This is a genomic window from Bacillus sp. ok061, assembly GCF_900108285.1.
In the GTDB taxonomy this organism is placed as follows: domain Bacteria; phylum Bacillota; class Bacilli; order Bacillales; family Bacillaceae_G; genus Bacillus_A; species Bacillus_A thuringiensis_S.
Window position 1 is genome coordinate 1 of sequence record NZ_FNUW01000029.1, and the last position, 57,671, is coordinate 57,671.

The window sequence follows — 57,671 nt, forward strand, 5'->3', positions numbered from 1 at the left end:
AAAACAAAACAAAACAAAACAAAACAAAACAAAACAAAAAAATCAACCGAACGGTTGATTTTTTATCTCCTACTATAATGCGCTGTATCAATACCACGCTGCATTAACCAATGATATGTTTCACCTTTTACAACAAGAGGTACAGATTGCAACTCTTCTATCGTCTTCGCACCAAGAGCTGTCATAATAAATTTCAAATCTGTATGTAGAAGCTCAATTTCATCCACTAATTTCTCGATACCATCTTGCATTAAAATACGTAAAAAGTAACCAGCAAACGCAGTTGTATTCGCCCCTAATGCGATTGCTTTTGCTACGTCAAGCGCTGTCTGTATACCCCCTGATGCAATAAAAGAGAGGTTATTATTTGTAGAGGTTGCTTCAATAATCGAGGTTGCTGTTTGTATGCCCCAGTTATTAAAATAAGAAAGCATTCGCTGTCTTCTTTCATTTTCAACAGCAGCAAAATTCGTACCACCTTGCCCACCAATATCAATTGCTGTTACACCTACGTTCGCTAACTGTTGCATTGTTTCCTTACTCATCCCAAATCCAACTTCTTTTACAATGACAGGAACTTTACTATTTAAAACAATTTTCTCAATACGCTGAAGTACGCCAGTAAAATCACGGTCTCCTTCTGGCATCGTTAACTCTTGTATGACATTTAAATGAATTTGCAACGCATTCGCTTCAATCATATCAACGGCACGCTCTGCCTGCTCGATAGTTGCCTCACTACCTAAATTAGCAAAGAAAATACCATTTGGGTTTACCTTTCTGATCACCTTATAAGAAGCAGCCTCACTTTCATCTTTTAACGCCGCCATTTGCGAACCTACAGCCATAGCAAGGTTATGTTGTTTCGCTACATATGCTAATTGCTCATTGATATGTAACGTTTTCTCTCCTCCACCACCAGTCATCGCATTGATAAAAATCGGCGAACTTAGTGAAAGTTCGCCGATTTTTGTTTCACATGTTATTGTGTCATAATTTGAATTTGGCAAGCTTTGATGCACAAAATCAATATCATGAAAGCCATGCGTACGAGACTGACCAGTAGAAAGAGCGTATTCAATATGATCTAATTTACGTTTTGCCCTTACCACTTGTACCCCTCATTATTTCTTTAATTTTTTCAGTTGTTCACCAATAATATCACTTAATTGGAAAGTAGCAGAATCAGCATTTGGCTCATACTGACTATAATCTTCAATTACATTATTTTCCTCAAGCGCTTCTTTTATACTTAAAGAAATACGTTTCTCTGCTGCGTGAACTTCAAGTACTTTCACTTTTACTTCTTGTCCCATTTCCAATACTTCATTCGGATTTTTCACGTGACGATTTGCAATTTGAGATACATGTACAAGTCCTTCAACGCCAGGTAAAATCTCAACGAATGCACCAAATGTAACAAGGCGTTTTACTACTCCCTCACGAATATCTCCAGCTTTTATTTCGCCAGCAACGTTTTCCCAAGGTCCTGGTTGAGCTGCTTTAATCGATAAAGAAATACGTTGTGTATCAGCATCAACAGATAACACCTTTACCTTAACCTTTTGACCTTGCTCTAAAACTTCAGAAGGTTGCTCTACACGTTCGTGTGAAATTTGTGAAATGTGAACTAAACCGTCCACGCCACCAACGTTAACGAAAGCACCAAAGTCAGTTAATCGTTGCACTGTTCCTTCAACAACGTCCCCTTCTTTTAATGAAGAAATTGCTTCTTTTTTCTGAGAATCTAGTTCTAATTCTACTACCGCTTTATGCGAAAGGATTACACGATTTTTTTCACGGTCTAATTCAATAATTTTCACCGCTAACGTTTTACCTTTATAGTCAGTAAAGTCTTCTACATAATGTACTTCTACAAGTGAAGCTGGGATAAAACCGCGAACCCCAAGATCCACAACTAATCCGCCATTCACAATATCTTTTACAGTAACATCAAACACATGACCAGAAGTAAATTTCTCTTGTAATTCTACCCATGCTTTTTCTGCATCAACAGCACGTTTAGACAAGACAAGATCATCTTCTTCTAATTTAATAATTTTCAACTCTAGTGTTTGATCTAATTCTACAACATCGCTTGCTTTTTCAATATGAACGTTAGCTAATTCACTAATTGGAATTACGCCATCTGTTTTGTATCCAACATTTACAAGCACTTGTTTCTCTTCAACTTTCGTTACAGAACCTGTAACAACGTCACCAACTTGTAATTCTTTTGAATCCATAACTTCTTCATTCATTTTCTCTACCATGGAAATACCTCCCTACAGAATTGACAAAGCATTTTTTATGTATATACGAAATGAAAACAAAGTTTTCATTTGCATGTTTAAGAATTTCTCATCACATACTTTTTTCAATACCATTCACAAGAAAATATATTAAACCTATATAAATAGTATACAGCAAAACCAGCTTGAAAAAAGTATGTTTTGAAATATAATAGCGAATATATTCTGACAGTTTTATTCCTCTTTAACTAACTTCTTACAAATCAGCTCATTTGTCAAGGAAAGAGACTCACAATTCACGTATCCTTTACATTTCTATTTAAACAAAAAAAAGAAAGAGGATCATCCCCTTTCTTTATTTCGCAAACACTCCTGAAACAATACTCATAATTTTTTGAACAACTTCTTCAATTGATAAAGAAGTCGTATCTAATTCCAATGCATCATCAGCCTTTTTTAGTGGAGAAACTTCGCGTTCTGAATCTAATTTATCACGCTGAGCAATTTCTTCTTTTAGCTGCTCTAAATTAGAATCGAAACCTTTATTTAAATTTTCTAAATGTCTTCTTTCCGCTCTTTCTTCAACAGAAGCAAGCATAAAGATTTTCACTTCAGCATCCGGTAATACATGTGTACCAATATCACGGCCGTCCATTACAACGCCGCCTCTTTTCGCTAAATCTTGCTGACGGCGTACCATTTCTTCACGAACAAGGCGATGCTTTGCTACAATAGATACTCGATTCGTCACATCAGGTGTACGAATTACTTCAGAAACATCTTGTCCATTTAAAAATACAAGCTGTGTATTTTCTCCTTGCTGAAATTCAATATTTACATTCCTTACAACTTCCATTAACTGCTCTTCATTTTCAATATCTACTTTTTGTTCAAGGGCTGCATATGTAAGCGTACGGTACATTGCGCCTGTATCAATATAAACGTAAGAAAGTTCCTTCGCAACAACTTTTGCCACTGTACTTTTCCCAGCAGCTGCTGGACCATCTATAGCAATTGAAATTCGTTTATCCATTGTAACACCTCATTTTTTCACTTATAAAACAAAACGAAAAGCAGGTGTTCACCCTGCTTCTTCTCATTTGCTTCACGTCATTAAATCCTCAATTATTGTAGCATAATCCTTCATAGAAGAAAATGAAAACTACCTATTCACCTGTAAGATTTCCGCTTTGTCTTTTACCATGACACCTTCATAATAAACAATTTTAGATAAATACTTCACTGATGACTTATGTATAAATAACAATTGCACAACAGAAAGACAAATAAATTGTATTATTAATATACGAATAAAAATTCTCTCCATCTTTTCCACCGTAATCGCTCCCTCCTATACTATATTTGCACATCTCGTTTCGTAATTTTATACATCGTACATATAGCAGTTAATTTTATTGTCATTTGCGAGGCATACTTTTATACATTTCCATTGTCGAATTTACTAAAAACATGTTATGTTCTAAATGTATTTTTTTACTTGAAAGGGGTATAAGAATTGAAAAGAATCCTAGTTTTACACACAGGTGGAACAATTGCAATGGAGGAGGATAAAGAAACTGGAGTCGTACAACCAGGTGAAAAAAATCCTCTTTTAAAATTCATTCCTGATTTAGAAGGCGATGTTGATTTAATCGTTGAAGATGTGTTCCATTTACCATCTCCCCATATGACACCGAGCGAAATGTTACAATTACAAGTCATCATTGATGAAAGAGTAAAACAAGACAACATTCATGGCGTAGTCATTACGCATGGTACTGATACATTAGAAGAAACAGCCTATTTCTTAGATTTAACAGTACAAGCAACTATTCCGATCGTTGTGACAGGTGCAATGCGCTCTAGCAATGAATTAGGTGCTGACGGCCTATATAACTTCTTATCAGCTGTAAAAGTTGCTAGTTGTGATGAAGCTGCAGAAAAAGGTGTTTTAGTCGTATTAAATGACGAAATTCATTGCGCTACAAATGTAACGAAAACACATACAAGTAATGTCGCAACATTCCAAAGCCCACAATACGGACCAATTGGAATGGTAACAAAACGCGGCGTTGTCTTCCATCACGCTTTAGTACATCATGAAACATATACGATAAACACAGTGTCTAAAAATGTAGTTGTTCTAAAAGCATATGCTGGCATGGATGATACATTACTAGCAGCAATCGAAAATCTTCCTGTAGACGGTATTGTTATCGAAGCGCTTGGACAAGGTAATCTACCTCCAAGAACACTTCCTAGTCTAGAACGATTATTAAATAAAGGTATTCCTGTCGTATTAGTTTCTCGCTGTTTTAACGGTATCGTTCAAGACGTATATTCGTATGAAGGTGGCGGTAAACACTTAAAAGATATGGGCGTTGTATTCACATACGGCTTAAATGCACAAAAAGCACGTATTAAATTACTTGTCGCATTAGAGAATACAAATTCTCATGAATCCATTCAAAATATGTTTATGCACGAATAAAAAGGAGTTGTCGAGATTTTCTCGACAACTCCTTTTTATTTTTCTCTTGATGCAATGGTTTGCGCAATCGCATCTCCATGAAATCTACCGTTCTCGATAAATATTTCATTTGCATTATTTCCAGCAGCAATGACACCTGCAATGAAAATATTTTCAGCATTCGTTTCCATTCTATCCTCTGTATAAATTGGACGTCCTGTTTCTTCATCAATCTGAACACCCATCTTCGTTAAGAAGCTATGATCAGGATGATAACCAGTCATCGCAAATACAAAATCGTTTTGGATTGTATAAACTTCACCATCAACTGTAAACGTTAATGTATGCTCAGTAATTTCTTTCACATGAGCCCCGAAATGCATTTGAATTGTACCGTTTCGTACTAACGCCTCAAATTCCGGCAAAATCCAAGGCTTTATGCTTGGTGAATACTCACTTCCACGATACAGTACCGTTACACGCGCACCAGCTTTAACAAGTTCTAATGCGGCATCTACACTCGAATTTTTCCCACCTATAACTACTACGTCTCGATCAAAATAAGGATGCCCCTCTTTAAAATAGTGAGCTACTTTCTTCAATCCCTCACCTGGAACATTCATATAATTTGGATTATCATAATATCCAGTTGCTGCAACAATATATTTCGCTATATATGTTTCTTTACTTCCGTCACGCTTTGTCGTCTCAACTTGAAAAACTTCTCCATCTTTTTGAACTTTCTCCACTCGCTCAAAAGCATTTACACGTACAGATTTACGTTTTACTACTTCACGATAATACGCAAGCGCTTGATTTCGAACTGGCTTACGATTTTCTGTAATAAAAGCTACATCACCAATTTCTAATTTTTCACTAGAAGAGAAAAATGTTTGATGAGTTGGATAATTATAAATGGCATTTACAATGTTTCCTTTTTCAATTACTAACGGATTTATTCCTACCTTTTGCAACGAAATCGCTGCCGCTAATCCGCACGGACCGCCTCCAATTATAATAACTGTTTCTTTTTGCATACTCGTCCACTCCTAGTCTTCTACCAATACACTATTTATAAAAACAAGAAAAAACCTACTTACAGCAGTAGGCACCTATCTTTATTGTATTCATTTTTCATATATTTGTCATCTAAACGAAACGTACATCCGATAGACATCTGCTAAAAACTGCTGAAATTTAATACCTTGTTTCCCTAATACATTCTCAGGATCAATCTTTCTAGCTGGATCAAGCGTTTTATGTGACACGATATCTTTTTTCGGATTTAAGCCAAAGTTTTGGCATAAATACGCATGATACCATGTAAAACGATTATATGCTTCCCAAAAGTTAACATCACCACCATAACAAAGTTCCACTCCAATGGCCGCCTTATTCGCATCATAGCCGTATAAGTCATTATCCGTCGGCACACCATATCGAACATGATACGCAACTTCATTTATAGGAATAATCTCCAATATTGTTTTATCATCTATAAATGTATGCGCCGAAGCTTTCGGTTGTAATTCATTAAAGTAATCTCGATTTCCTATCGCATTGCTTCCTGGATTCCCCGTATCATGGCTTACAATAAATCTCACTTTAGTCAGAGGAATCCCCGGCCGTGAACTTCCATATCCAATATAGTTGCGCTCTATAGGAAACATCGCCATTGCTACCAACTCCCGCTCTAGAAGATTACCTTACTTCCTTATATATGTATTCGGTAGCAACGTCCTTATCGCATATTTCTTACACGAAGAGAAAATCGAAAATATTTGAAGTGAACACCATAAACAACAAGATACTTACAGCCACTCCATAAAAACCGTAAAACCAAACACAATCTTCTTTCGTATCTAAACCGAAAAATTTATTTACCGATTGTAATAATGTGCCACGCTTGCTTTGTTTGTTTCGTAATACTTCCACTCTCTCTACAACATCTGCTGGCATCATAAATCTTTGGTCTACTGTCATTTTCATCATTTATCTCTCCTTAAAATCATTTCCCTTTTGTTTATCTAAGGAGAGTATAGCACGTTTGTTCGTATAGAACAAGCGTTCTTTTTTTTATTTTTATTTTATTTTTCAGCAAGCCAAGTAAAAATTGAGATTACAACGGCAATAATCGGCCCTACTACAACCACACCAAATATCAAAAACAGTAGCCCTTCCCCGAACATTCTAACGGTACTTATTTTTCGAGCTTTCATCGTTCTTGCAAGTTCTCCCTCTAACCTCTTAACCTTTTCTTCTAATTGTTCTACTCGTTCCAGCATTTCATTCTCCATATATAACACCTCATTTAATACTTCAACAAAAAAACGTGATTCCCTCGAAAGGAAATCACGTTTTCTCAAGATATAATATTTTATACCCAACCTCTGAAGCGGCTTGCTTCAGCCATTTTACGAACACCAACCATGTACGCCGCTAAGCGCATGTTCACTTTACGAACTTGTGCTGTTTCATAAATAGAATCAAATGATCTTACCATTACTTTTTCTAAACGTTGTTCTACTTCTTCTTCAGTCCAGTAGTATCCTTGGTTATTTTGTACCCACTCAAAGTAAGATACTGTTACACCACCAGCACTTGCTAACACGTCTGGAACAAGTAAAATTCCGCGATCTGTTAAAATTTTAGTCGCTTCTAATGTTGTTGGACCATTTGCAGCTTCAACAACGATTTTCGCTTTAATATCATTAGCATTTTCTTCTGTAATTTGGTTCTCAATTGCAGCTGGAACTAAAATATCGCAATCAAGTTCTAACAATTCTTTGTTTGAAATTGTATTGTTAAATAGCTTTGTTACTGTACCGAAGCTATCACGACGGTCTAATAAATAATCAATATCTAATCCGTTTGGATCATGTAACGCGCCGTAAGCATCTGAGATTGCAATAACTTTCGCACCTGCATCATGCATAAATTTAGCTAAGAAGCTACCAGCATTACCGAATCCTTGAACAACAACGCGTGCACCCTTAATATCAATGCCACGTTTTTTCGCAGCTTCACGAATACAAATTGTTACACCTTTCGCTGTTGCTGTTTCACGGCCATGTGATCCACCTAATACAAGCGGTTTACCTGTAATAAATCCTGGTGAATTAAATTCATCAATACGGCTATACTCATCCATCATCCATGCCATAATTTGAGAGTTTGTGAATACATCTGGAGCTGGAATATCTTTCGTCGGACCTACGATTTGGCTAATTGCTCGTACATAACCGCGGCTTAATCTTTCTAACTCACGGAATGACATTTCACGTGGATCACAGATAATTCCACCCTTACCTCCACCATATGGTAAATCAACAATACCACATTTTAAACTCATCCAGATTGAAAGTGCTTTCACTTCATTTTCTGTTACATTCGGATGGAAGCGAATTCCACCTTTCGTTGGACCAACAGCATCATTATGTTGTGCACGATATCCTGTAAATATTTTAACAGTCCCGTCATCCATACGAACTGGTATTTTCACTGTCATCATACGAATTGGTTCTTTTAATAATTCATATACTTCGTTTGGATAACCCAATTTTTCTAACGCTTCACTAATAACAATTTGTGTTGAATTCAATAGTTCAAAATGTTGTTCCCTTTGTTGTTGTGTTTTTGTTTGAGTTCCCTTTTCGGCTACCATAGTAAGTAAACCCCCTGTAATTTCACTTGTTTAGTAAACCTTCATTGCCTAGTATACACCCTTAAATTTGGAATGCAATAGAAAACGCTAACAAATATATACAAACTATTTTCTGTTGCAAGCGTTTTCACTATTATTATAGTCCTTTTATTACTTTTAGAAAAGTAAAATACTTAAATATTTAAATATTTTTTATTTTACTCCAACATACTTCCATAAAACTGCATATTTTATTTTAAAAAAGTATGTTGGAGTATTTACAATCATCCTTTCCCTTATCCAAATAAAAACAAAACCTCAGCTATGTTGTATTAGCTGAGGTTTTGTTTTTTCACAAAGTAATTGTGTATTTGTTCTATCGCATTAAAATCCATTAATTCTTTACCGTACTCCATGATGCGATAAATAGTTGCTGTAGACGGATTACCGTATTCCGCTAAAATAGCTATAAAATCCGCCTTTAACAATTGAATTTGTTCCTCTTCTTCCATCCAAAGATAGAAGCGCTTATCCCACGTATATAGCTTTCCGCCAGTTACACCAAGGTTATATAAGCGATTCGACAGGTTAATTATGTCATCTAGCGTAGCAAACTCATATAATATATGCTCACTTTCATCTAGAGTCACTTGCATTTCAATAAACTCGTCACGAAACTCATCATCTGTATCCATTTCTTGATTTTCTTTCGTTACAATTACAACCATCCCTTGTGCTTGTAGAGAAAATACTTCAACTGCAATCGGACCATCTGCTTCAAATCCTAATTCCTTATTTGCTTCTTGCATCATATCACGAAATAATTGCTGTACTTTCGGCGCATTTCTCCATAAATCTTCTTTCGTTAATCCTCGTTCAGATAAATCATCAAATGTTAGAAAAATTTTTATCTTATTGTAATTTAATCGTTCCAGCCTCATCTCATACCCTCCCTACGTAACCAATGCATCTAATTTTTATTATATGAAATAGAAAATAGATGGTTCTTTTCGAACAACTATTCCGACATTTTTAACCATTCATCCCATTCTTCTTTCGTATCACCAATTAAGGTTGTTTCAATGTCCAACTGGTTTAGAACGCCTAACTTTCCGATAAACCCAACAGAAAGAGATTCCCTTTTTTCTTGTAATAAATTTATAAAGTTCATCGTCTTTTTCATTTCTTGTTCGTCAGCAAAAGATACAAATACATATTTCGGCTGTATTTCTTCTACCGCTGACAACATACCATCTTCAGCTAAGCTTGTCCTAATATATATCGCCTCATATCCTTTTAAGCGTAAATACGTTGAAAAAATAAATCCTTGCAATGCATTCTTTTCTAACACAATAACTTTGTGTAAAGAGGAAAACATTGAGGCATTGTGATACACCATTCCTAGACGCGTTTGTAAAAATGATAGTGCATATTGGAATTGCGCCATTGAAATCTCATTATTATTTTTTGACATTAATAAATTGTCTGTCACTCGAAGAACGATACTGGCAACAACCTTTTCTGTTGAATATATACTAAAAGCTTCGTTTAATAATGCAGTAATTGTAATTTCATCAAATTTTAACAAAGCTTGTAGCAAATCGTCCACTAAAACAACTTCTTTATCGAAAGGTATCTCTTTTTGAACTGTACTCTGCAAACGATTCTCTTCTAATAACTGAACTGCTTGTCCAATCATCATACCGGAAGAAACTTTTTCCATTAACCATTTTAAAATTTGAATATGTTCTTCTGTATATAAACGATGCCCAGCTTGATTCCGCTTTGGGGCAATAATTTGATATCGTCTTTCCCATGCACGAAGCGTACTCGGCTGAACTCCAATTATATTCGAAACAGCTTTTATATTATATTTTCCACTAAGAGTTGGCATCATTTCCCTCCGCACAATGTAATGATATGTGTTTGAGCAGGTGCTCGGAAACGAAGTGGTATCAATGTTGTTCCGTACCCATTACTAACAAAGAGAATCGTATTCAAATGGTTATATACGCCACCTTTTAAATATTTTTTAGATGGGAATAATCGGATTTGTCCCCCATGCGTATGTCCACTTAATACAAGTGAAATCTGCTCATTTCCAGACATCTTTTTTATTATATCAGGGTTGTGACTAACTAAGATACGAAAACCATCTTCTTTACAATCCGCCAATGCCAAATCTAGACGATCACGGTGCAATCCAACATCATCTATACCGAGCAAACAAATTTTCTCTCCTAATTCAGACTCAAATACCACTCTTGTATTATCTAAAACTTTTACGTTATTTTCTAATAATAACGCATCTAATTCATGATATTCTATCTCATAATCATTGTTTCCCCACACAAAATATACAGGAGCTATCTCTCTTAACTTTTGAATATTCGCAGAGATTTTTGATAAAGAGACACCTTTCTCTGCTAAATCTCCTCCGATAATTACTAGATCTACTTTTCCTTTTACTTGTTCAATTAACAAATTCGAAATGACTCTTCTATGAATATCAGAAATAAAAAACACATTTACTTTTTGAAAACTTTTCGGAAATTCTTTAAATACTAAAGTATGTTCCAACACCGTATTACGCGTCGCTTCTTTATACATCACAAGAAGTAATAAAATCCCCATGCCTATGAGAGTACTGAATAATATAATCCATATCATATTTTTTACTCCCCTCCTCATAAAGATAATCCTAGGCTTTTATAACAAATTGTGATCGCTTAATTCACTAGCTCTCTTGCTTTGTGGATTTATCTTTTATCGGAATTTTTAATTCTTGCCCTGCACTCACTTCATCTTCTTGCAAGTTATTATACTTTTTAATGACTTCAATCCCATTTTCATCCGAAAAATATTGCTTCGCTATACTTTCTAAAGTTTCTCCCTCTTTCACAGTATGCGTTATCGCTTTTTCAGACTGTTTCTGCGAATCAGATTTAGCTGAATCAAAGAAGATTACTTCAAACGCACTTTTCCCGGCATTATTACTATCGCCCTTCACCTGAATATATTTATCCGTATACCACAAAATACTAATTGGCAGCAGAATGAATAGAAATGTTAAAACCCGGACGAAAATGTGATTTATTTTAAACTTTTGTTTTTTCTCTTTATTTCTATGAATTTCACTACGCGGCGGTAAACTTTCTTTTTCTTCCACTCGCTCAACTTCTAATTCCTCTTCAAAATCAGGAATTCGTTTCCTCATGTTGTTCACCACCACCTTCCATTTATTTTCTTAATTGGAGTCCCATTATAAAATCAACAAGAAAGTGTGCAAAGATTGTTATAAACAAATTCCCTGTCCATTCAAATACATAACCAAAGACAAAACTAATGAAACAGACGAAACAAAACAAAAATGGCTTTGTTATATAACGAATATGTAACACTGCAAATACTAAACTCGCAATTACAATTCCAAAATGAGTCTGCACTACACCTCTAAATAAAAATTCTTCTGCAAAACCGATTACGAACGTAATAACGAGTAAATGGAGAACCGACATTCCTCGAAACATCTTATCGTTAATACCACCATCATCAAACCAAGACTCTGGAAACACTCGCATTGCAACATAATCTAATAACACAATACCAATCGCTAACAAACCACCTATAATAAGTATAGATACTGGTTCCCATTTCCATAAATTAAACACTTCTTTTACATCTTGAAATAATATATATGCTAGTAAACAGCCAATACCGATAATAATTAACTGTGTTATATATAGATTCAGCCTTATTTCCTGCGGACTCATATCTTCAACATTATACCTTTGAATGTTCATCATTCCTCCATCTTTTCTAGGCCGAAAAGCTTTTGTAACTCTGTTTCCCAATTATAGTCGAAATCCGATTGTTGCGCTCGTCTTTTTTTATAATCTTCTTTTGTAATACCGCAATAATCGCAGCAATTATTTAACTCTTTCTCTTTCCTATAACCGAACTGTTGCAGCACATATTCACGTCTACATCCTTTAACTCGTATCCATGACTTCATATTTTCTAGTTCACTATATTTATTACGCAACCTTATTTCTACTTCAGCTATTAATCGGTTCATAATTTCATCTGACAAACCCTCTAATAATAATCTTCGTTGTTGTATAATTCCAACCTGTTCGAGATGATAACGAACGAAACGCCAATATTGCTCATTAAATCTTGCTGCATTATAACAAATTTCTTCTACATCTTCTATTGGTAATTCTTTCGTTTGGAACATTCTTTCTTGTAGTAAAGAAAATAAAAATTGTATTTGCGACTTACTTGGCAATTCATCCTCAATGATTGAAATTGGTAAATCATGATCCAACGGACTACACAATAAAATAGCTATACTCGGTTCGCCATCTCTTCCAGCTCTTCCGATTTCTTGTAAGTAAGAAGCTATATTAGTTGGATAATGAAAATGAATAATATATTGCGTATTCGCCTTATTTACCCCCATACCAAATGCACTTGTACATATTACAAGCTGCAATTGATCGTTCATAAACTGCTGTTGAATTAACATACGCTCTTCATGTTCCATACCACCATGATAAAAAGCTACACCAGTAACACCTTTCCCTCTCAAGTATTCCGTTAACCTTTCTGTCCACGCTCTACTTGAACAATATACAATCCCCGGCCCTTGTAAATACATCACCTGCTCCAAAAGCGCCTCTTTCTTTTCTTCTATCGTCTCTACAAATTGCACCTCCATTGCAATATTAGGACGGTCAATAGAGTATACATGTTCCGCGGCACCCTTTAAATTTAAACTGTCTGCGATATCTTGCAGTACCCCTTTTGTCGCTGTGGCTGTCAATGCTAACACTGTAGGAGAACCAATATTTTCAATAACTACATTTAGTTTCTTATAGTCCGTTCTAAAATCATAACCCCATTGAGAAATACAATGAGCCTCATCAACAACAAATAATGAAATATGAATTTTCTTCAATTCCCTAATTAATAACTCCGACTGTAACATCTCTGGTGAAACAAAAATAAATTTATATGAAGATAATTTTTTCATCGCTTCTCTTTTTTCATTTAATGTCCGAAAACTATTAAATGCTATCACTCGGTTTTTCACAACATACTTTAATTGTGTCACTTGATCTTCCATTAAAGATAATAACGGTGATACAACAAGCACTGTTCCTTCTCGCATAAGCCCCGGAAACTGATAGCACATAGACTTTCCTCTTCCAGTCGGAAGCATTGCTATCACATCTTTTCCTTCTAATAAATCTGTAATAACTCCTTTTTGACCTGGACGAAATTCAGAATATCCAAACCACTTATATAAATATTCTTCAAGTTTCATTTACACCCTCCATCCGCGCTAATACAAGACGAACTTCAAAATAAGAGATATCTTCTCCAATCGCTTGTTTCAAAACACGTAACTTCCGCGTTTGCAATGCTTCAATTACTTTTATTACTTTGTCTATCTTTTCTTTTTCCATAAACATTTCAATAGAAAAATCTTTTTCTCGCAAAGCAATTTCAACAAAATGATCTTCTATCGTTGCAACCTTCAAATTCCGAATCGTTGCTATTTCTTCTAAAGAACGCCCTTGTCTCCAAAAATTATATGTTTTTTTCGTAGATAAACTAAATAATTCAGCTCTCTCATTTGGATAAGATATAATTTCAGCTAATAGTGGAAATTCATTTTCTTTATCACGAACTTCTTGTATAAAGAAATGCATTGTACCCCAAAATAAAAAATACACCCTGAACATATCTTGTTTCGTAATTTCTGCTAATTGTTGCAATGTACAACCAATCCGTTCATAACCCGTTAGTCGATATGTTACAATCGTCGCTTCTATCGCATTACTTTTTTCTAAAAGATTATGTACTTCCGTCCACAATTTTCTCGCCAATTCACTTCTCTTATATGGCCTTCCTGTTAGAAAACGTTTCACCCACATCATTATTTCTGTATCTTGTTGAATCGGGATAAACTTCGTATTATTCTGTTGTAAATTTGATATAGTTTGAATAATCAATGATAATCTTTTCCAAAATGTTTCACCTAATTCTCCATAATGTAAACCATGCAAATGCGCTGGAAAAGCATAAACTTCCTCCCATTTATGTAACTGCGTTTTACCCTTAGGTGTTAACACATATGTATTTTCATGTATTTCTTGAATAAAATCTGCTTGCAACAACTTTACAACTTCACCATCATAGTCATTTCTATTTAATGATTTATATATTCCGAACAAAAAAGAAATTCTAAACATATTTCCATCTTGTAAAGTTTGCGAAGAACGTTTGCCCTTTAGTAAATAATAAATAGATGAAACGGTTCTTTCACCATTCAATTGTTTTAAACAATGCAACAAAGTATATTGTATTTGCATGACCGCTTCCACCTTCCAATCTTAACTTCATTCTTTTCAGTACAATTACACTATCTACTGTCGCTCATTAAACTTATCATAATAAGAACTATATACTTGTATATATTCTATTGTATCAAACGAAATCATATTTACGTATTTTGAAAATCTTATGACATAATTCAAAAATAAGTTGACACTCTAATTGATAAGCATTATCATTATAATTTTATGTTGAAAAGTTTTACAAACCGTTTTACAATAAGGTTATAATTTTTATGGCAAGCTTTTCACATACATATTATCAGGAGGGAAAAAAGATGGCAAAATATACAATCGTTGATAAAGATACTTGTATTGCATGTGGTGCTTGTGGCGCTGCTGCACCAGATATTTATGACTATGATGATGAAGGTATTGCATTTGTAACATTAGACGATAACCAGGGTATCGTTGAAATTCCAGATGTATTAATTGAAGATATGATGGATGCATTCGAAGGCTGTCCAACTGACTCAATTAAAGTTGCTGACGAATCATTCGACGGAGACGCTTTAAAATTCGAATAGTCTTTTATTAACTTCAAAAAATGCCCCTCATATTGATGAGGGGCATTTTTTGTATCTAAATTTTATTTTTCTTAATAAAAAACCATTAGTAGTTCCACACTACTAATGGTTTATATATATTATGCATTTTTCATTTTTGCAAACACCCATACTTTCAGGCGTGAGAATAATGCTACAAATACAATTGTTACAACAATTCCTTTAATTAAATTAAATGGTAAGATTGCCGTTACAACCGTTGTTCTTATAGCTTCGCTAGACATAGCCGGTGAATTTAAAAACCAAGTGTACGCCGGGAATATGATGATGTAGTTTAATACACTCATAATAAGTGCCATTGTAATTGTCCCTAGCATTAACCCTGTCGTTAAACTCTTCACAGTACGATACTTTCTAAATAAGAAAGCTGCTGGTCCAATAAATAAACACCCTGCAATAAAGTTTGCAATTTCTCCAACTGGTACTCCCGTTAAACTTCCTTGAATCCCGTAATGTAAAATGTTCTTTATTGCCTCTACAATCACTCCTGCTACTGGTCCAAAGATAATTGCTGCAATTAGAGCTGGTACATCACTAAAATCAATTTTCAAAAATGGCGGAAGCCCTGGGAACGGGAAATCTAACATCATTAGTAAATATGCAATACTACTTAGCATCGCTACACTCACCATCTGCACCACACTGTTTTTTTGTTTCATCTTTCTCTCTCCTTTTCCATCGATCATCTCATGGAAAGTGGAAAGGTTCTGCTATGCCTATTTTTTCATAGAACGAAAAAACCCTTTGTGTTTTACACAAAGGGAGAATTTAAGGCACATCAAACAGACGTTCAAATCCATATCTTTTTTGAACGCTTGAACCTCCATCTTCTCCCATCCAGACTGTACTGTCGGCTTTGGAATCACACCAAATCCTGCCTTAACGGCTCGCGGGCTTAGAACAAAATCATAAATAGTTCATCACCGCCGGTCGGGATTTTCACCCTGCCCCGAAGATAGACCGATATTCTATTTTCCCCCTCATTATACAACAACCTCATAACATTGTGAACAAAAAAATTGTAACTTATTTAAAATTAGTTGTTTATTTTTCGTAACAATAAATAAATTGCGAGATATTTTACAATACAATCCATATTTTTTATTATTCGGCATTTCTCTTTTGAATTACCTAGTCATATATAATTAAAAGTGATAAGATATTGAATTGTTAAGATAAGAACATTTTCTGAGTTATGGAGGAAATGTCATGAAAAAAGAAAAGAGACATTCTATTCGAGAAGCAATGAAAAAAAACTTAAGAAAAGAATACTTTTACTTAAAAAAAGAATTACTTTTCTACTGCCCAATTGATTTAGGAACATTCTCAAACGAGACATACTATGCTACTTTCGATGAAGATGGCATCAGTATTTATCAGTATGATAAAAAAACAGAAAGTAAATTAAAATTGTGTGAGCGTCATCCGTGGAAGAGTTGGAGTAAAGTGAAGATTGATCACTATTTGACAACTTCTCAATTTATTTTTCAGGGTGAGCGAAATTGGATCTTATCCCTTTTTCAAAAAGGAAAAGAAGCTCAAAGAATTATTGAAGAGCATACATCTTTACAAACAGAAGTTGTTTCCCGCTCTTTCTTAAAAAAACTTCCTGGTTTTCGTTCTAATACACCACTGAATAAATACATCGGTAGCATTTGTTACACTGCACTTATTGCATTTTTATTAAAATGGATGATTCCATTTCAAGCACCACAAATCGCCCTGTATTCTATTTCGATTGGTTGTATGCTTCTTGGGCTACTTTGTTTGACAATCGGTTTAATCGAACCGACTATCGTACTGTTTCGAACAAAAGAGAAAACAAGAACAAAAGTTTTTTACTTATATAGCTATTTAGCTATTTCTGGATTTATATGTGTCTTTATTTTTTGGTAAAAGAAAACCGTCCCAAAATAAATTTTGGGACGGTTTTCTTTTAGATATAAATACTCTAATTCACTCAATACTTCTAGCAGAAGCGCCCATATAATTTCATTTACATTGAACCTTATTTAAGATTATTCAAAGTTTAATTTTTGAGACGTTGCCTTTACTTAACATATAATTGTTGATTAGGATAAATTAGCTCTTGCCGCAATCCATTTTTTTCTTTAATTTCCTTAAGTGTCATACTAAATTTCCGTGCAATACTAACTAAAGTATCCCCTTTTTGTACGACATATAATGATGAAGAAACAACTTCATTTCTTTGTTCACTTAAAACAAGCAATGGGTTCATCGCATTCTTTTTCGCCATCGTCCATCTTCCTTGATGAAGTTCTAGATGTAAGTGTGCACCTCGCGATTCTCCCGTGTTCCCTACTTCTCCAATTTTTTCACCTTTTGAAATATAATCTCCTTGACCCACATATCTCTTATTTAAATGTGCATATACAGCCTCATATTCTCCGTGTTTAATAAATACAACATTTCCATAACTACTTGAATAATAAGACTTTGTTACCTTACCATCTTGGATAGCTGCCACAGGCGTTCCAATCGGTGCAGCTACATCAATACCATAGTGTTTTCCATGCCTTGTCCCAAAATAATCACTTATCTGACCTTCAACAGGCCATGTCCATCGATTTTCTTCTGCATAAACATGTAATTGAGATACAAACAGTATACTCAATAACATGACTCCGCATTTTAAAACTTTCATATACATCCTCCGTTTTCTAATTACCACCATACCTTCTCTATTTTGGTATATTACAGAAAAAAGTATACAAAAAAAGAAAGTGAATTACTCCACTTCCTTCTCTTTCTTATCACGAAAAACTAATGCACTACGGTTATACTCCACATCTTTCACTTGTAATCGTGCATTTATTACTCTAGCTATCGCAAACAAATAATCAGATAATCTATTTACATACTTTAAGACAACTTCATTTATTCTCACTTCTTTTTGCAATGATACTATAGAGCGTTCCGCTCTCCTTACAACAGTACGTGCAATATGAATAGTAGCCGCCGCCTCGCTACCACCTGGCAGAATAAAGCGTTCTAATGGCGGGGCTTCTTCTATATATAAATCAATCTTTCTTTCTAAGCTTTCAACCATCTCAATTGTCACTTTATAAGGAATTTTTTGTTCCACTATTGCCAAGTCTCCTCCGCAATCAAATAGTTCATGTTGAATATTTTCGAGCTCATTGTAAATATTTCTAAAAGCCCCGCTTTGAAGCTTAGTCATTGCATATCCAATATAAGAATTTGCCTCGTCTATTGTTCCATACGCTTCCACACGGATATCGTCTTTATCAACCCTACCACCTATTACACTTGTCGTTCCTTTATCTCCTGTTTTTGTATATAATTTCATTTCTTCACAGCACCTCTCTTGTTATTCTTAATTCGACCAAGATAGAAAAAAGTTCTACTATTCTTTATTTAATTGAGTTTACAAAAAAATAAAAAACAGTAGAACTTTATTCATTATCAACTTTAAAAACACATATCTAAATTATACGATTCGGTAAATATACAGAGAATGTAGTTCCTTCTCCAACAACACTTGAAACAGAAATTTTACCATCATGACCTTGAACAATATTTTTCGCAATCGCAAGCCCGAGTCCTGTTCCACCCTTTTTACCACGTGTTCTTGCTTTATCAGCTTTATAGAAACGATCAAATAAAAATGGAATATCCTCTTCTGGAATACCTGCACCCGAATCTTGTACTTCAAAAATGAGGCCATTATTTTTCGTATCAATTACAAGCGTTACATGTCCACCCGCATTCGTATGACGAATTGCGTTATCAATCAAGTTCGTCAACACTTGTTCCATCCGATCTGCATCAAACGCATATTCTTCGATCGGATTTCGGAAATCAACTGTTAGTTCAACTTCTTTATCCTTTGCGATCCCTTGGAATTTACGACCAATTTTTTCAACAAACGGATGTATGTCCACTTCACCAATATGTAACTCTACATGACCGCTTTCCATACGAGCTAAATCTAACAATTCATTTACAAGTTTACCTAAACGAACAGATTCATCATAAATAATTTGAACAAACTCATCAATTTCCTCTTTCGTTTGCACAATATCATCTAAAATCGCTTCACTATACCCTTGCAGCATTACCATTGGTGTACGAAGTTCATGCGATACATTCGCAATAAAGTCTTGACGCATCTTTTCAAGACGACGTTCTTCCGTCATATCTCGCAGTACTGCTACAGCTCCTCGAATTTTCGTTTGATTGTAGAGCGGCGTCATAAGAACTACATAGTTCCCTTTTTGTAAATTAATTTCAACAACTTGTTGTTGTTCGCTTTCTACAACGAGATGGAATAGTTCCACAAGTTCAGAAGGTAGTTTTTTACTTAACTCTATCTCTTTTTCTTCTTGCCAAACTTGTAAGAAATGTTCGGCCGGCGGATTGATTACTACAACTTCACCTTCTTGATTTAACGTAATAACCCCATCTGCCATACTACTCAAAATACTTGCTAACTGCTCTTTTTCTTGCTGCAAGGCGTTCATATTGAACTTCAACTGTTTTCCCATTTGATTTAAGGCCGTTGCAAGCTCACCAATCTCATCCTGAGATACCATAGGAGCCTTTGCATCAAACTTCCCACGTGACACTTCAAAAGCAACCTCACGCATTTTACGAAGCGGCGCTGTAATCCGAGTAGATAAGAAGAACGCAAAGAAAGTTGTTAATATAATCGCAATCCCAGCCGATAAGAAAATAAAATCAGTCGTTCTTTCCATACCTTGTATCGGCACTTGTAATGATTCATATACGAACACTGCACTTTGATTTTTTGATTGCACTGGTTTTCCGACGATCATAATATCATTTTCGGTGTTTTTATTCTTCCTACTATTAGACGCTTTTCTAACGTTATTTTTAATTTCTTTTTTGTCCGTAAAAACAGCAGCTAATTCTTTATCTTCTTTTAAATCATCCATTGTAAGAGTGACTAGCCCTTCTTGTTTCGGTGAAGAAGAGATTTCCTTACCATCTTCTACAATAATAATCCTTGAAAGTGGATCAGAGAATTTGTACGCGATATTCTCAATCGTTTTTACATCGGCACCTTCTTCAATTAACTCCGAAACACTTGTTGCGACTTTTTGAAGCCTAGCTTCACTCATATCAACATAATACGTTCTAAAAAACTGTGAAAGTAAAATCGCAACAAATCCAAGAACAAACGAAACGAGAAGTAATATGGTCATCCATAACTTCCCTACTACACTTCTCCAAAGCATCAGTCGTTCACAACCTCAAATTTGTAACCCACACCCCAAACAGTAACAATCATTTTCGCTGCATCTGGTGATTTTTTGCTTAACTTCTCACGTAAACGCTTTACATGTGTATCAACTGTACGTAAATCTCCGAAGAATTCATATTGCCATACTTCTTTTAACAGTTGCTCACGATCGAATACTTTATCAGGAGCTTTCGCTAAAAATAATAGTAACTCATATTCTTTCGGCGTTAAGTTTACTTCATTACCATCTGCAGTAACACGGTGTGCATCGTTATCAATTGTTAAGTGCGGGAATACAGTAACATCTTTTGTCGTTGTATCTTGTGTAAAGAATGTTGTTGGTACAGCACGACGTAATACCGCTTTCACACGTAGCACGACCTCACGTGGACTAAATGGCTTTACAATATAATCATCTGTTCCAACTTCAAATCCTTGTACTCTATTTACTTCTTCACCTTTTGCTGTCAGCATAATAATTGGTGTCGCTTTCTTCTCACGAACCCCTTTACATACTTCAATGCCATCTTTACCAGGCATCATAAGATCTAATAAGATTAAATCGTAATCATTTTGCAACGCCATTTCTAAAGCTGTATCACCATTATCTGCTTCTTCAATTGTGTATTGTTCTCTTTCTAAGTACATTTTCAATAAACGACGAATACGATCCTCATCATCTACAATTAAAATTCTTGATTCATTTTCCATCTCTACCCGCTGCGTACTCTCACCTCAGCGGTTCACACCTACCCTTCTTTACTATTATGTTGCGCTATTCTCGTTTATTTAAGCAATCTTCTAAATGTTTCACTTCCCATATTATGCTTCACAAGAATAATAAATTTTGTTCAATTTTTTTCCAAAACTATGTATTTTTTTTGAACAGTATATAATGTCCTCGACATCATTTTACAAAATCAACCGCTACTTTGTCATGTTTTTCTCAAAAAAGAAGAAAAGTTGACAAAAATAAAATAGGAAAGTGACATGCACTCTCCTATTTTATTTCTCTATGCATATGAATGTAAACCGGCAATAATTAAGTTTACTACAATAAAGTTAAACATAATAATTGCAAAACCAATTACTGCAAGCCAAGCTGATTTCTCTCCATGCCACCCTTTAGATAATCGTAAATGTAGTACTGCAGCATAAAAGAGCCACGTTATAAGTGCCCAAACCTCTTTCGGATCCCAGCCCCAAAAACGCGTCCACGCTATTTGAGCCCAAATCATTGCAAAAATTAACGCTCCTAATGTGAAAACTGGGAATCCAATTGCAATAGATCGATATCCGATTTCATCTAGTAAATCACTATTCGTATTCTTTACTAACGGCTGAAGTGCCGCCGATACTCGCTTCCGTAAAACAAGCCTTAATACAATATAAAGTAATGTTCCAACTAACACTGACCAAATAACAGTATTTAATTTTTTCGCATTTACAATTGCTGGAACTTCAACTGCCGGTTCTAATTTATTTTCTGTCTGTAACTTCCCTTCATGCGGTCCTACTAAAGCTGGAAGATTGTACTTCATTTCCAGTTGTTGTTCATTTTTATCAACCCATTGAAACTTCGCTTCATATTTCATACTAGAAAATACCGTTGTTACTCCAATAAATCCAACTGTACAAACAAGTGTAAATACTACCGTCTCTAGCCAAAATGTCCGTTTACTTCTCGTTGATTGATCTACATTTTTTAATAAATACATCACGCCCGTAATAAAACTAATCGCTAAAATTGCTTGTCCTGCTGCTGCAGTCGTCACGTGAATATGTAACCAATTACTTTTTAAAGATGGAATAAGCGGAGATATTTCCCTCGGAAACATACTTGCATAGGCAATTAATAAAAGCGCAACTGGTAATGCAAATAGTCCAATTATACTTACGCGGTACATAAAATACATTACAATAAATGCTCCTACAAGCATCATGCCGAAAAATGTACCGAATTCAAAAAAGTTACTAACTGGCGCATGCCCTGATGCAATCCACCTTGTAACAAAATATACTGTTTGTGCTATAAACCCTAAAATTGTAATTGTTATTCCTACATTTGCCCATTTATGACCCTTTTCTTTAATGGCTCCACCAAAAAATAGAGTCGCAATTAAATATAAAATAAATGCGGTAAAGAGAAAGTTACTACTTATTTGCACCATATCGTTTCCCCACCTTAACTAATTTTTTTATCGATTACTTTATCATTTGGCTGTGGAATTGCTGTACCTTCTATTACTCTTTCAATATCTTTCTTTAAACCAAACCAATTTTTATTCGTATGCCCTGCAATCCACCATTCATCATTAACACGTTGTATCCAAATACGGCGATGATTCCAATACATACCTTGAATGACACCAACCATAAATATAAACCCTCCAATACCGAGAATCCAAAGCGTTAAATCTTTTCTTACAGTAAGTGCTGTTGCATTTTGCATTTCAACACCTGCAAACGACATTTTATATTTGTTGTTTCCATCAGGTTCTATATTTTGCTGAATACCAACAAAACTCACTTCACCATCTGGTGTTTCAGGTGTAAACATTTTAAATACAAATGCAGGATTGTTCGGTAATTTCGTTTTTGTATTTGGTTTTCCATTCTCATCAAAATAAAAATCAGGAAAATAGCTTAATAGTTCTAGAGAATAACCATTTCCTAAATCATATTTTTCCTTAGGATTCGTTAAATCTACTTTAATCGGTCCCCATTTTTGATTATTTTCTTTATTTTGCAAGTTGAAGGACATACTTTTAAATTCACTTTCTTTATAATCCACTTGATACACTGCAAATTGATCAAATTTCAGTGGTTCATTCACTCGAATTTCTGCTTCTTTTACTTTTTCTAATTTCGGTTTTTGTCCTGCTATATTTTCTCCTACCGCTTTATATAATACGGCATTCGTTTGGAAGTTTTTCGCAATCATTTTATCGCCTACACGATTAATCGCTTCCTCAAAAACTTCCTTGTCCTTACTTTTATCATAAACTTCTTTTATAAATTTCTCGTTTTTTAAGTAGTATTGCCCATCCGTCCCTGGTATTTCTTTCGTTTCACCGTCACGTAACCAAAGTGCTTCGTCTACGTACATACTCGGTAAAAAACGAAGCATCGCACCGAATAAAAAGATAATAAGACCGATATGATTTACATATGGACCCCAACGCGAGAAGCGTCCCTTTTCTGCTAAAACGTTTCCGTCTTCTACTTTCACGTTATAGTTTCTTTTCTTTAAATTCTTTTGCACTCTTTCCAGGTCACCATCTTGCGGTGTACCAGTCCCATATAATCTCTGTCTCTTTAAAAAGCTAGGATGTCTTTTTACGCCTTGCTTTTTTAAAGCTTTATAAAGTGGAATAACGCGGTCTAAACTACATATCACAAGTGAAATACCGATAGAAGCAATCAAAATCATATACCACCATGAACCGTATAAATTATTAAATCCTAATTGATAGTATAATTGTCCTAAAAATCCGTATTCTTGTTTATAATATTCAGCTGGTGCAATCCCTGGAGTTATGTACATTTCTTGCGGAAAAATAGTTCCTATCGCTGATGCAGCTAAAGTTATTACGATTAGCCATACCCCCACTTTTACAGAAGAGAAAAAGCTCCAAATTTTATCGACTATCGTTTTTGTTTGCGTGAGAGATCTCCGTGCACTCCCCTCATAGCGCATATCCAATAGTTTTGCATTTTCATTGCTTTCAAATGGTTTCCCGCAAGCTTCACAAAAAACGGTTCCTATCGGGTTAACATGTCCACATTCACATTTAATTTCTTTCAACACTCTCACCGCCCCTGTATCTATATGTACTATTGTATATTCTAACCTCAAGTTACCGCAATACTCAGAATTTTTAAATCAGAGGCACTATAGACACGCACCTCTTATGTAAAGGCTTTCTTTATTACGGAGTAATTTTCTTTAAATACCCTTCTAACTGTTCTTTCGTTTGTTCACCTATAATTTGCTCCACTACTTTTCCATCTTTATCAATCAAAAAGCTTGTCGGTAATGGACCTACTCCATATGTCCCTATAATCTTCTGTCCTTTATCAATGGCAACTGGGAATTTCAAACCATATTGGTTCACAAAGTTCTTTACTGCAATATCCGTTTCATCTGCATCTAACGCTATGATTTCAACGCCTTTTTCTTTATACTTTGGATATAATTCATTCATATAAGGCATTTCTTTTTCACAAGGTTTACACCACGTGCCCCAAAAGTTTAAAAATACTCCTTTTCCCTTTAAATCTTTTAGTTCAATTTTCTTCCCTTCTAAATCCGTCACAACAAAGTTAGGTGCTTCTTTTCCGATTTGCATTTTCTCTTTATTAGCAAAGAATCCTTGATAAAGGGTAAACCCTACAGCACCGCATAAAATGAGTAGAATAATAACGCGAAATAATAAGCGATTTTTCTTCATATTACCTCTCCTCTCCTCGGTAAATGTTATGTATTATCTTCTGTAAATGTTGTATTGAATAAATCACCAGCAGAGCACTCCACTGGTGAATTTTTAACTCTATAGCTTATCTTGGCTTTGTAGAAGCAAGCGCGCGTAATTGTTTCACCTCATGTGGTGTCAATTCTCTCGCATCACCAGGTCGCAGGCTTCCTACTTCTAAGAAAGCATAACGTTCACGTTTTAATTTCACCACTTTACAATCTAACGCTTCAAACATACGACGTACTTGACGGTTACGTCCTTCATGAATTGTTAATTGTACAATAGCCATTTCTTTACGCTTGTCCCAAGAAATAATTTTCACATGTGCTGGTGCTGTTTTACCGTCTTCTAGTGCAACACCGCGTTCTAACATGCGAATTTTCTCACCTGTTAATGGGCCTTTTATTTTTGCAACATACGTTTTTTCAACTTTATATTTAGGATGCATTAATATATTTGCGAAGTCCCCGTCGTTTGTCATTAATAATACTCCTGACGTATCATAATCTAGACGTCCGATTGGGAATAAACGTTGTGTAATTTCAGGGAAAAAGTCTGTTACAACACTTCTACCTTTATCATCTGATACACTTGAAATTACACCAGTTGGTTTATATAGTAAAAAATAAACAGGTTCTTCTTTTTCAAGAGGGATGTTATTTACTTCTACTTTATCTTGAGGAGTTACTTTTGTTCCTAACTCTTTCACTATTTTTCCGTTAACTTTCACTTTTCCTTGCTGAATTAATTCCTCAGCCTTTCTTCTCGATGCAATACCTGCTTGCGCAATCACTTTTTGTAATCGTTCCATTTCTTTTTTTCACCTCGAATTTATCTTACCTTACATTAGAAAGACTTGGCAACCGCATACGCTTTACGGTTATTCGCTCCATCTCACTTAAACAACATAGCGACGATATTAAACATATAAAGGTCAAATCATGTTTTTATCCTTTATTATTGTCCATATTTTTCATATTTCTCACAATAAAAGTTCATCATTTTGTCAAAAATACCACATAAAAAAACCACTATTAAGCTACACCTTAATAGTGGTCGTATACGTATTATACGCGAAATAGCATAAAAAATGAATAGCTTTACTGAAACAATAGGGAAACAAAGACAATCGAGCAAATAATTCCGATTAAATCTGCAAAAAGCCCTACTTTTAATGCATCTCCCATTTTTCTAATACCAACAGCTCCAAAGTATACTGTTAAAATATAAAAAGTCGTATCTGTACTCCCTTGCATCGTAGAAGCTAATCTCCCAATGAATGAGTCTGGCCCATATGTGGCAATTAAATCAGTCGTAATACTTAGACCAGCAGAACCAGAAATAGGGCGTATTAGTGCTAATGGAACGATTTCTGCTGGAACATGAATTAAATCTAACATTGGCTTCATTACTGATATCATTGCATCTAGCGCACCTGACGATCGGAATATAGAAATAGACACAAGCATTCCAACCATAAATGGTAAAATGGAAATTGCAATTTGAATCCCTTCTTTTCCTCCCTCAACGAACGATTCATACGTCGGCACTTTCTTTATCGTGCCATATAAAAGGATAAAACCAATTACACAAGGGATTACCCATAAGGATATTGCATTTACAATACTCATTTTTTCCGCCCCTTTCTACTCCTTCTTCGGTAAAAATAGCGGTCAATCCAAATTGCTCCAATCATAGAAAGTACTTGTGCAATAAATGTTACCCCAACAATTTCAGTAGGATTGGCTGATTCATACGTCATTCGAATTGAAATGACTGTCGTAGGGATTAATGTAATAGCTGATGTATTTAATGCTAGAAACGTCACCATAGAACGGCTCGCCGAATCCTTTCCTCCATTTAACTCTTTTAGTTGTTCCATCGCTTTAATACCAAGAGGGGTTGCTGCATTACCTAGACCAAAAAAGTTTGCCATCATATTTGATAGAATAAATCCCATGGACGGATGATCCTTTGGTATTTCTGGAAACAACCTTTTTACTATCGGCATAAAAAGTGAAACTAATTTTTTTAACAATCCGGCTTCCTCTGCAATTTTCATTAAACCAAGCCAAAATACTAAAACACTAATAAGTCCTATACAAATCGTTACTGCATCTTTTGCTCCGTCAAATACAGCTTTATTCACTTCTTCCATCGTTCCATTTATCATGGCGTATACAATCCCAATGACAGCCATCGCTACCCATACGAGATTAACCATCGTTCCCAACACCTATCATGTAAGAAAAAATTTCTTTCACATTATTCCAGTAAAGTCCTGTTGTAGCTACTAACTTCCGTTTACTATAAAATAAATTCCGTTCTCCAACTTTCTCATTGCCAACATAAACATCTGTCTTTCCAACCTTTACTCCATCCTCAAGCGCTATACTTTTATCCAGTTCAACTTTTAATAACACGTTCTTTCTTTCCTCTTCAGTTAACGGCACTGAAAAACTATTTTTCGTATAAACATGGTTGGCATACTTCTTTTCATTTATTTCAGCAATTGCTCCTTGTCCCAAAACTTTCGTTTGCTTGAAACGTTCAAATCCTTTGTCAAAGAGATTCATATGATCATCCCAATCACTAGAAGCACTCAAAGTTACGACAATTAAGTCTAATCCATCTTTTGATGCAGTTGTAACAAGCGTTCGCCCAGCTTTCTTCGTAAAGCCTGTTTTTCCTCCTGTTGCAAATTCATAATAAGACGTTACCAGCTTATGTTTATTTTTCCACGGATAATCCCAAGAATCGGATTTATACGTTTTTGTTCCAAAGATTTTCTTAAATGACTCGTTTCCCATTGCATATTTCGTTAATAACGCCATATCGTAAGCCGACGAATAATGTGATCCATCTCCATCTAAGCCATGAGGGTTTGAGAAGTGCGTGTCTTTCATTCCAATTTCTTTCGCTTTTTCATTCATTAAATATACGAATCCATCTATACTCCCACCCACACTTTCAGCAATTACTTGCGCTGCGTCATTACCAGATCTAAGCATGAGTCCGTATACTAAATCTTCTAACTTCACTTTTTGTCCAGGCTTTAAATAGATTGCCGATCCTTCCACCCTCACCGCTTCATTACTAACTGACACCATTTCTTTCATCTTCCCTGATTCAGCAGCTAACAAGGCGGTCATAATTTTTGTTATACTAGCAATTTTTTGAGGCTCATGTTCTGCTTTTCCGTATAGTACACGACCAGACTGTTGCTCCATTAATACAGCATTTCGAGCACTAACATTGCTGTTCATCTTTGCATATGTAGGAATCGGCATAACGCTTGCATACATAATAAGAAGCGTAATAATTACACAAATTCGTCTCATATTTCCCCCCACGTCCTTTTGGCACTTTTTGTACAAGTGTATGCTTGGCCTTTTAAAATATGAACGAAATCTTCCTTCTGCTTCCATTAAAAAAGACGCAGAGAATTTGCGCCTAATATGGTGTCCATTCAATTTGTTTCGCAGTTTCAAACCTTTTTTCTACATCAGGCCAATTTACAACATTCCACCAATTTTTAATATATTCATCTTTTCGATTTTGGTATTGTAAATAATACGCATGTTCCCAGACATCTAGTACAAGGAGTGGTATCGTATCCCATTGTGTAAATAATTGATGAAGTGTACTTTGCAAAATTTCTAACCTTCCAGACCGGGGCACCCAAACGAGAATCGCCCAGCCTGAACCTTCTACTTTAGAGGCCGCTTCTGTAAAATGTTTTTGGAAACGTAAAAAGCTCCCAAAATCTTGTTCGATTTGTTGTGAAAAAGCACCTCTTGGACTTCCACCACCGTCTTTTTTCATGTTATTCCAAAATATCGTGTGTAAGTAATGACCTGACCCATGAAAAGCCGCTTCTCTTTCCCAATGCTTAATTAAATCAAATTGATTTGTTTTTCTCGCTTCTTCCATCATCTTCTCTGCTTTATTTAACCCTTCCACGTAACTCCGATGATGTTTATCATGGTGTAACATCATAATTTCTTTAGAAATATACGGTTCTAACGCATTATACGGATAAGGTAATGGCGGGAGTGTATGTCCTCCAATTGGAACAGCTCGTTCGCTATCCCCTCTTTCATATAATTCATATTCCTCTTCTTCTTGCATAAATACTTCCTGCAAATGATGCTGAATATGTTCTACATCATCGCTTATTTCATACATAAACTCTGCATCTGTTTCATACTCATGCTCTTTCATACGCTCTAACAACGTCTGAATTTTATAAGCAAGCATATGGACATCATACACTTCCATTGCGCGGCTATCTAATACGTGAAGAACACTTTCACACCAATTTTCTACTTCATGAAAGTAATCTGTAAATACACCTTGCTGATTCATGTCGCACCTCCCTAATGCTATCCACTTAACTATATTCAATGAAAATCCCTTATATAACTGTACAAAAGGAAAAGAAGCTAAGTCACCTTAGCTTCTTTTCCTCAATCAATATTTGTGTAACATCTTTGTCTGATAATCCGTCTCATAATATTCTAGTTCTTCACGCATCAATTGAAATTTACCTTCTAAACTCTTCATCACTTGCTCCAAAGATGCAGGTGGTGTTTGTTGAAAAACGATAGAATTTTTCCCTGTATATGCAGACCGACTATTTTCATACCAATAATCACTCTTCGGTGAAAAAAACTCTGCAATTACTTGATGGTAAATCTTATATAAAATTTTTTCAGCTGCTGTTTTTCGAAATGGCTGACTATTCAACAAAACAAAACATGCATCATGTCCTTCTTCGCAAAAAACGAGAAGTCGTCTCATTGATGCTAATAACCCTTTATAATATTGCTCATTCCCTGCTGGTGTTTCCTCTAATAAAGAAGGCAACGTATGATAATTTACATAATCGGTTATCAAATTAATAGCATCTTCTAAAAATATAGAAACTTGTTCTGTTTGATTTTCAACCATCAAATTAGACATTTTTTCTCTCTCCTTTGCCATTTCACGCTATTTCTACTCTTTTATTTTTATGTAATTCAGCCAATATTTCTTGTACTTTCGACACCGTTCCCTCATCAAAATATTGTTGAAATTCTTCCATATTATTTAAATACAAACGTTTTTGCGCACGAAGTTCCCTATCCTTCACTAAACAACATATCGCTACAATATCGCGCAAATATATGTTTTGTTCTTCTACTTTATACACTGGATTTCCTTCAAAAGGAGTAATTTCTTGTAAAACTTCTTCAAAATATCGAACGTATAAAACCGAAAAAGTTTTCTCTTTATCATTTAATATATATGTCACTTCAGATCTGTTAAAAAAATCTTCTGATGTATTAGGTTTCGCTTTTTCTAACTCATATCCTACATAACCTTTTATAATCATATACTCCCCCTCCACCTTCCTTCACCTTATTCTAACTTAATTTTCTGATAAACAAAATATTCTTTTAAATATACCTATATAAAAAATAGCTCCCCTATACAGGAATTTACCTTTTTATTTTTCTTGAAGTTTGTCATAATAATATTATTGTCTCAGTTTTCTTATACAAGGAGAGTTGTATTTATGTCGTTTTCATGGAAACGTTTCTTACAAATCGGGAAAATTATCTTCCCATTTGTTGTATTAACAATTGTATTCTTTCAAGCAAAAAAAGAATTAGCGGGCATTTCTTTTTTAGAAGCGATTGATACAATTAAAAACATTCCAACTGGAGGAGTCTTTTTAGCAATTACACTTGGTGCATTCGCTGTATCAACAATGTTCTTTTATGACTATGTTATGCTTCGTTACTTAAAAGCTGATATCCCTGTCCAAAAGATTTTCCGTATCTCGTGGATTGCTAATACTTTAAACGGATTTATCGGGTTTGGTGGTCTAGTTGGAGCCGGCGTACGCACAATGCTTTATCGTCCATACATAAAAGAAAATGGAAAACTTATTAAAAGTATCGCTTGGATGACAACTGCCTTTATTAATGGATTAGCCATTCTTTCATTTCTTGGTCTTATCGGAATATTAGACACGAGATTTATTTTGCATGAAAAACCATGGCTATGGCCTGTTCTTATCTTCTTTGCTCTTTTCGTCCCTATATATATCGGATTTTCTAAATTAAAAAATAGAAAAGCGATGCAAACAGAGGGACAAGAAGAAGAGGAGAAAAACCCAACTGTTTTATACTCATTAGTTTCATTAGTCGAATGGGTATCTGCTGGTATTGTTATGTACGTCATATTACTATTATTTGGCATTGAAATCGAATTCCAAAAGTTTTTAGGCGTATATGTCATTGCTGCTTTAGCTGGTGTCGTTAGTCTTGTTCCTGGTGGCCTTGGATCATTTGATCTTGTCTTCTTAACTGGGCTTGGGCAATACGGCATCGATACAGGTGTTTTACTTCCTGCTATGTTATTATATCGTCTCGTCTATTACATCTTACCATTCTGCCTTGGTCTCATTTTTGCAGCTTTTGAAATGACAGGAGTAGCCATTAAAAAGTTTGAAGATAAACCCTTTATTGCGCCTGCATTAGAGACAACTGGTGTTATATGGACTTTGCAGCGTGACTTTCTAGGAAAGTTAGGTTCTTGGGCATCTGCTGCTTTAACAGTATTTGCTGGCTTAATGGTTATTTTATCAACTATTCTACCGACAAGTATAAATCGGGCACACGCCTTACATATTCTAGCTCCAAAACATCTTATTCAATTTTCTTTTAGCTTATCGCTAACATTCGGTATTCTCCTCCTCATTCTTTCACGAGGGATATATTACGGAACAAAACGTTCTTATTATATGACGATTGTTTCTTTAATTGGAGCGGCTATTTTTAATACACTAAAAGGAATTGATGTTGAAGAAACTTTTATTTTATTAATCGTACTCGCTGTATTGTATATGCTTCGTAAAAGGTTTGTACGTGAGAAAATGGAAGTCTCACTTTCCGATATCGTAAAAGTTTTTATATTCCTACTTGTAACGTTATATTTATATAAAAACTTAGGCATTTTATTTGCAGGTGCAAAAGAAGCTTTCAAACCTGATTTTGTCGTTCGTAATATTACACAAGTGAAACGAAGTGCATTAGCAGCTGCCTTTTTTGTTCCTACTTTTTTACTAATTGGTTCACTCATTGCAAATCGTTATCGAAATGAATTTCCCGGGCAACCAGCTAATGATAAAAGATTACAAAACTTCTTAGATGAACATGGTGGAAATGTACTTAGTCATTTAGGTTTTTTAGGAGATAAACAGTTCTTTTTCAGTAGTGATGGAAAAGCACTCATTCTCTTCTCAATAACTGGAAAACGACTTATTGTACTAGGTGATCCAATCGGGGACCCTTCCTCCTATCGTACTGTATTGCAAGAGTTTTTAGCTGAGGCTGATCGATTTGGATACATTTGTGTATTCTACCAAATTGAAAGTAAATGGATGAGTTTATATCACGATTTTGGTTATAACTTCTTTAAGCTCGGTGAAGAAGCTGTTGTTGATTTAAATACATTTACAATAACAGGAAAGAAACGCGCTGGGATGCGAGCTACTTTCAACCGTTTTGAAAGAGAAGGCTATACATTCTCTATTCATGAGCCACCTTTCTCAGACGAATTATATGAAGAGTTAAGAAAAGTTTCGGATGCATGGCTTGGTGGAAAAAAAGAGAAAGGTTTTTCACTCGGATACTTCGATCGTGAATATATTAGTCGCGCTCCTATTGCAACATTATCTGATACGGATGGAAAAATTATTGCATTCACAACATTCATGCCCGTATATCAAAACGGATCATTATCTGTCGATTTAATGCGATATTATCCAGATGCGCCTAGCGGCATTATGGACGCAATTTTCATCCACTTATTCCAATGGGCAAAAGAAAATGAATACCACTCCTTTAATATTGGTATGGCACCACTTTCAAATGTTGGTTTATCCACACAGTCTTTCTGGTCTGAAAGAGTGGCTGCTGCAATCTTTAATAACGTTCGTTATACGTATAGTTTCAGCGGATTACGGCATTTTAAAGAAAAATATAAACCAGCATGGAGCGGTAAATATTTAGCATTTAGGAAGAATCATTCTTTACCAATTACAATGCTCTCTGTAACAAAATTAATAGGAAAAAGAAAAAACAGCTAAATTCTTAGCTGTTTTTTCTTTTTTGAACTTGTACAATAAATTCTTTTTCATATTTCTTACCATTTATATAGAAATTCCCCCACATTTTATACGTACCCTCGGCAGGAAATGTAATCCGGTATTGTAATTGCTCACCCGTATCCACAGGCATAGCGTATAAAAAGTTCTCCTTCGTTTCATCAACGATATAAAGTGACTCTACTTCTCCTCTCTCTGAATGTAATTTCAATTTTTCACCCTTTTTCGCTTGAAACTGAAATGTTAACGTAACTGGTTCATTCGGATGTAATGCGCCAAATAAAAGAGAAACTTCATACTCTCCTATTTTTTTTGTAAGTACACTGTCGATTGGAAATTTCACTTTTTTCTTATTGTTCTCCTCTTTCGTTCTACCAAAATCTTTCCTAGCGAATGACTCTACGGACTTATTTTTATCTTCGTATAAAAATATTGTATATTCTTCGTCTTTCGCTATTTTGGAAGATAACTTATATGACCCGTTCCCTGCAAATGTAGGTTTAATTTGTTGTATGTGTTTTAACTGTCCATCTACAATTACTGCCCGAATTTGATCATTTACACCACGAATTTCATTATTCTTTTTGTTTAACAACTGAAATACAATATCTACTTTCTCATTTCCCTTTCCAGTTGACACATCCCACTTTACTTCCTGAACATCTCCTACAGTCTCTTCGTTTTCTTGATATTTTTTTATGTAAAATCCTCCTGCCACAATAAGTACTAACGCAATAAGCCCAATGACAAGGTTTTTCAAAACATCACCTACCATTTTTATTGTCTCTGTTCATATAAAACTTCTTAAGCTATATATTCTAGATTATGATTTATGAAATCCTCCTATTTTGCACATATTACAAATAATAAAAAGATTTTAATTGAAAGGATTCGTAGTGTATAATGCAAATGATATTGATTTCTATCAATACATTATAAGGAGGACTTTTCATGAGTGTACATATCGAAGCAAAACAAGGCGAAATCGCTGAATCTATTCTATTACCAGGTGATCCATTACGTGCAAAATATATCGCTGAAACATTTCTAGAGAATGTTACTTGCTATAATAACGTACGTGGTATGTTAGGTTTTACTGGAACTTATAAAGGAAAACGTGTATCTGTTCAAGGTACAGGTATGGGTGTTCCTTCTATTTCTATTTATGTAAACGAATTAATCCAAAGCTACGGAGTTAAAAATTTAATTCGCGTTGGCACTTGCGGTGCAATTCAAAAAGATGTAAAAGTTCGTGATGTTATTATCGCAATGACGGCTTGTACTGATTCTAATATGAACCGTTTAACATTCCCAGGATTTGATTTCGCACCAGCTGCAAACTTTGATCTTTTAAAGAAAGCTTACGATGCTGGAACTGAAAAAGGATTACACGTTCGTGTCGGTAACGTTTTAACAGCAGATGTGTTTTATCGCGAAAGCATGGACATGGTTAAAAAACTTGGAGATTACGGTGTATTAGCAGTAGAAATGGAAACAACTGCTCTTTATACATTAGCAGCGAAATACGGTGTAAATGCATTATCTGTATTAACAGTTAGCGATCACATCTTCACTGGCGAAGAAACAACATCTGAAGAGCGTCAAACTACATTTAACGAAATGATTGAAATCGCTTTAGATGCAGCAATTCAACAATAATACACTAAAGAACTTGTCATACGTCTGGCGAGTTCTTTTTATGTGACTTTTTATAAATAACTATTTTATAAAGAGACAGATTTCTCCCCTCTACTTTATTGTAACGTTTGTTATAATAAAGTGAAACTTTAATCAGTGGGGTTTTTTTCCATCCTCCACTGATTATTAGTTGAACCAATCAGGCTTTTACGGACAGTTGATCTCCCACCTAACTCCCTTGTATTCGCCGAATTTTGAAGTGGGAGTCTTATTGCCTGTTAAAGCGGGATAAAGAAATCATTTACAGTATTTCTCATAAGAGGTGACGCAGTGAAAAACAGAAGTATCGTCTTTAAACTATTTTTATTAACATCAACTTTATTTACAATCATATTCCTACTTTTTTTCCTAGGACAATCTCTATTTTTAGAGAAATTTTATATTAATAAAAAAGTAAAAACAGTTCAAACTGCTTTTGAAAAATTCGTAGATAATTATGACAAAAGTGATAAAAGTTATGAGAAAGTTAGGAAACTAAAACAAGAATTTCATGATAAAACAAATGCCGATATGCAGTTTTTGGATTCTAACGGTATTATTAAAAGTGATAACAATTACTATATCGATGTATTTAATCCCAATAATAATAAACAGTATTCCATTCCACTCAATAACCTTTTAACACCAGAAGAATATAATAAATTCGAAAATTTAGGTTTAAAAAAAGATGTAATAATTAATGTTGATGGAGTCGTACAAGAGAATAATATAATTACACCACAAAAATTAGGAACGAATTATAATCAATGGCAAAACGAACATTTCTATTCGGATTTTCAGTCAATTAATGGTAATCCTTCTAAGAATAGACTTGCAAGCCGCTACAAATCTACAACTCGCATCGTCTTTACAGGTGTTATAACTAAGTTACAGCTCCCATCAAAAGCTGAGGTTCGTCTTGCAAATGATATTGAAACATTACAAGCCGTTCAATATTTTGCAGATATTATTAGAGATGGCACTTCTAACTCGAACCAATTAAACACTTTCATATTAGATGGCGGCGAAAATATAAAAAATAGTATCTTTGTAAAGCCGATTATAGAAAACGGAAAGATTACAGAATATGCTTTTGCGATAGCATCTTTACAACCCGTTAATGAAGCGATGCTAGTTTTAAAAGACTATTATGTTTATGCCTTAATCATCGTGTTTCTCGTTATTATTTTATTATCCTTCTACTACTCAAAAATCATTGTTAAGCCATTAATTAAAATGAATCGTGTTACAAAAAAAATGGCTAATTTTGATTTCAGCGAGAAATTACCTGTTACAGCCGACGATGAAATTGGTGGGCTTTCCGGCAGTATCAATACATTATCTGTAAATTTAAAAGATCGAATCGATCGATTAAATGTTGCCAATACAAAGTTACAACAAGACATTGAACGTGAACGTCAATTAGAGAAAACAAGAAAAGAATTCATTTCTGGCGTATCACACGAATTAAAAACACCACTGAGTGTAATTAGAAGTTTTGCAGAAGGTATTAAAGATGGTGTTAGTAAGGATACTTCGTATTATACTGATGTTATTTTAGAAGAAACAGAAAATATGAACAGGCTGATTGTTGAAATGTTAGAATTAGCAAAGTTAGAATCTGGTACTTACAAACTAGATATGACGACGTTCTCAATTGGTGAATTAACGCAACAAGTCTATACAAAATTATTATTTAGCATGGAAGAAAAGCATCTACAAGTGAACGTCGATGCAGACCCTTCTATACTTGTTAAAGCAAATCGTAGCCGTATTGAGCAAGTAGTTGTGAACTTACTAAGTAATGCAATCCGCTATACGCCGGATGGAGAAAAAATACAAGTCTCCATTATAGAAGCAGAAGATACCGTAAAAATCGAAATCGAAAATACAGGAAACCCTATCCCTGAAGAAAGTCTTGAAAAAATTTGGGATCGCTTCTATCGCTTGGATGCATCACGTAGCCGTCACACCGGAGGTACCGGTCTCGGATTATCTATTGTAAAAAACATTCTAGACCTCCATCATGCCGAGTACGGTGTGTATAATACGACTAACAGTGTTGTATTCTATTTCAATTTACAAAAAGTAAAAGAAGTCAAATAATTTGTCTTAATTTCACTAGGAGTTCACATGAAATTCACACTCTCCCTTTATAGTAAGAAACAAGTTAATCCTTTCCTTTACACATATAAAAGAGGAGAGTGCGTGAAATGAAACAAGCAGGACAACCTATTCAAAATGAAAAACAATTAGAAACTATCAAAAATATACTTTTACAATCTTCGAAACGTGATGGCTTATTATTCGTATTAGCTGTAAATTCTGGCTTAAAAGTAAGTGAAATCTTACAATTAAAAGTTAGTGATGTAATCGATGAAAATGAAAATGTTCGCCATTCCATTTTATTTTACAATGAAAAAGTGAAGAAACATAAATGGTTTGCTGTAAATGAAGACTTACAGCACGCAATCGAAGACTACATGAAAGAACGTAAAACTTGGAAACGTAATGAACCATTGTTAAAATCTCAAAAAGGAACAAAATCTATTACGAGACAACATGCATGGTACATTTTAAACAAAGCTGCAAAAGAAGTTGGATTAGAAGGGATTAGCTCACATACACTTCGAAAAACTTGGGGTTATTGTGCATACAAATCAGGTGTTGATATTGCATTTTTACAACACTTCTTTGATCACAGTACTCCATCAAAAACTTTAAAGTATATCGGTATTGCTTAATAACTCTTATACATAAAAAAGGTTACCATTTGAAAATTTGGTAACCTTTTTTATATTTCATATTCTCTTTTCTTGTCTCTCCTATACTGTAGTGGTACTCTAATAATAAGGGGGAGAAATTATGAACACACTTACAATTGAATTACCAAAAGAAACGGCTGAAAAACTTGATTTATTAAAACAAGCTTACGAAAAGAAAACAGGTGCTTCTATCTCTGAGAGCACTCTCGTGCAAACACTTATCTCAAAAGAATTTATCCAGGCGATAACTCCTTTTGATTTACAACAATTCGTCAACGGAAAAGAACAGCATTAATGCTGTTCTTTTTTTATCTCTATTTAAAATATACAAAGTTTTTTATATATTTTTAGAAAAACCATTGACAATGATAATGATAACCATTATCATTTATTATGAAGCCAACAATTGATGAATCAACCAAACGCTCAGTAACATTGTTACCCCTCTTTTTCATATAGAAAGGCACTGTACATTCCCCCTGTTTGTACAGTGCCTTTCTTGTTTATTATCATTCAAAAAAATTTAATTGCTCCGGCTTCGGCTCACCATATGTAATGTTCATCATTTTCATAAGCTGTTTCGCATTATCTGCTGCATCCCCACCTGAATTGTTGTTAAACAGTACGTATATATCCTTTGTTTTCTTTTTTAATTGCTCTAGTCGTTCAACCCATTCTCCCAGTTCTTTATTGTTGTAGCGATATAAACAACGGACCGCTCTCCAATTTTCCCCTTTATCAAGCCAACCATGAACATTTCGACCGTGAAAACGTATTAATGCCATGTTTGAATTCGTAACCTCTAATACGAGTGGCACAGAACCTATCCCAGCCTGTGGTTCATCACAAATTGTATGAACCCATTCCTCCTGTTCTAGAAACTGTAACGTCTTATCTCTCATTTCTGGATAAAACCATGTTTGATTTCGAAATTCTATTGCACATGGTAAACCTTCCATTTTTTCTTTCGTATATCGAAGAAAATCTACATTTTTCTTTTTGCAATCAAACCATGGTGGATATTGAAATAAAATTGTTTTTAATTTATTAGCTTCTATTAAAGGAAGAATAGACTGCTTATACACATCAAACATCTCATCAAACGTAGAAAAAGGAATTTCCCCTTTCATATGTCCTGTCATTCCTTGATACGCTTTTACGACAAAAGAAAAATCTTTCGGCGTTTCCATTGCCCATTTTATATAATTTCGTGCAGGTTGCATCGCGTAAAATGAACTATCCACTTCCACAATAGGAAAATACTCACTATATGTTCGTAATTTATTTCTATTTTCATAGGAATCTATGTATAAAGAATCATGATCTCCCCATCCTGTCACTCCAATGAACAGCACATATATTCCTCCCTTTTTAACTTTATCTTCTATTCACTCCCCAAACACTTTGGCTAATCAATTTCATTAAGTAGCCCTTTCTTTAAGAGTATCCTTATTAAAATATGATATACTATATGGAAGAATTTTTAAAATGAGGGGTTATTTATTTATGCTTCCAAACGATGCTACTGTATCTCATGAAAAACGAATTGAAGAACTAGAAAATAAAGTGCGTTTTTATGAAGAACTTGTAAATCAATTACCACATCATTTCACATACAAAAATCCACATATTGGTTTACAAATAAAGAAAACTAGAACAACTCATTCCATTCAAGAAATACCAAAAGAGAATAAAGAGGCTCATTTTCAACTTACTTGTGATTCATTATTTTTATTTGAACAACTTGAAAAACACTTTGTACATATTTTTGATGCCTTTTCACATCATGTAACCTTTGTCGATAGTAAAGGGAATATTACTTTATGTAATCAAGTTGCCGCAGATGATTTCGGTGTAATACGAAATGATATTATCGGAAAACCGATTCAACAATTACTAAACTTGCCGGAAGAAAAAATTAAAGCGATTGAAACATTAAGAACGGGAACAGAAATATATAATGAAGAAGTTTTAGACAAAAACTATGGCATTATAAACAACCGAATTATTCGCGATTATAACGGGGAGATTTTTAGGGTTATTAGTGTCTTTCATTATTTAAACACAGAGCGTGATGCAGAGAAGTTTTCGTTAGCAGGACGAATCGCAGCCGGAATTGCACACGAGGTACGAAACCCTCTTACGACAGTACGAGGATACTTACAATTTTTACAAGAAAGTGTTTCTCCATCAAATAAAGAGTTATTTAAAAGCTTACTTATCCCTGAATTAGATCGTGCAAATAGTATTATCACAAAATTTTTAGCCATTTCAAAAACACGTGAATTTACAAGAGAACCGTTTCCTATTAATACATTTTTATGCGACTATATTCAACAGTTACTAGCTAGTGAAGTCTTCTTGCATAACATTTCAATTGATTATAACTTTTCTAATGAATTAGATGATATTTTAGTCAATATTGATCGACATGAACTTGTTCAAGTATTTTTAAACCTATTTCAAAATGCCGTCGATGCTCAAGGCGAAAAGCCTCTTTCTATTCAAATCACTAGTTATCGCCTAGATAACTTCGTTCGGATTACTTTCACAGACAATGGAGTTGGTATTCCTCTAGCTATTCAAGAATATATCTTTGATCCATTCTTCTCAACGAAGGATTCGGGGACAGGACTAGGCTTATCAGTAACAAAAAAAATCATCCAAAATCATAACGGTACGCTCAAAATGACCAGTGCTCCAGACGGTACAACCTTCACTATTTCTATTCCGATTTTACCTAAAGTAAATCGTGAAGCAATTAACTTATAAAATGATAATGCTGTCCTATTAACTCCCTTTAATTGTTAAGCACACTCTAACAATTAAAGGGAGTTTTTTATGCTAATTTGATCTCTTTAAAACATATAGATTTTTCTCTACTTCTTTATTGTTCGTGTTAGGTAGGTAAACTTCTTATTTTTTGAGAAATAGTAGTTTGTCCATCACGAATTTAATTTAAATTTCATTTTAATATATAGTAACGACTATTTATTCTATAAAAGAAAGGAATGAAAAGATAAACAACAAAAATAAAGGGAAAGTATTTTATGGTAATGATTGTTGCGAAGTAAGAGCTTGTAGTTATATCAACATCTCTAAGTCCGAACTTAAATAATTTGTTAGACTTCTTCAAGCTCTCGGCCAAGCTATTCAAGCTGTCTTAGTTCAATATGGATCTGGTTCCTAGGTGGAGGCGCTACTGGACCAGCGGGTACTCCGATTCCGGTAATTATAGCTGCAATAGGAAACTCCAATGCTCAAACAATATCACCTGGAATGAATATCCAATTCAATCGAGTTTTTGAAATAAATAATATTAATTTTAATGACACTACAGATACTTTAACAGTTTTAGAAACAGGCGTATATGATATTAGTTTCTCGGCATCTACAACTTTCCCAGGCCCTTCACCGTTTGGATTCGGTATTTCATTCAATGGCCAACCACCTACTCGTAATTTTTCAACTAATGTTATCGGTAGTGCTGTTTCTTTCTCTACAATCGTTACTTTACAAGCTGGTACAACGATTTCTGTACAACCTACAGCAAATACTATTTCTATTCCTAACACGGGCGATACAACTGCGACACTATCTGTCTTCCGAATTTACTAACCACAATTTCCGATAATATTTTGGGAGGACTAAACACATTTATAAGTAATAGGTGTGATTTTGATTGTCTATTAAATCTCTCTTTTAATAAAAAGGAGCACTTGTTTGGGAGGATAAGTGCTCCTTCTTTACGTTTCTTTACCTCAAATTTACTCTATCTTAATCCTCATTTTGTATGATAAATAATGAAGTCAAAGATATGAAAGAGGGATGAAAAATGAGAGTTATGTCACCGATACGCATTTGGATTGCTCTTATGATATGCATTATTTTATGTGTAGGGTTTTTTTTAACTCTAAAATATTCTACTATTTCAAAAGCAGAGAGAAAAACAGTTCCATACACACTTTTGTATACGAAACAAAACAACATCCTTTATTCCAATTCCACAAATAATGAAAAAAAAGTTATAAAAGGAATGCTTATTACGAAAGCTTCTAGTTACGAAACTCTACTTCAAATTACTGAAACGATTAAAGATCAGTATACAAATAAAGGAATTGATGAAATCACGCTGTCTATCCATAATGAAAATAATGGTAGTTATGAAGAAGAATTACCATACGAACCGATTAGTAAAGGAACAATAATCATCACATACGATTCTCAATCCTTTGGCAGTACGAACATTACTCTTAATGAATAGTAGCATTTACCTCACTAATTATGAGCTCACTTCATTTTTCACATGAGAAAGAGGCGAATAACGAAATTCGCCTCTTTTTTTTACCATAACGATGGAATCCACTCTTTTACTTTATTAAACCACTCTTGCTGTTCTTTTTTCCTTTTTTGTTCTTCTTCTTGCCTTTTCTTTTCTTCTTCTTTTCTTCGCTTTTCTTCTTCAATTGTTTGCAATTGTTTTTTATAGTCCGCCTCAGATATTAACGACAATTGGAACGCTTTTTGGGCTGGGTTTGCATTTGCTTTTTTCATGATATCCCGGAACATCGTCGTTGTAATTTGGCTACCACCTGGAACATAATGCTCGCTATCTGTTTTGTCATATCCTACCCAAATTGCACCTACTAAATCTGGTGTGTATCCTACAAACCACGAGTCCTTTGCCCCTACGCTCGGGCCATTTACAAGTTGAGTAGTCCCTGTCTTCCCTGCTGTATCAACATTAGTAACTTTCGCTTTTCCACCTGTTCCCTTTTCTACAACACCTTTTAATAAATACGTCATCTTTTGAGCAATTTTCTCACTCGTCACTCGTGTCTCTTTCTTATACCATTTCCCTATTATTTCCCCTTCAGCATTTTGAACTTCTCTAATTGCATGAGCCTCTACTTGAACCCCATCATTAGCAAATGTACTATATGCTTGGGCCATTACAAATGGTGATGTCCCTACATGCATCCCACCTAAAGCAATTGGATACGTACGGTCTTCTGGTACTAACGGAATACCAAATCGCTCTAAAGATTTCAATCCTTTATCTAATCCTATTTGTTCTAATAGCCACACAGCGGAAACATTATACGACTTTGCTACCGCTTCATACATTGTCACATTACCATGAAAGGCCTGATCACTATTTTTCGGTTCATATTCTTTAATATGAAATGGTTCATCTTTTAATATATCGTATACTTCATACCCTTGTTCTAAAGCGGGTACATATACAGCTAGAGGCTTTAATGTTGAACCTGGCTGTCTTTTTAATTGCGTAGCATGATTAAATTGTAAAAACTGATATGGTCCTCTACCTCCAACTAAAGCTGGAACACCGCCTGTTTTTGGATTTATAAGGACTACACCCGTTTGCATAAGTTGATCTGAGCCACTATCTTTGAAATAACTATCATTATTCACAACATCTTCTACAGCTTGTTGTTTTTTCGGATCAAGCTCTGTATAAATACGATAACCACCTGCTAAAATTTCATTTTGTGTTAATTCATACTTATCCATCGCTTCTCTAACTATATAGTCTACATATTGGGAGTATTTACCTTTGTATTTATCATCAACCCCACGTTTTAATACAAGGCCTGACTCTTTTTCTTTATTGTATTGCTCTTCAGAAATATATCCCTGTTCCTTCATTAAACTTAATACGACATTACGTCGTTCAATTGATTTATTAAAGTTTTTATAAGGCGAATACGCAGACGGCGCTTTAATTAAACCTGCAATCGTTGCAGCTTCTGAAATTGATAAATCTTTTACCTCTTTATCAAAATAAGATTTAGCTGCCCTCTTTATTCCCCAAGCACCTTCCCCAAAATAAATTTGATTCATATACATTTCAATAATTTCATCTTTTGTATAAGTACGTTCTATTTTTTTGGTTAAAAAGTATTCCTTTATTTTACGAGAAAATGTACGATCTTGTGTCAGAAATACATTCTTTGCAAGCTGCTGTGTAATTGTACTTCCCCCTGCTACAACTTCTCCTGCTGTAATATTTTTAAAAACTGCACTTATAATTCCACTATAATAAATACCATGATGGTTAAAAAAACCCTTATCTTCTACTGCAACAACTGCCTGAACCATAATATCAGGAATATCTTTTCTTTTAACACCTTCTGTTTTCGAAGAAGCTAATTTAGTTGCGACCTCATTATTTGCATCATAAATTAAAGTCGGTTGTGGAACAGCTTGTTTTAATTCAGATATGTCTTGAATGGATATTATTATATTTATAGCAATAAATAGAGTAACGAGTACACTTCCCAATACAATTAATGAATTACGAAGTTTCTTCCTCTTATTGAACCACTCAAGCATTTTTTTAAAATGAGTGTTCTTCAATTTCATTCGTTCACTTCCTTCATTTATTTACACTCTTCTTTTTAAAAGGAAGAATATACCGCCTTTTAAATTTACTATAATAACGTAGTCATTCCTATAGTGTAAAGCTTTTCTTTTACATTCATACTTTTTGCAAGAAAAGGACATTCTACAAGTAAGATATTCACTATTGGATATTAATATTATTAATAGAACAACGAGAGTTATGTTAAGTTTTTGTAAACTTTTCGATAAAATGTTTTAAAAAACGACAGTTTTTTGTTAGAATTGATTAGCCAATATATTTTACATATATTACTTTTGTGGGGGTAACAATAATGGTCTTTAAATCAAAAAAAGATAAATTTTCTGAAATGTTAATGAATGTTTCCGAAAATTTAAAAGAAGGCGCGCAGTTTTTCGTGGAGTATAAAATTAAAAATGCTAGCGATTTAAAAGAGTTTTCTATGCGCATGAAAGAGTATGAGTCAAAAGGTGACTCATTTATTCACGAAATCATTATGGAGCTAAACAAAGCGTTTATTACTCCAATTGAACGTGAGGACATCCTACAACTTGCAATGAGTATGGATGATGTATTAGACGGATTAGATCACAGTGCTGGTCTGTTCGAAATGTATTCTATTACAGAAGCTGATGAATACATGATTAAATTCGTGGAAGCAATTAATCAATGTGCGATTGAGATTGCAAACTCTGTTGAACTACTGTCTAAAAAGAAGTTAGTCGACATTCGTACGAACGCGATTAAGATTAAGGATTACGAATCACAATGCGATGATATTCGTCGTCATGCGATTAAGCACTTATTCTCTCGTGAAAAAGATCCGATTAAGATTATTCAATTTAAAGAGATTTACGAAGAGCTTGAAGAAGTAGCTGATAGCTGTCAAAGCGTTGCAAACGTATTAGAAACAATTATTATGAAGAACGCGTAAGGAGTTTGATCATGGATACACTCTTGATACTGACCGTTTTAGTAGTCATTTGCGCTTTAGCTTTTGACTTTATCAATGGATTTCACGATACAGCAAACGCTATTGCAACGGCTGTTTCAACGAAAGCTCTAAAGCCTAGACATGCAATTATTATGGCAGCTATTATGAACTTTTTAGGTGCAATGACATTTACAGGTGTAGCAAAAACGATTACAAAAGATATCGTTGACCCATTTGCTTTACAAAATGGTTCTCTTGTAATTTTAGCTGCTTTGCTTGCGGCGATAGCATGGAACTTAATTACTTGGTACTACGGTATCCCAAGTAGTTCTTCGCATGCAATTATTGGCTCAATCGCAGGTGCAGCCATTGCTGCTGCTGGTATTAGCTCATTAAACCTTAAAGGATTCATTAAAATTCTTGAAGCTTTAATCATTTCACCAATTATCGCTTTCGTTATTGGTTATATCGTTTACAGTATTTTTAAAGTGGTCTTTAAAAACTTTAACTTAACGAAAACGAATAAAAACTTCCGTATATTCCAGATTTTCACTGCAGCATTACAAGCCTATACACACGGTACGAATGATGCACAAAAAGCAATGGGAATCATTACGATGGCTCTTATGGCTAATAACTATCATACTTCTAGCGATATCCCGTTCTGGGTACAATTATCTTGTGCTATCGCAATGGGGCTTGGTACTTCTGTCGGTGGATGGAAAATTATTAAAACTGTCGGTGGACAAATTATGAAAATTCGTCCTGTAAATGGTGTAGCTGCCGATTTATCATCATCACTTGTTATTTTCGGTGCAACATTCATTCACTTACCGGTTAGTACGACGCACGTTATCTCTTCTTCTATTTTAGGGGTTGGTGCTTCTCACCGTGTGAAAGGGGTAAAATGGGGAACTGCAAAACGTATGTTAATTACATGGGTTATTACACTTCCTATTTCAGCTTCTTTAGCTGCTCTGTTTTACTACCTATTACATTTTGTTTTCTAATCAAAAGTCGTCTTCCTTATTTTTCTAGGAAGACGACTTTTTTGTGAACAAGCCTATTTCTCATTAAAAAGCGTGTATAATAATTGGTGGATAAGTTATTTAGAGGAGTTGGCAATTTTGGAATACATCATGTTACTTTTCATCGGACTAATCGCCGGGACAGTCGGCAGCCTAGTTGGACTTGGAGGCGGAATTATTATTGTTCCGTTATTAATTGGATTACACAGTTTATCACCACAACTTGCAGTAGGGACTTCTATGGTAACAGTCGTTTTCACAGGACTATCTTCTACCCTTACTTACATGAAGCATAAGCGAGTAGATTATAAAAGCGGACTTATTTTATTTATCGGAAGCGGCCCTGGTGGTATTATCGGATCATGGGCAAATAAATTTTTAAACCAAGACACATTTTCTTTATACTTTGGGATTTTCCTTATATTCGTCTCAATTCTACTTATGCTTCGAGACAAATTAAAACCTCTTTCCCTCTCAAATACGTCTGTAATTAAGCGTTCTTTTACAGATAATGATGGAAATGCTGTACACTACCAATTCCCACCGTTTCTTGCTATCTTTATCGCCTTTATAGTTGGGTTTATATCTGGGTTATTTGGAATTGGTGGCGGTGCCTTACTTGTTCCAGCAATGATGCTTCTTTTTGCATTCCCAGCACATATTGCAGTAGCAACTTCAATGTTCATCGTATTTCTATCAGCAATTGTAAGTTCTGCAACTCACATCTCACTTAGAAATGTCAGCTGGATTTATGCATTAATCCTTATTCCTGGTGCATGGATCGGCGGAAAAATCGGGGCTTACATTAATACAAAACTGAGTGGTAACGCCGTAATTAATTTATTACGTATTACGTTAATTATTCTTGGAACTAGATTAATCATTATTTCTCTTTTATAACGTATTCTTTTTAGAATGCGTTTTTCTTATACACATGAATATAAAAATCCTCCGAGGAGAACAAATAAAATTAAACAAACACTTAATAACATATAATTTGAAATATGTACTTTCTTCAAGTTGACCACTCCTATAACTGCGACTGTTATCTTTATGATAGCGAAAAAATAGTTCACTTGCAGTTACAGAGTGCTAACAATGCAAAATCAATTATTACAAATTTTATCCTTATATTTCATTTCTTTGTATATTCTATCGATTTAATAAAAAAAGATGTCATATTGACATCTTTTTTAGTGAAGAAGTGACCATCCCATAAAGTCTTCATGTACTTGGCACGCCCTCTTATCGTTTCGATCATATAATTCAGCATAACTATCTGTTTCTTCATCATAAGCCATCGTATAAATAATTTGGCCGTCTACTTCAACGGATAAAACGACTCCACCTTTCATCTCTTCTACATGAATGATAGCATTCGCCGGAATTCTCATATCCGTCATTCTCATCGCATCTAACAATATACTAAACCCCCTACAGCGTATTCATTGCTAGTACTATTACACACTAAATAGTATACTACTGTAATAGCATACATTTCGTCAATGAAATTGCTGTTGAAATAGCATATTGTCTATATACATATACGCTAAAATAGAAGAAATAGAAACATATTAATGGGGGGCTAACATTGATTCTACACAAAGGAGATGTACTATTCGGTCAAGGCGAGGACGGTCCTTTATACTTTATAAAAACAGGCTTATTAAAAGTAGTTCGGCTAGAAGAAGACGGAACACCATTTTTATTCAACATTATCGTTCCAGGTGAAACGATACCTCATCATTCTTTAATTTCACCGAAAGAATATCACGGTACAGCTATCGCTTTAATAAAGACAGAAGTGGAACCGATCACTAGTAGTGAATGGTACGAGAGACTTCAAGCAAATCCCGAATCGTATGCCAACATCGCTATGCAATTGCAATCTAAATTAAGAATGATGCAACAACGAATTGATCAATTGACAACTGTCTCTCCGAAAGAACGTCTTCATCGTTTACAAGAATGGTTCACATTATATTTAGGTGACATTCCTATATATGAAATATTAACACAAACTGAAATTGGTCAACTGATAGGCATACGCCGTGAAACAGTTAACCGTTTATTACGAGAACAAATAAAAAACGAGGTAAAATAAATACCTCGTTTTTTTGTTTATTCTCATCCGTCTTATTGTAAGCTTGTTGCTGGGCCGAAAAATTCATAATGAATATGCTCTTGTTTCACACCTAAATCAGTTAGTGAAGCATTTATATGTTTCATAAATGCTACTGGACCACAGAAATAAAATTCTGCTTCAGTTGTCGGAATAATAGTTTTTAACCATTCGCTTTCAACGAAACCTTCTTTATCAAAGTTCTTCATTTCTAAATCTTTTTCAGTCGGTGCAGAATAACAAGTATATGCTTTAACTTGTTCATATTCATTTTCTACTGCCTTAACGTGTTCTTTCATTGCATGTGTATTACTATTTATTGCTGCATGAATAAAATATACATTACGTTTTGAATCTTGTTCAATTAACGTATTTAACATACTCATCATCGGTGTAATCCCTACTCCACCACTAATTAGTACAACTGGTAATGTTGAATCCATATTTAACACGAAATCACCCGCTGGTGCACTTACTGGTAAAACATCTCCTTCTTTTACATGTTCATGTAAGTAATTAGACACTTTACCGTCTGGTGTATCTACACCTTTTTCTTTCTTTACACTAATACGATAATATTCTTTCCCAAGTGCATCGGATAAACTGTATTGACGATTATGTGTATATGTCTCACCTTCAATATTGATTTGAACCGTTACATATTGACCTGGGATGAATGAAGAAACTTTCCCTCCATCTTCAGGTTTCAAATAAAATGACGTAATAACATCGCTTTCCTTCACTTTTTTAACAATCACAAAGTTGCGGAAGTCTTTCCATCCACCTTCTTTATGTGCAGCTTCTTCATACATCTCTGCTTCAATGCTAATAAATGCATCAGCAATGACACCATATGCTTCTCCCCATGCATTTAAAACTTCATCAGGTGCACCTGCGACCTCTTTAATGGCACGTAGTAAACATGTACCTACAATCGGATAATGCTCAGCTTTAATACCTAAACTTCTATGCTTATGACCAATTTGTTTTACAACTGGAATAATTGCTTCTAAATTATCAATGTACGTTGCAGCTGCATAAACAGCATTCGCTAACGCTTGTTGTTGTCTTCCCTTTTTCTGATTCGTATGGTTGAAAATATTCAATAACTCCGGATGTTCTGAAAATAAAATTTGATAAAATCTCGTTGTAATTTCAACGCCTTTTTCTTGTAATAATGGTACTGTTGACTTTACGATTTCAATTGTTTTTGCACTTAACATTGTATCCCACTCCTCTATTTCCTTAACTGTTTTTAGTTTAACTGAATCTTATAATGCAGATTGTGATTTTAATCACTATTAACACGTTGTTTTTGTGAATAATATATGAACATTGTACTTACAAAAGAAAATAAGCTAACTAGAATTCTAGCTAGCTTATTATTTTGTTTGTATAGCTTGTTCAATTACTTTTATATCTTTCCCCTCGCCAAACTCTGTATACCCCCAGATATTCGTTTCACCCCTATATTTATTTACGATAATATCCAAGTCATGATATACACGGTGGGCATACACTACATACTCAATATTTTGAAGTTCCACACCTTTTTTTACAATTTCATAGCTTCTATTTACATCGCGTTTTATTTTTTCATTATTTATTTCCGTATGTATATTTTTTAAAGATGGTTCTTGTTGTTGAAACCATTGCTTAAATTGATTCCAATCCCCGTCTGTATAATTCTCTGCTTTACCGTAATTTAAGAAATTATTATAGCTTTCATGTGTCATTCGAATAAAATCTAGAACTTTTGTCTCTTCTTGCACATCTTCTACTTGAGCTATTGTATTTACCTCAGCAGGCTTATTCGCATAATGTAACAGCACTTTCATAAGACTGTAACTCGCAATGATCATTACGATAATAATCCCGAATACACGTAACAATTTCTTCATATACAGAACTCCTTCTCTACTAAAGATATTACAATGTATGGCTATACTTGTAACATTCTCTCGTAGAAATATACTTCCTGTATAAATTCTTCCTATCATTTCGACAATATTTTTCTATACATTTCTCGTTGGCAAATGTTCTTGTAAAACAATATATCCTTCATAAGCTGTGTAACCGAGTATAGCCATTAATCCGATATAACAAGCAAATACTGTCCATTTCGTTTTCGCATCCACTTTATAATAGTTTTCTTGTTGTTCCTTTTCTATTTTCCATTCATTTAATTTTCTTTCTGACGCTTCAAATGCTTCCCTTATGTGAATTGTATACTCATCTTTTTCATCTTCATATGGAACATAATCTAACGGTTCGAACTTCGGTAAAAGATACTCTAACACTTCCATTTTTTGAAGTTCACCTATTTGTAACTCTTTTTCCCGTTCTCTTTGTCTTAATGCATTCATCTCATGGTGCATCATGTATATAGTCCGATGTACAGCACCCGTTTCTTTTAATTCCTCTTCAAGCCTAGCAACATATTCTTTCATCCCATCAATTTTATGCCCTAATTCCTTAATCGGCTCATCTCTCTTTATCACTCTATATAATTCCATACAACCGATAATAACAATAAATCCTCCCAAAATACTTTTAAAGTAAATTGAATAGCCAAGTAATAAAATAAGGCCTGCTCCCCAAATTTTAGTGCTGACAACTGAAATAATTCGCCCACCATCTAGCGGCGAAACGGGAATTAAATTAAAGAAATTAATCATACTTCCAAGCAAAATAACAAGCGCCCAAAATGGTTCTTTCGTCATTATGTAAAGCGGTATCGCTGGTAAAAATGACAGAAGTCCGAAAAGCGGACCCATATAGGCAATGTAAGCTTCATCTTTTGCATTTTTCGGCATCTCTTTCATTCCAATAAGAGCCCCCATAAATGGGATAAAGATTGCTGGCGATGTTGGGATCCCTTTTCTTTTCGCAGCCCATAAATGGCCCATTTCATGAACAAACAACAAATAAATGAGCGCCACCCCAAATTTCCAACCATATAGAACTGCGTATGCGCCAAGCGATAGAAACATACTAAATACCGTTGAAAACTTTGCTAATTTAAAAATTGCAAATACCCACTTTAACTTAGACAGTAAAAATAATCCTATGGCAACAATAATTCCCCATAATCCTTTTTTATTATTTTTCATCTCTCTCTCCTTTAACCCCCTGTAACGAGTCATACAAGCTCATCAAAAATTATTCTCCTCTTTATTATGACATATTTTTTTCTATTGTTAGAAATAATGTTTATTTAATCCATTTTTAGCCAAAAATATAAATAAAGGAGGTATATACGAATGAATTTACAATCTCTCATAATAAGTGTTTTATCCTTTTTAGCTTCAACTCTTATTTTTTATACAGTGAGCTATGTATTATTATTAGATTGGTTGCCAAATCACTTACTTATCACTCTTATCATTCTTTCCGCTCTTATGATTTCATTTCTTATTACACGAAAATCAATGAATGAGCCATCTGCAAAAGCAAAATAATAGAGAGGGTGTTCTTCTCCCCTCTCTATTATCATTTCCTAGGAAAGGCTATATAGAATTTACAATTCAGTTACAGCCAATAAGGGCCTTACCCCAAAATTCAGTCGAAACAACGAAGTTAAGTGAGAGTCAACGCCGAATTGGCAAAAACTATTAATCAATGAGAAATGAGCAGCCCCCGCCGATTAAATTCTCACTTTATCTTTGGAAATTCATTTTTTCACCATACTCTTTAACGATTTGAATTATATTTTGAAACACACCTATTTTTTCTTTTTCACTGTTTAATATTTTTAAATCATACTTTTCGTAATATGTTTCTAATGATTTTAATTGTGATTCTGAAGCGCCTTTTACCTGCACAGTAGCATGCAATTCATATTGCTTATACCCTTCCTTTACTTTTTCACCTAAAATCATTTCACTCTCTTTTGCTCCAATTAATTTTTGAACTTTTTCTGGGAAAGTGAGTTGCAAATAATATTCTTGTTCCTTCACTAACTTGTTGTATAGTGATTGTGAAATCGTATACCGTACCATATAATTCACGTTTTGATCGCCTGCTTTAATATGAAACGCGGTAATCTGCAAATCTTTTTTTGTTACCTCCGTTAAAGGACCTACCTGCATCTCATCTTCTTTTTGTTCTGAAACATTTGGAAATATACCCAAAAGCTTTTCCGTATCTTTTTCATTCAACATATACATAACTTTCTTATATTGCACCCATCCTCGTCTATCTTCTCCCCTTAACCATGCATAATAAGTTTCTTTTTTCCCCTCTCTACTAATTTGTATTTCATATTCAGGTTCACCGAAGCTTCCAGTTATTTCTTGTTTCTCAGCTTTATCCAAAATGTCTATTACTAACTTCGCTTCTGATTCCTGCAACTTTTTCTCTTTATGTTTTTTTTGTATAACGGTTACCCCTATTGTTTCTTTCACTTCATTCACCGTCTCTTCTACTTTTTTTGTTTCTTGTTTTTGCTCAGCTTGACCACAAGCTGCTAGTAACATAACAAATAACAACAATACATATTTCCCTTTCAAATTAATCCTCCTTTTACGATAAGAAATTCTTATAATCTTCATACATAAAACAAAAACGTGACATCCTATTAAATAAGTTATACTAATCATTGAAAGGAGGTCTTTATCATGTCCATTAATTTTCATGATGCAAATAATAAATACACATACGCAACAAGAAACGCCCATATTTCTTGGGCTGAAATGGTAAAAAACATTACAGACATACAAAACAAGCAAATAATTGATATTGGCTGCGGTGGCGGGATTTATACGAAAGAACTTGCTCTTATGGGAGCCAAAAATGTTGTGGGACTTGATTTTTCAAAAGAAATATTACAAGCTGCAAAAGAAAATTGCAACAATTTCCCAAATGTTTCTTTCATCCACGGTGATGCACATAATATCCCATACCCTAATGAAACATTCGACATAGTTATTTCGCGCGCAGTTATTCATCATTTACAAGACATTCCTACATTTTTATGTGAAGCTTCTCGTATATTAAATAAAAACGGTGTACTTATTTTACAAGATCGAACGATTGAAGATTGTACAGTTCCAGGAAGTCCCGAACACATTCGTGGATACTTTTTCTCTATATTTCCAAAACTCATTGAAATAGAGTCAAAAAGACGTCCAAAAACCAACACGATACAGAAAGAATTACAAAAACATTCTCTTCACGTGCTTCCCACACAAACACAATGGGAAGTACGAAAAATACATGATTCTGTAGAAGCATTGCTACAAGATTTATCTCCTCGAACAGGTCGATCCATTCTATATGAGTTAACAGATGATGAACTTTCTCAACTTCTACAACATATACAGACCGCATTACAAAACGTTTCTCCTATTATTGAAAGAGATCGATGGACAATTTGGAGCGCCATGAAGTTGTAAGGAAGGAAGCCTCACAAAATAATGTGAGGCTTCCTTTCTTTCATAATCTAATTTTGCAACACTCTTGATATCCTCCACTTCTGGCCTGTGCACTTCCACACTTCGGACATACTAAATATCTAGACTGATTTGTCAACAAACTACCTTTTTGAAAGAGTAAAACTTCTGCTTGTTTAAACGAACGCGAATAATATAACCACATAAAACCAATTATAGCAATAATGCCAAATAATACTCCCATCGCAAGCATTTCAGTCACCTCTTTTGGTTTGTTCTTTCCAGCAAGTGGATTGTTGTAATATTCTCTGTAAATTCAAATAATCCCTTCTTTACTCCTATAAATATCAACTTTCTCTATAAATTTTACAATTCTCCACAAATTTTTACTCCCATTTTACAATTCATTATTCCTTTTGCAACAACGAATATTACTTTCGATATTTCTGTATATAAATATATCTTTCAAAAAACATATTGACTTTCTAAAAAAAACATGCAACAATACTGTCAGAATACTTGAATAAAAATTCATTGACGAGAACGAGTACGTTATAGAACTGTTCCCCAGAGAGTTGGCGATTTGCTGAAAGCCAACGTTCAGTGCGTAACCGAAAATCATCTCCGAGAAGTAGAACCGAATGTTACAGTAAGTTCTTACCGGCCGTCCCCCGTTACAAGGAACACGTATCATGTTGTACGTTGCAAAGCCGTATACATATAGATTTATTTCTACATGTGTAAATTAGGGTGGTATCGCGGGTAAATATAACTCGTCCCTTTCTTTAGGGACGAGTTTTTTGTGTTCTTACAAATGAATTTAAAAAAGGAGGAAAAACAATGAACACTGTATCAAAAAAACATATTTTTTTCACGGGTCTTATGCTATTTTCTTTATTTTTTGGGGCAGGTAATTTAATTTTCCCTCCCATGCTCGGACAAAACGCAGGTGAAAACTTTTGGCCAGCAATGATTGGATTTTTACTAACAGGAGTTGGCTTACCACTACTTACTGTTATCGCAATTTCTCTATCAGGAAATGGGATGCAGCAACTTGCAAGTCATGTTCATCCATTATTCGGAATTTTCTTTACAGTAGTTGTATACATTGCCATCGGTCCATCCATGGGCATCCCACGTGTTGCAAATGTTGCTTATGAAATGGGTGTTAGTTCTTTCTTACCAGAAACAATCCGCTCTAGCAGCCTAGTGCTATTTGTATATACAATCATATTCTTCACTATCGTATTTTGGCTGAGTTTAAATCCATCTAAACTTGTCGATCGTATTGGAAATATATTAACACCTATTTTATTACTCTCAATTTTCTTATTGTTTGTTAAAAGTGTCTTTACACCACTTGGGCAATCAGGACCAGCTATGCAAGAGTATCAAACTTCTCCAATCTTCAAAGGTTTTATGGAAGGGTACTTAACAATGGACACCATTTCAGCACTTGCATTTGGAATTATCGTTGTAAATGCAATTCGCTCTAAAGGTGTGAATGATCGTAAGTCCATTGCTATCGCCACAGCAAAAGCAGGGCTTATTGCCGCTACAGGACTCGTACTTGTATATGGTGCACTCGGCTGGCTTGGGACAACTAGTGTCTCTCTCGGATATGCAAAAAATGGTGGACAGCTACTTACTGTTATCGTACAACAATTATTCGGCCCATACGGTTTGCTCCTATTATCTCTTATCGTTACACTCGCTTGTTTAACGACATGCGTTGGACTCGTATCTGCGTGCAGCCAATATTTTTCAACATTATTGACTACATTTTCATACAAAACATTCGCGAGTATCATTTGCGCATTAGGATTATTAGTTGCCAACTTAGGTTTAACCAAAATTATCGCAATCTCTGTTCCAATTCTACTTGTTGTGTATCCAATTGCGATTGTACTCGTACTACTATCATTACTTCATAAATACTTCGGTGGATATCGCTCTGTTTATGTAGGTGCTTTAATCGGAGCAGCTGTAGTGAGCGTATTTGATGGATTAAAACAAGGTGGTATTTCAGTTTCATTCATCACACCATATTTTGAATTTATCCCTTTATATAATGAAGGAATCGGTTGGCTAATACCAGCATTAGCAGGAGCTCTTATTGGCCTTGCAATCGCTATGTTAAGCGGTACGAAAAAAGTTCCATTACTAACCGAATCTAACGAAGTAAAAGCCTCCTAAAAAAACTCCCAAAAGGGAGTTTTTTTACATTTGATAAGCAGTATGATTAAAACTGCTTATTTTATAAGCTTTCGTATAATATTCAATATTCGTATCAACTGTTTCTACCTTGACAACATCATAGTGCTCTTCTTGCTTTACTAAAAATAAATAGTATTCCTCTGTTGCCTCAATAATCGCAACTTTATCTGTTTCAACATTATATTGTTCACAAAGTGCTTGTAATGCGTTCACATACTCCCCTAATTTTTTAGACTTATCCATTCCGAATATAGTTTGAACTAACATATACATTCTCCCCTTTATATGTACTGTTAACACCTTAATGATAACGCTTACATTTTTTATCGTCAATAAAAACATTCAATGGTTTTAACGCCAAATCTATATTGTAGCGAGCCAATAATCAACGGGGGATGAACAAAACCCCCACTGATTAAAGTTTCACTTTATCACTTCGTTAATTGATGCCTAAATGCATAAATAACTGCCTGAGTACGATCACTTACATTCAATTTATTTAATATATTACTCACATGTGTCTTTACCGTTTTCAGTGCAATAAATAACTCATCCGCAATCTCTTGATTACTTTTCCCCTCTGCAATTAATAACAAAATCTCAAACTCTCTTTCAGTTAAGTCATCATGCAAAGGTTGCTCTTTCTTTTGACGCATACGGGACATCATTTTCCCGGTAACTTTCGGCTCTAATACCGTTTCTCCATCATAAGTAGCTCGTACAGCATCTGCAATATCACTTGCTTTTGATGTTTTTAATAAATAACTAGTCGCCCCAGCCTCAATAACAGGATACAATTTTTCGTCATCTAAAAAGCTTGTTACAACTACAATTTTTGCTTCTGGCCATTCTTGAATAATAGCACGTGTTGCTTCGACACCATCCATCTCATCCATAACAAGGTCCATTAAAATAATATCCGGTCTTAATTGCAGTGCTAATTCTGATCCTTTTTTTCCATTTTCAGCTTCCCCGACCACTTCAATATCTGGTTGTGTAGATAAATATGCCGATACACCCATACGAACCATTTCATGATCATCGACAAGCAATACTTTTATCATACTTCTCCCCCTCTCTCAAGCATAATCGGTACTTTCACTTCTATTTGTGTACCTTTGGCCGGGAAACTCAGTACCTTGAGTGTCCCACCAATTTCATGAACACGCTCTTGCATCGATCTTAAGCCATAGGAACCGGCTTTATTAACGCCTACTTCAAACCCAACACCGTCATCAATGATTTTTAAAATCGCATATTGATCAATTTTTCGAAGGCGCACTTCTGTTTTCTTTGCCTTCGCGTGTCGCAACGTATTTGATAGCGCTTCTTGCACAATACGGAATAAATGATCTTCTACACCTTTTTTTAATTCTATTGGCTCAATAAGCCATTCAATTTTCATATGTTGTTTTCGCGATAATTCCGTTAATAATTCCTCTATACCTTCTGTCAGTTTCTTACCTTCCAATTGTACAGGACGTAAATGAAGGAGCAATGCTCTCATTTCTGATTGAGCATTTACAACCATATTTTCAACAAGTTGTAATTGTTTTTTTGTCACATCTGGAAATTCAGTTATTTGTTCATTAATCGCTGACATCATCATCGACATTGCGAAAAGCTGCTGACTTACTGAATCATGCAACTCCCTTGCTAAGCGATGCCTTTCTTGAGAAATCGCTTCTTGTCTCATCTCTTCATTCCAATGAGCTCGTTCATTCGTTACTTTTTGAAAGAGTCCAGCTTGCTCCTCTAATCGACGAGCCAGAACGATTACTTTTCGTTCCACTTCATGAAATTCATCATCCGCAGTAAACGAAACATCACTCGGAAAATTCCCTCGCTCTACTTCAAATAGAAAAGTATTTAATCCTTGTATACGCTGCTCTATATAGTAACCGATTGCATATCCTACAATTCCCCCGATA

General features: G+C 34.7%; 60 protein-coding genes, 1 pseudogene, 1 riboswitch and 1 other annotated feature (1 of these 63 running past the window's edge). Of the genes and pseudogenes, 18 read left to right on the plus strand and 43 right to left on the minus strand.

What is annotated here, in order from left to right:
* Window positions 1-62: 62 nt before the first annotated feature.
* From C4S65_RS26960 to C4S65_RS34675, 4 genes are all read right to left on the minus strand, one after another.
* Complete coding sequence (locus tag C4S65_RS26960; RefSeq protein WP_000251041.1) at window positions 63-1,112, minus strand: type 2 isopentenyl-diphosphate Delta-isomerase; 1,050 nt, start codon at window positions 1,110-1,112, stop codon at window positions 63-65.
* Window positions 1,113-1,124: 12 nt separating this feature from the next.
* Window positions 1,125-2,273 (minus strand): 30S ribosomal protein S1, encoded by a 1,149-nt coding sequence (gene rpsA / locus C4S65_RS26965; RefSeq protein ID WP_000229554.1) that lies wholly within the window; start codon window positions 2,271-2,273, stop codon window positions 1,125-1,127.
* A 334-nt stretch (window positions 2,274-2,607) separates the two neighbouring features.
* On the minus strand, window positions 2,608-3,285 hold the full coding sequence (gene cmk / locus C4S65_RS26970) for a (d)CMP kinase (RefSeq protein WP_000361255.1): 678 nt from the start codon (window positions 3,283-3,285) through the stop codon (window positions 2,608-2,610).
* A 129-nt stretch (window positions 3,286-3,414) separates the two neighbouring features.
* Window positions 3,415-3,588: a YpfB family protein gene (locus tag C4S65_RS34675; protein WP_000413849.1), complete on the minus strand. Its 174-nt coding sequence runs from the start codon at window positions 3,586-3,588 to the stop codon at window positions 3,415-3,417.
* A gap of 180 nt (window positions 3,589-3,768) precedes the next feature.
* Between C4S65_RS34675 and ansA the strand changes: the two genes are divergently transcribed.
* Window positions 3,769-4,743 carry an asparaginase gene (gene ansA / locus C4S65_RS26980; RefSeq protein WP_000822011.1) on the plus strand — a complete coding sequence of 325 codons (975 nt, stop codon included), beginning with the start codon at window positions 3,769-3,771 and terminating at the stop codon, window positions 4,741-4,743.
* A gap of 35 nt (window positions 4,744-4,778) precedes the next feature.
* Here the strand turns inward: ansA and C4S65_RS26985 are convergent, their stop codons facing one another.
* The 12 genes from C4S65_RS26985 to C4S65_RS27040 all read right to left on the minus strand — a co-directional run bounded on the left by C4S65_RS26985 (window position 4,779) and on the right by C4S65_RS27040 (window position 14,748).
* Window positions 4,779-5,759 carry a YpdA family putative bacillithiol disulfide reductase gene (locus C4S65_RS26985; protein WP_061666889.1) on the minus strand — a complete coding sequence of 327 codons (981 nt, stop codon included), beginning with the start codon at window positions 5,757-5,759 and terminating at the stop codon, window positions 4,779-4,781.
* Between the two features lie 108 nt (window positions 5,760-5,867).
* Complete coding sequence (locus tag C4S65_RS26990) at window positions 5,868-6,398, minus strand: N-acetylmuramoyl-L-alanine amidase (protein ID WP_001240655.1); 531 nt, start codon at window positions 6,396-6,398, stop codon at window positions 5,868-5,870.
* A 79-nt stretch (window positions 6,399-6,477) separates the two neighbouring features.
* A complete protein-coding gene (locus tag C4S65_RS26995; protein WP_002083150.1) occupies window positions 6,478-6,714 on the minus strand; it encodes a DUF3961 domain-containing protein in 237 nt (78 codons plus the stop codon).
* A 95-nt stretch (window positions 6,715-6,809) separates the two neighbouring features.
* Window positions 6,810-7,019 carry a hypothetical protein gene (locus C4S65_RS27000; protein WP_000426762.1) on the minus strand — a complete coding sequence of 70 codons (210 nt, stop codon included), beginning with the start codon at window positions 7,017-7,019 and terminating at the stop codon, window positions 6,810-6,812.
* 80 nt (window positions 7,020-7,099) lie between these two features.
* Complete coding sequence (gene gudB, locus C4S65_RS27005) at window positions 7,100-8,386, minus strand: NAD-specific glutamate dehydrogenase (RefSeq protein ID WP_000225173.1); 1,287 nt, start codon at window positions 8,384-8,386, stop codon at window positions 7,100-7,102.
* Window positions 8,387-8,697: 311 nt separating this feature from the next.
* Window positions 8,698-9,306 (minus strand): genetic competence negative regulator, encoded by a 609-nt coding sequence (locus C4S65_RS27010; RefSeq protein ID WP_001235399.1) that lies wholly within the window; start codon window positions 9,304-9,306, stop codon window positions 8,698-8,700.
* 77 nt (window positions 9,307-9,383) lie between these two features.
* Window positions 9,384-10,259, minus strand: coding sequence for a MerR family transcriptional regulator (locus tag C4S65_RS27015; RefSeq protein WP_001142722.1), 876 nt, complete (start codon window positions 10,257-10,259; stop codon window positions 9,384-9,386).
* Window positions 10,259-11,035, minus strand: coding sequence for a metallophosphoesterase (locus C4S65_RS27020; RefSeq protein WP_000637801.1), 777 nt, complete (start codon window positions 11,033-11,035; stop codon window positions 10,259-10,261). The genes C4S65_RS27015 and C4S65_RS27020 overlap by 1 nt, the downstream gene beginning before the upstream one ends.
* 67 nt (window positions 11,036-11,102) lie before the next feature.
* Window positions 11,103-11,582, minus strand: coding sequence for a LysM peptidoglycan-binding domain-containing protein (locus C4S65_RS27025; protein ID WP_001231548.1), 480 nt, complete (start codon window positions 11,580-11,582; stop codon window positions 11,103-11,105).
* 22 nt (window positions 11,583-11,604) lie between these two features.
* Complete coding sequence (locus C4S65_RS27030; protein ID WP_001025791.1) at window positions 11,605-12,168, minus strand: CPBP family intramembrane glutamic endopeptidase; 564 nt, start codon at window positions 12,166-12,168, stop codon at window positions 11,605-11,607.
* Window positions 12,168-13,697, minus strand: coding sequence for an ATP-dependent DNA helicase RecQ (gene recQ / locus C4S65_RS27035; protein WP_098838533.1), 1,530 nt, complete (start codon window positions 13,695-13,697; stop codon window positions 12,168-12,170). Before recQ ends, C4S65_RS27030 begins: the two co-directional genes overlap by 1 nt.
* Window positions 13,687-14,748 (minus strand): helix-turn-helix domain-containing protein, encoded by a 1,062-nt coding sequence (locus tag C4S65_RS27040; RefSeq protein WP_001167015.1) that lies wholly within the window; start codon window positions 14,746-14,748, stop codon window positions 13,687-13,689. The genes recQ and C4S65_RS27040 overlap by 11 nt, the downstream gene beginning before the upstream one ends.
* Window positions 14,749-15,047: 299 nt before the next feature.
* Here C4S65_RS27040 and C4S65_RS27045 point away from each other — a divergent pair, with 299 nt between their 5' ends.
* Window positions 15,048-15,296 (plus strand): ferredoxin, encoded by a 249-nt coding sequence (locus C4S65_RS27045; RefSeq protein WP_001151993.1) that lies wholly within the window; start codon window positions 15,048-15,050, stop codon window positions 15,294-15,296.
* A 119-nt stretch (window positions 15,297-15,415) separates the two neighbouring features.
* Here the strand turns inward: C4S65_RS27045 and C4S65_RS27050 are convergent, their stop codons facing one another.
* Window positions 15,416-15,994 (minus strand): ECF transporter S component, encoded by a 579-nt coding sequence (locus C4S65_RS27050; RefSeq protein ID WP_000810856.1) that lies wholly within the window; start codon window positions 15,992-15,994, stop codon window positions 15,416-15,418.
* Between the two features lie 162 nt (window positions 15,995-16,156).
* Window positions 16,157-16,296: riboswitch (FMN riboswitch) on the minus strand.
* 248 nt (window positions 16,297-16,544) lie between these two features.
* Between C4S65_RS27050 and C4S65_RS27055 the strand changes: the two genes are divergently transcribed.
* Window positions 16,545-17,231, plus strand: coding sequence for a hypothetical protein (locus C4S65_RS27055; protein WP_000711799.1), 687 nt, complete (start codon window positions 16,545-16,547; stop codon window positions 17,229-17,231).
* 154 nt (window positions 17,232-17,385) lie between these two features.
* On the opposite strand, the gene C4S65_RS27060 is transcribed toward C4S65_RS27055, so the two are convergent.
* From C4S65_RS27060 to C4S65_RS27125, 14 genes are all read right to left on the minus strand, one after another.
* Window positions 17,386-18,000: a peptidoglycan DD-metalloendopeptidase family protein gene (locus C4S65_RS27060; protein ID WP_000866114.1), complete on the minus strand. Its 615-nt coding sequence runs from the start codon at window positions 17,998-18,000 to the stop codon at window positions 17,386-17,388.
* Window positions 18,001-18,084: 84 nt separating this feature from the next.
* On the minus strand, window positions 18,085-18,666 hold the full coding sequence (locus C4S65_RS27065) for a cob(I)yrinic acid a,c-diamide adenosyltransferase (protein WP_061666891.1): 582 nt from the start codon (window positions 18,664-18,666) through the stop codon (window positions 18,085-18,087).
* 136 nt (window positions 18,667-18,802) lie between these two features.
* Window positions 18,803-20,578 (minus strand): sensor histidine kinase ResE, encoded by a 1,776-nt coding sequence (gene resE, locus C4S65_RS27070; protein ID WP_097820774.1) that lies wholly within the window; start codon window positions 20,576-20,578, stop codon window positions 18,803-18,805.
* Complete coding sequence (resD, locus tag C4S65_RS27075) at window positions 20,578-21,294, minus strand: DNA-binding response regulator ResD (RefSeq protein ID WP_000426861.1); 717 nt, start codon at window positions 21,292-21,294, stop codon at window positions 20,578-20,580. The genes resE and resD overlap by 1 nt, the downstream gene beginning before the upstream one ends.
* A 302-nt stretch (window positions 21,295-21,596) precedes the next feature.
* On the minus strand, window positions 21,597-22,754 hold the full coding sequence (gene resC, locus C4S65_RS27080; protein WP_000250088.1) for a cytochrome c biogenesis protein ResC: 1,158 nt from the start codon (window positions 22,752-22,754) through the stop codon (window positions 21,597-21,599).
* A 14-nt stretch (window positions 22,755-22,768) separates the two neighbouring features.
* A complete protein-coding gene (gene resB, locus C4S65_RS27085) occupies window positions 22,769-24,394 on the minus strand; it encodes a cytochrome c biogenesis protein ResB (protein ID WP_098222671.1) in 1,626 nt (541 codons plus the stop codon).
* Window positions 24,395-24,515: 121 nt separating this feature from the next.
* Complete coding sequence (resA, locus tag C4S65_RS27090) at window positions 24,516-25,037, minus strand: thiol-disulfide oxidoreductase ResA (protein ID WP_000742194.1); 522 nt, start codon at window positions 25,035-25,037, stop codon at window positions 24,516-24,518.
* A 106-nt stretch (window positions 25,038-25,143) separates the two neighbouring features.
* A complete protein-coding gene (gene rluB / locus C4S65_RS27095) occupies window positions 25,144-25,872 on the minus strand; it encodes a 23S rRNA pseudouridine(2605) synthase RluB (protein ID WP_000440553.1) in 729 nt (242 codons plus the stop codon).
* A 289-nt stretch (window positions 25,873-26,161) separates the two neighbouring features.
* On the minus strand, window positions 26,162-26,692 hold the full coding sequence (gene spmB, locus C4S65_RS27100) for a spore maturation protein SpmB (protein WP_000029480.1): 531 nt from the start codon (window positions 26,690-26,692) through the stop codon (window positions 26,162-26,164).
* Window positions 26,689-27,285 carry a spore maturation protein SpmA gene (gene spmA, locus C4S65_RS27105; RefSeq protein WP_000247810.1) on the minus strand — a complete coding sequence of 199 codons (597 nt, stop codon included), beginning with the start codon at window positions 27,283-27,285 and terminating at the stop codon, window positions 26,689-26,691. Before spmA ends, spmB begins: the two co-directional genes overlap by 4 nt.
* Window positions 27,278-28,402, minus strand: coding sequence for a D-alanyl-D-alanine carboxypeptidase family protein (locus tag C4S65_RS27110; protein ID WP_001252624.1), 1,125 nt, complete (start codon window positions 28,400-28,402; stop codon window positions 27,278-27,280). The genes spmA and C4S65_RS27110 overlap by 8 nt, the downstream gene beginning before the upstream one ends.
* Window positions 28,403-28,514: 112 nt before the next feature.
* A complete protein-coding gene (locus tag C4S65_RS27115; protein ID WP_001075742.1) occupies window positions 28,515-29,429 on the minus strand; it encodes a superoxide dismutase in 915 nt (304 codons plus the stop codon).
* A 105-nt stretch (window positions 29,430-29,534) separates the two neighbouring features.
* The gene (locus C4S65_RS27120) at window positions 29,535-30,026 is read right to left on the minus strand and encodes a YpuI family protein (RefSeq protein ID WP_000067553.1); all 492 of its coding nucleotides are present in this window, start codon (window positions 30,024-30,026) and stop codon (window positions 29,535-29,537) included.
* Window positions 30,027-30,048: 22 nt separating this feature from the next.
* Window positions 30,049-30,438 (minus strand): hypothetical protein, encoded by a 390-nt coding sequence (locus tag C4S65_RS27125; RefSeq protein WP_000584361.1) that lies wholly within the window; start codon window positions 30,436-30,438, stop codon window positions 30,049-30,051.
* 183 nt (window positions 30,439-30,621) lie between these two features.
* Here C4S65_RS27125 and mprF point away from each other — a divergent pair, with 183 nt between their 5' ends.
* Window positions 30,622-33,201: a bifunctional lysylphosphatidylglycerol flippase/synthetase MprF gene (gene mprF, locus C4S65_RS27130; RefSeq protein ID WP_086406464.1), complete on the plus strand. Its 2,580-nt coding sequence runs from the start codon at window positions 30,622-30,624 to the stop codon at window positions 33,199-33,201.
* A 4-nt stretch (window positions 33,202-33,205) separates the two neighbouring features.
* On the opposite strand, the gene C4S65_RS27135 is transcribed toward mprF, so the two are convergent.
* Window positions 33,206-33,994, minus strand: a complete 789-nt coding sequence (locus tag C4S65_RS27135) for a hypothetical protein (RefSeq protein WP_098222675.1) — start codon at window positions 33,992-33,994, stop codon at window positions 33,206-33,208.
* A 176-nt stretch (window positions 33,995-34,170) separates the two neighbouring features.
* Between C4S65_RS27135 and deoD the strand changes: the two genes are divergently transcribed.
* The 4 genes from deoD (at window position 34,171) to C4S65_RS27160 (ending at window position 37,956) form a co-directional block, all read left to right on the plus strand.
* Window positions 34,171-34,878: a purine-nucleoside phosphorylase gene (gene deoD, locus C4S65_RS27140; RefSeq protein ID WP_098838531.1), complete on the plus strand. Its 708-nt coding sequence runs from the start codon at window positions 34,171-34,173 to the stop codon at window positions 34,876-34,878.
* Window positions 34,879-35,187: 309 nt separating this feature from the next.
* Window positions 35,188-37,002 carry an ATP-binding protein gene (locus C4S65_RS27150; RefSeq protein ID WP_000797506.1) on the plus strand — a complete coding sequence of 605 codons (1,815 nt, stop codon included), beginning with the start codon at window positions 35,188-35,190 and terminating at the stop codon, window positions 37,000-37,002.
* A gap of 107 nt (window positions 37,003-37,109) precedes the next feature.
* Window positions 37,110-37,640 carry a tyrosine-type recombinase/integrase gene (locus C4S65_RS27155; RefSeq protein ID WP_000806236.1) on the plus strand — a complete coding sequence of 177 codons (531 nt, stop codon included), beginning with the start codon at window positions 37,110-37,112 and terminating at the stop codon, window positions 37,638-37,640.
* A 121-nt stretch (window positions 37,641-37,761) separates the two neighbouring features.
* Window positions 37,762-37,956, plus strand: coding sequence for a DUF3924 domain-containing protein (locus tag C4S65_RS27160; RefSeq protein ID WP_001094860.1), 195 nt, complete (start codon window positions 37,762-37,764; stop codon window positions 37,954-37,956).
* Between the two features lie 214 nt (window positions 37,957-38,170).
* Here C4S65_RS27160 and C4S65_RS27165 read toward each other — a convergent pair whose 3' ends face one another.
* The gene (locus C4S65_RS27165) at window positions 38,171-39,016 is read right to left on the minus strand and encodes a DUF72 domain-containing protein (RefSeq protein WP_061666709.1); all 846 of its coding nucleotides are present in this window, start codon (window positions 39,014-39,016) and stop codon (window positions 38,171-38,173) included.
* A gap of 151 nt (window positions 39,017-39,167) precedes the next feature.
* Between C4S65_RS27165 and C4S65_RS27170 the strand changes: the two genes are divergently transcribed.
* The 3 genes and pseudogenes from C4S65_RS27170 to C4S65_RS27180 all read left to right on the plus strand — a co-directional run bounded on the left by C4S65_RS27170 (window position 39,168) and on the right by C4S65_RS27180 (window position 41,925).
* Window positions 39,168-40,433 carry an ATP-binding protein gene (locus tag C4S65_RS27170; RefSeq protein WP_061666710.1) on the plus strand — a complete coding sequence of 422 codons (1,266 nt, stop codon included), beginning with the start codon at window positions 39,168-39,170 and terminating at the stop codon, window positions 40,431-40,433.
* Between the two features lie 247 nt (window positions 40,434-40,680).
* Window positions 40,681-41,279 (plus strand): annotated as a pseudogene (locus C4S65_RS27175) (Gly-Xaa-Xaa repeat protein).
* Window positions 41,280-41,496: 217 nt separating this feature from the next.
* Window positions 41,497-41,925 (plus strand): hypothetical protein, encoded by a 429-nt coding sequence (locus tag C4S65_RS27180; RefSeq protein WP_001265586.1) that lies wholly within the window; start codon window positions 41,497-41,499, stop codon window positions 41,923-41,925.
* 80 nt (window positions 41,926-42,005) lie between these two features.
* Here C4S65_RS27180 and C4S65_RS27185 read toward each other — a convergent pair whose 3' ends face one another.
* Entirely contained in the window at window positions 42,006-44,048 is a 2,043-nt protein-coding gene (locus tag C4S65_RS27185; RefSeq protein ID WP_061666712.1) for a PBP1A family penicillin-binding protein, read from the minus strand.
* Window positions 44,049-44,359: 311 nt separating this feature from the next.
* Here C4S65_RS27185 and C4S65_RS27190 point away from each other — a divergent pair, with 311 nt between their 5' ends.
* From C4S65_RS27190 to C4S65_RS27200, 3 genes are all read left to right on the plus strand, one after another.
* A complete protein-coding gene (locus C4S65_RS27190) occupies window positions 44,360-44,980 on the plus strand; it encodes a DUF47 domain-containing protein (protein ID WP_000231445.1) in 621 nt (206 codons plus the stop codon).
* An 11-nt stretch (window positions 44,981-44,991) separates the two neighbouring features.
* Window positions 44,992-45,990, plus strand: a complete 999-nt coding sequence (locus C4S65_RS27195) for an inorganic phosphate transporter (RefSeq protein ID WP_000380276.1) — start codon at window positions 44,992-44,994, stop codon at window positions 45,988-45,990.
* Between the two features lie 117 nt (window positions 45,991-46,107).
* Window positions 46,108-46,908 carry a sulfite exporter TauE/SafE family protein gene (locus C4S65_RS27200; RefSeq protein WP_098838529.1) on the plus strand — a complete coding sequence of 267 codons (801 nt, stop codon included), beginning with the start codon at window positions 46,108-46,110 and terminating at the stop codon, window positions 46,906-46,908.
* 293 nt (window positions 46,909-47,201) lie between these two features.
* On the opposite strand, the gene C4S65_RS27210 is transcribed toward C4S65_RS27200, so the two are convergent.
* Window positions 47,202-47,429 (minus strand): hypothetical protein, encoded by a 228-nt coding sequence (locus C4S65_RS27210; protein ID WP_000883009.1) that lies wholly within the window; start codon window positions 47,427-47,429, stop codon window positions 47,202-47,204.
* Between the two features lie 170 nt (window positions 47,430-47,599).
* Here C4S65_RS27210 and C4S65_RS27215 point away from each other — a divergent pair, with 170 nt between their 5' ends.
* The gene (locus C4S65_RS27215) at window positions 47,600-48,112 is read left to right on the plus strand and encodes a Crp/Fnr family transcriptional regulator (protein WP_098838528.1); all 513 of its coding nucleotides are present in this window, start codon (window positions 47,600-47,602) and stop codon (window positions 48,110-48,112) included.
* Between the two features lie 32 nt (window positions 48,113-48,144).
* Here C4S65_RS27215 and hmpA read toward each other — a convergent pair whose 3' ends face one another.
* The 3 genes from hmpA to C4S65_RS27230 form a co-directional block, all read right to left on the minus strand.
* A complete protein-coding gene (gene hmpA, locus C4S65_RS27220) occupies window positions 48,145-49,353 on the minus strand; it encodes an NO-inducible flavohemoprotein (protein WP_061666713.1) in 1,209 nt (402 codons plus the stop codon).
* A 159-nt stretch (window positions 49,354-49,512) separates the two neighbouring features.
* Window positions 49,513-50,031: a hypothetical protein gene (locus C4S65_RS27225; RefSeq protein ID WP_098838527.1), complete on the minus strand. Its 519-nt coding sequence runs from the start codon at window positions 50,029-50,031 to the stop codon at window positions 49,513-49,515.
* A 114-nt stretch (window positions 50,032-50,145) separates the two neighbouring features.
* Window positions 50,146-51,243 carry a site-2 protease family protein gene (locus tag C4S65_RS27230; protein WP_061666714.1) on the minus strand — a complete coding sequence of 366 codons (1,098 nt, stop codon included), beginning with the start codon at window positions 51,241-51,243 and terminating at the stop codon, window positions 50,146-50,148.
* Window positions 51,244-51,393: 150 nt separating this feature from the next.
* On the opposite strand from C4S65_RS27230, the gene C4S65_RS27235 reads away from it, so the two are divergent.
* On the plus strand, window positions 51,394-51,591 hold the full coding sequence (locus C4S65_RS27235; RefSeq protein WP_001053359.1) for a hypothetical protein: 198 nt from the start codon (window positions 51,394-51,396) through the stop codon (window positions 51,589-51,591).
* 198 nt (window positions 51,592-51,789) lie between these two features.
* Here the strand turns inward: C4S65_RS27235 and C4S65_RS27240 are convergent, their stop codons facing one another.
* Window positions 51,790-52,641 carry a hypothetical protein gene (locus tag C4S65_RS27240; RefSeq protein WP_061666715.1) on the minus strand — a complete coding sequence of 284 codons (852 nt, stop codon included), beginning with the start codon at window positions 52,639-52,641 and terminating at the stop codon, window positions 51,790-51,792.
* A 108-nt stretch (window positions 52,642-52,749) separates the two neighbouring features.
* Here C4S65_RS27240 and C4S65_RS27245 point away from each other — a divergent pair, with 108 nt between their 5' ends.
* Window positions 52,750-53,526: a class I SAM-dependent methyltransferase gene (locus tag C4S65_RS27245; protein WP_098515926.1), complete on the plus strand. Its 777-nt coding sequence runs from the start codon at window positions 52,750-52,752 to the stop codon at window positions 53,524-53,526.
* A gap of 40 nt (window positions 53,527-53,566) precedes the next feature.
* On the opposite strand, the gene C4S65_RS27250 is transcribed toward C4S65_RS27245, so the two are convergent.
* A complete protein-coding gene (locus C4S65_RS27250) occupies window positions 53,567-53,776 on the minus strand; it encodes a hypothetical protein (protein ID WP_000880630.1) in 210 nt (69 codons plus the stop codon).
* Window positions 53,777-54,048: 272 nt separating this feature from the next.
* Window positions 54,049-54,307, plus strand: a binding site (T-box leader).
* A 56-nt stretch (window positions 54,308-54,363) separates the two neighbouring features.
* Between C4S65_RS27250 and brnQ the strand changes: the two genes are divergently transcribed.
* On the plus strand, window positions 54,364-55,719 hold the full coding sequence (gene brnQ, locus C4S65_RS27255; RefSeq protein WP_001099172.1) for a branched-chain amino acid transport system II carrier protein: 1,356 nt from the start codon (window positions 54,364-54,366) through the stop codon (window positions 55,717-55,719).
* Window positions 55,720-55,743: 24 nt separating this feature from the next.
* Here brnQ and C4S65_RS27260 read toward each other — a convergent pair whose 3' ends face one another.
* The 3 genes from C4S65_RS27260 to C4S65_RS27270 all read right to left on the minus strand — a co-directional run.
* The gene (locus tag C4S65_RS27260; RefSeq protein WP_141551098.1) at window positions 55,744-56,082 is read right to left on the minus strand and encodes a DUF3992 domain-containing protein; all 339 of its coding nucleotides are present in this window, start codon (window positions 56,080-56,082) and stop codon (window positions 55,744-55,746) included.
* A gap of 89 nt (window positions 56,083-56,171) precedes the next feature.
* Window positions 56,172-56,804 (minus strand): response regulator transcription factor, encoded by a 633-nt coding sequence (locus tag C4S65_RS27265; RefSeq protein ID WP_000598701.1) that lies wholly within the window; start codon window positions 56,802-56,804, stop codon window positions 56,172-56,174.
* A protein-coding gene (locus C4S65_RS27270) for a sensor histidine kinase (RefSeq protein ID WP_000744327.1) crosses the window boundary here: on the minus strand, window positions 56,801-57,671 show its 3' portion. Its footprint extends 185 nt past the window's final position; 871 of the gene's 1,056 nt are visible here — the last part of the coding sequence; its start codon lies beyond the right edge, outside the window; the stop codon is at window positions 56,801-56,803. The genes C4S65_RS27265 and C4S65_RS27270 overlap by 4 nt, the downstream gene beginning before the upstream one ends.

Excerpts from the sequence above, each read along its gene's own strand:
- rpsA (WP_000229554.1), bottom strand. The coding sequence starts at position 2,273 with ATGGTAGAGAAAATGAATGAAGAAGTTATGGATTCAAAAGAATTACAA.
- cmk (WP_000361255.1), bottom strand. The coding sequence starts at position 3,285 with ATGGATAAACGAATTTCAATTGCTATAGATGGTCCAGCAGCTGCTGGG.
- C4S65_RS26985 (WP_061666889.1), bottom strand. The coding sequence starts at position 5,759 with ATGCAAAAAGAAACAGTTATTATAATTGGAGGCGGTCCGTGCGGATTA.
- C4S65_RS26990 (WP_001240655.1), bottom strand. The coding sequence starts at position 6,398 with ATGGCGATGTTTCCTATAGAGCGCAACTATATTGGATATGGAAGTTCA.
- C4S65_RS26995 (WP_002083150.1), bottom strand. The coding sequence starts at position 6,714 with ATGATGAAAATGACAGTAGACCAAAGATTTATGATGCCAGCAGATGTT.
- C4S65_RS27000 (WP_000426762.1), bottom strand. The coding sequence starts at position 7,019 with ATGGAGAATGAAATGCTGGAACGAGTAGAACAATTAGAAGAAAAGGTT.
- gudB (WP_000225173.1), bottom strand. The coding sequence starts at position 8,386 with ATGGTAGCCGAAAAGGGAACTCAAACAAAAACACAACAACAAAGGGAA.
- C4S65_RS27010 (WP_001235399.1), bottom strand. The coding sequence starts at position 9,306 with ATGAGGCTGGAACGATTAAATTACAATAAGATAAAAATTTTTCTAACA.
- C4S65_RS27015 (WP_001142722.1), bottom strand. The coding sequence starts at position 10,259 with ATGCCAACTCTTAGTGGAAAATATAATATAAAAGCTGTTTCGAATATA.
- C4S65_RS27020 (WP_000637801.1), bottom strand. The coding sequence starts at position 11,035 with ATGATATGGATTATATTATTCAGTACTCTCATAGGCATGGGGATTTTA.
- C4S65_RS27025 (WP_001231548.1), bottom strand. The coding sequence starts at position 11,582 with ATGAGGAAACGAATTCCTGATTTTGAAGAGGAATTAGAAGTTGAGCGA.
- C4S65_RS27030 (WP_001025791.1), bottom strand. The coding sequence starts at position 12,168 with ATGAACATTCAAAGGTATAATGTTGAAGATATGAGTCCGCAGGAAATA.
- recQ (WP_098838533.1), bottom strand. The coding sequence starts at position 13,697 with ATGAAACTTGAAGAATATTTATATAAGTGGTTTGGATATTCTGAATTT.
- C4S65_RS27040 (WP_001167015.1), bottom strand. The coding sequence starts at position 14,748 with ATGCAAATACAATATACTTTGTTGCATTGTTTAAAACAATTGAATGGT.
- C4S65_RS27045 (WP_001151993.1), top strand. The coding sequence starts at position 15,048 with ATGGCAAAATATACAATCGTTGATAAAGATACTTGTATTGCATGTGGT.
- C4S65_RS27050 (WP_000810856.1), bottom strand. The coding sequence starts at position 15,994 with ATGAAACAAAAAAACAGTGTGGTGCAGATGGTGAGTGTAGCGATGCTA.
- C4S65_RS27055 (WP_000711799.1), top strand. The coding sequence starts at position 16,545 with ATGAAAAAAGAAAAGAGACATTCTATTCGAGAAGCAATGAAAAAAAAC.
- C4S65_RS27060 (WP_000866114.1), bottom strand. The coding sequence starts at position 18,000 with ATGAAAGTTTTAAAATGCGGAGTCATGTTATTGAGTATACTGTTTGTA.
- C4S65_RS27065 (WP_061666891.1), bottom strand. The coding sequence starts at position 18,666 with ATGAAATTATATACAAAAACAGGAGATAAAGGAACGACAAGTGTAATA.
- resE (WP_097820774.1), bottom strand. The coding sequence starts at position 20,578 with ATGCTTTGGAGAAGTGTAGTAGGGAAGTTATGGATGACCATATTACTT.
- resD (WP_000426861.1), bottom strand. The coding sequence starts at position 21,294 with ATGGAAAATGAATCAAGAATTTTAATTGTAGATGATGAGGATCGTATT.
- resC (WP_000250088.1), bottom strand. The coding sequence starts at position 22,754 with ATGGTGCAAATAAGTAGTAACTTTCTCTTTACCGCATTTATTTTATAT.
- resA (WP_000742194.1), bottom strand. The coding sequence starts at position 25,037 with ATGAAGAAAAATCGCTTATTATTTCGCGTTATTATTCTACTCATTTTA.
- rluB (WP_000440553.1), bottom strand. The coding sequence starts at position 25,872 with ATGGAACGATTACAAAAAGTGATTGCGCAAGCAGGTATTGCATCGAGA.
- spmB (WP_000029480.1), bottom strand. The coding sequence starts at position 26,692 with ATGAGTATTGTAAATGCAATATCCTTATGGGTAATCCCTTGTGTAATT.
- spmA (WP_000247810.1), bottom strand. The coding sequence starts at position 27,285 with ATGGTTAATCTCGTATGGGTAGCGATGGCTGTCATTGGGATTGTATAC.
- C4S65_RS27110 (WP_001252624.1), bottom strand. The coding sequence starts at position 28,402 with ATGAGACGAATTTGTGTAATTATTACGCTTCTTATTATGTATGCAAGC.
- C4S65_RS27115 (WP_001075742.1), bottom strand. The coding sequence starts at position 29,429 with ATGAATCAGCAAGGTGTATTTACAGATTACTTTCATGAAGTAGAAAAT.
- C4S65_RS27120 (WP_000067553.1), bottom strand. The coding sequence starts at position 30,026 with ATGTCTAATTTGATGGTTGAAAATCAAACAGAACAAGTTTCTATATTT.
- C4S65_RS27125 (WP_000584361.1), bottom strand. The coding sequence starts at position 30,438 with ATGATTATAAAAGGTTATGTAGGATATGAGTTAGAAAAAGCGAAACCT.
- mprF (WP_086406464.1), top strand. The coding sequence starts at position 30,622 with ATGTCGTTTTCATGGAAACGTTTCTTACAAATCGGGAAAATTATCTTC.
- C4S65_RS27135 (WP_098222675.1), bottom strand. The coding sequence starts at position 33,994 with ATGGTAGGTGATGTTTTGAAAAACCTTGTCATTGGGCTTATTGCGTTA.
- deoD (WP_098838531.1), top strand. The coding sequence starts at position 34,171 with ATGAGTGTACATATCGAAGCAAAACAAGGCGAAATCGCTGAATCTATT.
- C4S65_RS27155 (WP_000806236.1), top strand. The coding sequence starts at position 37,110 with ATGAAACAAGCAGGACAACCTATTCAAAATGAAAAACAATTAGAAACT.
- C4S65_RS27160 (WP_001094860.1), top strand. The coding sequence starts at position 37,762 with ATGAACACACTTACAATTGAATTACCAAAAGAAACGGCTGAAAAACTT.
- C4S65_RS27170 (WP_061666710.1), top strand. The coding sequence starts at position 39,168 with ATGCTTCCAAACGATGCTACTGTATCTCATGAAAAACGAATTGAAGAA.
- C4S65_RS27180 (WP_001265586.1), top strand. The coding sequence starts at position 41,497 with ATGAGAGTTATGTCACCGATACGCATTTGGATTGCTCTTATGATATGC.
- C4S65_RS27185 (WP_061666712.1), bottom strand. The coding sequence starts at position 44,048 with ATGAAATTGAAGAACACTCATTTTAAAAAAATGCTTGAGTGGTTCAAT.
- C4S65_RS27190 (WP_000231445.1), top strand. The coding sequence starts at position 44,360 with ATGGTCTTTAAATCAAAAAAAGATAAATTTTCTGAAATGTTAATGAAT.
- C4S65_RS27195 (WP_000380276.1), top strand. The coding sequence starts at position 44,992 with ATGGATACACTCTTGATACTGACCGTTTTAGTAGTCATTTGCGCTTTA.
- hmpA (WP_061666713.1), bottom strand. The coding sequence starts at position 49,353 with ATGTTAAGTGCAAAAACAATTGAAATCGTAAAGTCAACAGTACCATTA.
- C4S65_RS27225 (WP_098838527.1), bottom strand. The coding sequence starts at position 50,031 with ATGAAGAAATTGTTACGTGTATTCGGGATTATTATCGTAATGATCATT.
- C4S65_RS27230 (WP_061666714.1), bottom strand. The coding sequence starts at position 51,243 with ATGAAAAATAATAAAAAAGGATTATGGGGAATTATTGTTGCCATAGGA.
- C4S65_RS27235 (WP_001053359.1), top strand. The coding sequence starts at position 51,394 with ATGAATTTACAATCTCTCATAATAAGTGTTTTATCCTTTTTAGCTTCA.
- C4S65_RS27245 (WP_098515926.1), top strand. The coding sequence starts at position 52,750 with ATGTCCATTAATTTTCATGATGCAAATAATAAATACACATACGCAACA.
- C4S65_RS27250 (WP_000880630.1), bottom strand. The coding sequence starts at position 53,776 with ATGCTTGCGATGGGAGTATTATTTGGCATTATTGCTATAATTGGTTTT.
- brnQ (WP_001099172.1), top strand. The coding sequence starts at position 54,364 with ATGAACACTGTATCAAAAAAACATATTTTTTTCACGGGTCTTATGCTA.
- C4S65_RS27260 (WP_141551098.1), bottom strand. The coding sequence starts at position 56,082 with ATGTTTTTATTGACGATAAAAAATGTAAGCGTTATCATTAAGGTGTTA.
- C4S65_RS27265 (WP_000598701.1), bottom strand. The coding sequence starts at position 56,804 with ATGATAAAAGTATTGCTTGTCGATGATCATGAAATGGTTCGTATGGGT.